The sequence below is a fragment of the Nocardia sp. bgisy118 genome, from assembly GCF_057708605.1.
This window is the reverse complement of the sequence record NZ_JBYISM010000003.1, coordinates 286,981-344,651: the sequence shown is the minus strand read 5'-3', so window position 1 is coordinate 344,651 and position 57,671 is coordinate 286,981. Positions and strand designations below refer to the sequence as shown.

Here is a 57,671-nt window from a genome sequence, read left to right as displayed (position 1 = left end):
GATGATGCGCGGCTGCTCGCCTTCGATGAGTCCGACGCGCGGATGTCCTTCGCCGGGATCGATCGGGCGCACACCCAGCGCGTCGAGGATCTCGCGGCCCGCACCCGCCAGTTCGGCCATCTGGCCTTGGATTCGGTGCACGAGCTGTTCGCCCTGGCTGACGCGGGTGGCGGCCTCCCGCAGCAGGGCGATATTGCGGACGTGCTCGTCGGCCTGGTCGGCGCGGATGGTCCGGTTCGCCACCTCGTCCAGGGTGGCGCCCAAACCCTCTGGACCCAGTCGGCTTTCGTCGACTCGGAGCCGGCGCGCGAGGTCGGTCCGCATCAACCGCCACGGCTTGCACGCGAGCACGGCTTGCGCGCGTTCGCGGGCGAGGCGATCGAGCTCGGCCTGAACCTGTTGCGAAAGTTCGGGCTCCGCGACGCCGACCCGGCCGAGTGCGGCGATCTGCCGATCCAGTTCGGCCAGTTCGGAATCCGCCTCGTTGAAGCGCTGCGCCGCGTCCTGCAAGTTGAAGATCTGCTCGCGACGGCGGGCGATCTCATCGGGGCCGACCAATTCCTGTGCCCGCGTGGCGCTTTCCTCACCGGTACCGGCGACATCGCGGGTGCGGACGATCCCGTTCTCCAAGTGTTGCAGCGTATTCGCCAGATTCGCCTGGTTCAGCGCCTCGTTCGGGTTCCGGACCGGCAGTGGGATATCCACGAACCGGGAGAACCGATCATCCCGCTTGGCCCGCCAGAATGCCCGTTCGGCCGCCAACTGCGCACGCCTGCGCATCAACTCCTGGAGGACAGCCTCAGGCGTACCAGCGAGCTCCTGCTCAGCGATCTCCGCATCGAGCCGCGCCACCTCGACTTCCGCCGCCTCGAGCCGCTCGGTCGCTCGCGCCAGCGCCGCCGCCTCGGGACCTCCGGGATCCGCCTCGGCCAGCAGTTCGGCCAGCACCCGCCGGATATCCCGCAACTCCTCCCGCCGCGCCAGCGCCTCGGCGCGCGCACCCCGCAACCGCTCCAGCTCGGCCCGCGCCTCCGGAGTCAGCTCGTCCGCCCCAACCAGCGGCGCCACCTCCGGCCGACCGTCCAGTGCCTCGAACTCCGCCGCAGCCTGCGGATCTTGAACCCGCGGCTCCTCCTGCGCCCCATCCAGCTCCGTCTGACGGCGCTCGTTCTCGGCCAGCGCCTCATCGAGCTGCCGGCTGCGCTGCTCGAATTCGCTGTCCTGCGACTGGCGCGCTGCCTGCGCCCGGCGCGCGATCGCGTCGAGCGCCTCTTGCAGGCGCGCCTCGGCGCGCTGACGCATGGCCTCGAAATCGGCTGCGACCTGCGGATTCTGGGTGGGCGGCTGAGGCTCCTCCCCCGAACGACGTTCCCGCTCGGGCGACCCGGGCGAATCTCCCGGAGGAGGTCCCGGCTCGACCGGACCAGGCAGGGGCCCATCCGGCCCGAAGTCGCTCGGCACGTGGATGATTCGTCCGTCGTCACCGTAGGTGATCTCGATGTGCCGGACGACGACATCCGGTCGGGCCAGCAGCGGACGCAGACTCGGGTAGTCGGCGGCGAGCTGAGCGCGCACGTCACCCGGCGAATTCCAGCCGACGACCACGATCCGGGGCGGCTCGCCCGCAACGATGCCGACCGTATTGTCGATCCGGTTCGCACCTTCCTCGGCCAGCGCTTCGCGCTCCATCGCCTGCGCGACCGCTCCGTCGAGCACCTCCAGCGCGGATTCGGCCCGGTTGAACCGGGTAGCCGCTTCGCGCAGAGTCTCGATACGCGTTGTCTGGTCCGGCAATTCGCGGGTCAGCCGGGCGATGGTGTCCGCCAGCGCGTTCTCGGCCAGATCGCCTTCGCGCACCGGCAACCCGTCCATCGCCTCGGCACGGGCCGCCCGCGTGGCATCCAATTCCTCTACCGCTGCGGCGTTCTCGGCAGCAAGCCGGTTCGTCACCCGCCGCGCCAGATCGGCATCGGGACGATCCCCCGACCCGTCCGGCTCCGGCGTGGCCACCGGCGGCCCGACAGGCGGCTTCCGACCGCCGCCACCGTCTCCCGCGCCCGGTTGCGGCTGTGTCACACCAGAATCCGAATCCGCGCCTTCGGTCCGCACACCCAACGGCAACGTCGGATCGTCCGGCCCCGCTGGCTGCGACCACGCCACACGCGGATCAACCGGCGCCTCCGAAACAACACCACCCTCACCGGCAACCGGCTGCGCCCACGCCACACGTGGGTCGACCGGCGGCATACCCGATCGACCTTGCGGCGGCATCCCTCCCACCGGTGGCACATTCGGCGGAGTTGCCGGCTGGGTCGCGGCCAGCTCGGCGTCCACCCGGCTGACGTCGGCTTCGGCGTCGGTGTACCGCTTGGCTGCCGCGCCGAGTTCCGATGCCGCGGCTTCGCCGGGGTTGTGGCGGAAGTTGGCGGTGGCGGCGTCGAGGGCGGCACGGGCGGCGTCGCGTTCGGCGGTCGCGGCGTCGCGTTCGGCCAGGAGCTGGGCGATGCGGGCGGGGCGCTGCGCTTCGGCCTCGAGTTCGTCGGCGCGGCGGGTCAGAGCCTCCAGCAGCTCGAGAGCGTCTGCGCGGCGTTCGATTTCGTTGCGCAAGTCTGCCTGAACGGCGGCCAGCTGATCGGGAGTGAGGCGTTCCTTCTGATCGATCTTGCCGTCGCGGTAGACCTCGTAGACCTTCGCCCACCGTGCGGCTTTCGCGGCCACCTCTTCCGGGGTATCGCCGGGCCGCACCGGTTCGGGCAGTTCGACGCCGACCGTCCGGGTGAAGTCGGGGTTGGCGCGGGGTTCGGGTGCGGGTCCGGTGTGCGCGCCGAGAATGCCGAAGCGGTCGAGGATGTCGGCGCCTTCGAGCGCATCGGTGAGGATGTCGAGATCGCCGACGACCTCGAGCAGGTGCGCGATCGCCTTGTCGTGCACCGGGAATTCACCGTCGGTGACGCGCGGATCGACCGCGTCCTCGCCGTAGCGGACCGGGTCGAAACGGTCCAGCCCGTTGATGGTCCGGAAGTATTCGGCGAGCGCGTCGATCAGATTCTCGCGCTCGCTCTCTTTGCGGGCGAGCTTGGCGATCGCCTTGTTCAACCGCTTCGGGTCGGTGCCGGACGTGTCCGGCAGATACTTCATTTCGGAGTTCTTGTAGCTGCGCGGGAACAGGTCCCTCGGGAACCGGCCCCGACGACGCCCGACACCGAGTCGCTCGGCGAGCCGATCCCGGGCGCCGTCCACCACACCGGAATCGGTGCCGCGCAATAGTTTCGCGTAGTCGACCAGATCCTCGACGGCCTGCAGACGGCGCGCCTTACCCAGATCGCCCCCGACCAGCGCCCGGGCGACCTGCTCGGGCGTCAGCTGATCGGTTGCCAACCCGAGGCGGTGCGCCAGCTGAGAGCGCGCATCGCTGAGCGCGTGGAAATCGTCGATATCCCAAGCGGTGCGGCCGTAATCGATAATCGCTTCGATCTGGGCCGCGCGGAGCGCGTTCTCGGCACGCAGCTGCTCGATGCGTTGCCTGAGCGCCTCGGGGTTGTCGAGCTCCCCTTCCGGTATGCCGAGGCGGTGCGCCAGTTCGTGCCGGGCCATCTCGACTTTGCTGCGGGACAACCCTTCTGGGAGTAGTGGCGGCCGCTGATCGGTTTCCGCTGGCGCGTTGTCGTAGACCGGACGCCACGTACCGTCATCGTCGCGCACCATGGTGGCGTCCAGGACGCGCCCGTCGACCTCCTGCCGAATGTGCCGCACCGCGACGGGTTCACTGTCCAGCAGGCGCATGGACCCGTCCGGCTCGGCATGCGCGATCCGGAACACGACATCGACCAGTCCGTCGTTGACCGCCTGTGCGAGTTCGGGATGCTTCCGCAGGGCATCGGCCAGCACCCGTTCGTGGTCCAGATCTCCGTCGAACACCATCAGCCTGGGCTGCTGCCCGGCCTCCCCGGGCAGGATCCCGATGCCGTCCACACCGGTCAGCAGGAACCCACCGTCGGATTCGACCGACGCGCGCAGCCCCAAATCGGCTAGCTGACGGGTGAAGTCGGCTACCTCGCCGTCCACCCGCAGATAGTTCCGCATCTGCTGCTCGATATCCGCGAGACCGCGGGCCTGCGCGCGGATGTGATCGATCGCCGCGGCGAGCGCGCGCCGGGGATGCACGTCCAGCTGCCCGAGATCGGTGCCGAGCAGCTGCGCCCAGACGGCGCGTTCGTCGCGAATCTGGTCGCGCCGCAGCGCGTTCTCGAAGTAGGTCGGGTTGCCCTCGTCGGTTCCGGGCTGATCGGTGTAGTTGAGATCGCCCCAGTCCCTGCCGGGCTCACCACCGTTGTTGACGCCCTCCCAATCGAGCAGGGTGGTGGGACGGTCGTTGGCGTGGATGACCTCCCGCAGGAACCGGGTCATCGGATCGGAGTCGAAGAAGCTGACTTCGGTGCTGTAGGGGATGCGGCGGTTCTCGGCGTCGTAGCGGGCGGCGGCTTCGGCGAGCCCGGCAAGCGCACCGATGCGACGGGCCTGGTGGTAGCGCAGTACTTCGAAGGCCTGGCGGACCGATTCCGGCGTCACTTCCGGCCCCAGGTCGGCGCCCAGGTCACGGACGGCGGCGATCAGGTCGGCGGCCAAGTCCTCGCGCAGGTTGGCGGCGTCGGCCAGGTCACGGGACAGGTCGGCGAACCGGCCGGTGGCATTCGGGTTCGGCTCGTACCGCACCCGTTCCGGGGCGGGCGCCTGCTCTTGCTTCGGCTGTTCGGCGTCGGCCTGCCTGCGCAGCTCCTCGACATCTTCGCCGGTTTCCTGGCGGACCTGTCTCGAGTCCGCCTCGTCCAGCCACGGGCGGTATTCCTCGCCGTTGCGGGAGCGGGCAGGCGGCGGGTCGCCCGCATGGTCCGGGATACGGCTGGTCAGCTTGTTCAGGAACGGGATGAGTTCCCGGTTCTGCCACATCGTCGCACCCTCTTTGAGGATGCGCACGGGGTTGAATTTCGTTTGCAGCACATCGCCTTCCGGCGTGTGCTTGATCAGCGGCACGTTCGCTTCGTGCGCGACCACCGACTGTCCAGCGCTGTCCACACCGGACCCGGACGGGTATTTCGGTGTGTGCCCGGCGAACCCGCTGCGCAGCTGAGTCCACATGCGGCGCACCAGGTTGGGGCGGCGCTCAGGCGTGGCGGGCGGTTCCGAGGTGGGCAACGGAGCCGCTTCGGGCGCGGGCGCCTCCGGACGGACGACGGGTGGTTCGACCCGCCAGCCGCCCGAGCCGTCGTCGACCAGATGCACCGGAACCTGCTCACCGTCGACCTCGATGGTGTGCGGGCGGGTTTCGCCGGTCGCAGGTTTCGACCGCGACGCTCCGGGATCGTGCGGATCCGGCGGTTCGGCCGCTGCGGGCGGCTGCTGGCCCGGCGGCGTCGTCCCGCCGCCACCCCCGGCGGCTTGCGGCTCACGCGCGTCGCCGGGAACCGGATCGCCCTCGCCGGGTGCGACCCTGGCGCGGTGGGATTCGGACGTCGCCTGGGCGGGCCCTTCGCTGTTCGACGCGCGCTCGGCACCGGCCTCCGGCCGCCCCGAATCCGTTGGCGCCGTGCGCGCGGCTCCCGCGGGGTCGGTGCCGGGCTGCGGACCCGGCCGCGCCGGCGCGCCCGCCGCACCGGAGTCGTCTCCCTTCTCGGGACGCGGGTGTCTCCCTTCCTCACCCGCTTCGGACGCGGCAGCACCGCCGGGCCAATGCACAGTCCGCGGATCGACGGCGGACGGCCCCGCACCTTCCGACGAAGCCTCGCCAACGCCCTCCTCGGACTCGACCGCCCGACCACCCGGCCAATGCACCGTACGCGGATCCGTCGGACGAACAGCGTGCGCCGCAACACCTTCCGGCGATGACTCGCCGACACCGGATTCGGGCTCCACCGCACCACCGGGCCAGTGCACGGTCCGCGGATCGACCAGCGCGACCTCCGACGACCCCGCACCCTCCGGCGAAGCCTTGCCCGCACCCTCCTCGGACTCAACCGTGCGACCACCCGGCCAATGCACCGTCCATGGATCCGCAGGACGAACAACCTGCGCCGCAACACCTTCCGGCGATGACTCGCCGACGCCGGACTCGGTCTCCACCGCACCCCCGGGCCAATGCACCGTACGCGGATCGACCGGCTCAGCTGCCGAGGACGCGGCATCTTCCGAAGCTCGCCCGTCGACGCCCTGGTCTGTCTCCGCCCCAGACTCCGCGGCGACTCCACCGGGCCAGTGCACCGTGCGCGGGTCGACAGCATCGGCCGCGCCGGGTGCTCGCTGTGGCTCGGCGGTGGAGTCGTATCGGACCTCGTGCAATCCGGCCCGCGCGAATCCCAGTCGGCGCTGCGCCGCGACGAATTCCGCTTGCGCCGCAACCAGATCGGCGCGCTGCTGCTCGACGTTGTGCGCGGCCGCACGGAGCCGATCGACGTGTTCTCGGGGCACGCCCTCGTCGAGCAGTCGGCGCAGCGTTGCGGGCAACGCCTGGATGGTGAGCTCGGCCGAGGCGATACGCAGCTGCCCGATCTCAGCCCTGAAGCTCATCACGGCATCGAAATGCGCGTCCGCAAGCGCATCTCGCTGGGCACGCGCTCGCTCGAGATCCGCGCGTGCTCGGTTCACCGCGGCGTCGCGCTCGCCCGGCTGTCGTGGTGCGCCGCTCTCGCTGGGCTGGCCGTCCGCGCCACCTGGATCCCGCTGCGCGCCACCAGCATCGCGCTGTCCGGCGCGGCCATCTGGAGCCTGCTGCGCACCCACGTCCGCCGGTCGCAACGGGCTCGAACCGACCGCGACCGGCCCGTTCGCTCCGAAATCTGTGCGATGCCAGATGATTCGGCCGTCGGCCCATTCTTCGATCCGTAGGTGGCGGACGACGACGTCCGGCCGCCCGAGAGCCAACCGCAGGTGGGGGTGGTCGACGGCAAGCCGGGCGCGCACATCGGTCGGCACGTCCCTGCCGACGACCACGATCACCACCGGATCGGACGGCACGATACCGACTCGGTCATCGATCCGGCGTGCGCCCGCCTCGGCAAGCACCTGCCGCTGGATCGCCCTCGCGAGCGCCCGATCCACCGCGGTCAACCGCTGCTCGGCCGCGTTGTAGCGCACGGCCGCGTCCCGCAGCGCACGGGTCCGCGCCGACTGCTCGGCGAGTTCCGTGACCGGCAGGGTCCGGCCCTCCAGCCGTTCGACCATGGCGTCGATGGCCGCGTCATCGGTCAGTTCCGTCTCGTCGACCGGCAGCCCGCGCATGGCCTCGGCCCGCCGCGACCGCGCGTCGTCCCGCTCCCGCAGCGCGGTCTCTCGCTGGGCATCGATCCGCTCCACCACGCGACGCGACCGCTCGGCCTGCGACATCGCCGGTCGACCGCGCCGCGCGGCCTCGAGCTGCTGCTCGATGCGCGCCAGCTCGGCACGCGCCGCGTCGTACCGGTGCGCCGCGGCCTGCCATTCGCCCAGCTGGGCAGGCGATTGGGTCTCCGCGTTCGGGGTGCGCACCCCGGTCACCTCGGCGTCCACGCCCGCGGTCGGTTCCGCTTCGCTCTGCCCGCGCCTGCCGTTGACGACGTCCAGCACCGCACGGGCGGCGCTGACCCGGACCAGAGCGGCGGCCCGTCGGGCTGTCAGGTCGGCGAGCTCGTCGCGACGCGCAGGGCGCGGGGCGCGCGTGCCCTCGTCACCGAAGGCGGTGTTGCGTGCCGCCGTCAGTTGTGCGGTGAGGCGCGCCAGTTCGTCACGCGCCGCGAGGTATCTGCGTGCCGCCGACTCCAGCTCGTTCAGCTGAGCTTCCCAGCGCTCCGTGGCCGCACCGACCGGTCTTGTCCTGTCCCGCCGCTCGTGCAGGGTCTCGTCCAGGTTGTCGGTGAGGTCCGCCTCGCCGAACCGGTGGGGTCGATTCGCCTCGGCGCGCTCGGCACGCGCCGCGTCCAGCTCCAGGACCGCGGCCGCGTGATCGGCTTCCAATCGCTCGATCACCTCGGCCCGGCGCAGCGGTCGCCCTGACGCCTCGGCCTCCGCGCTCAGCTCGCGGTACGCGGCACTGGTTCGCATCAGCTCGCCATCGATGCGCGCCAGCTCGGCTCGAGCGTCCCGGAACCTGGTCGCGGTCGTCTCCCGGCCCGGGTGGCCGCTGTCGATCGCGTCGTGCGCGGCCTCGGCCGCGTCCAGTTCCTGCGCCGTGGCGGCGCGCTGCGCGGTCAACCGGTCGATCAGTGCGGGTCGCTGTTCGGCTTCGGCCAGTTCGAGCAGCCGGTTGTTCATCGCGGTCAGCTCGGCGATACCACGCGCGCGGGCAACGACTTCCGCGCGCAACGCGGCCTGCACCTCGGCGAGCTCGGCAGGTGTGAGCCGTTCCTCTTGGTCGATCCTGCCGTCGCGGAAGACCTCATACACCTCCGCCCAGCGCTTGGCGTCGGCCGCGGTCAGGTCGACACCGACGGTCAGCGCCCAGTCGCGGCTCGGTGCGGCATGCCCGCTTACGGAGACCTCGTCCGGCCCGAAGTCGCCGACCCGGTCCAGCACATCGATGAGCGTGTCGACATCGTCGACGACGTCGAGCAGGTGCTGGACCGCACGCTCGTGCACGGGGAATTCGGTATCGCCGACGCGGGGATCGACCGCTTCGGCGCCGCGGGTGACCGGGTCGTACCGATCCGAACCGTTGATGGTCCGGTAGAACTCGGTGAGCGCGTCGACGAGGTTCTCCCGTTCGGAGGGTCGGCGCATCAAGTGCCGAATCGCGCGATTCAGCCGTTTCGCGTCCAGACTGGACGGGTCCGGCCGGTACTCGAGCTCGTCGTTCTTGCGATTGCGGGAGAACAGATCCTTGGGGAACCTGCCCCTGCGCCTGCCGACCCCAAGACGCTCGGCCAACTGATCCCGTGCGGCCTCGGCCACCGCTTTGTCGTCGGCCCTGGCCACCTTCCAGTACGCGATCAGGTCCTGCACGGCCTGATACCTGCGCGCGGAGCCCAGATCCGGATCGGTCAGCGCCCGCGCCATCGCCTCCGGTGTCATCGCGGCGGGATCGATATCGATCCGGGTCGCCAGCTGCCAACGCGCGTCGGTGTGGTTGTTGAAGTCGTCGATGTCCCAGGCCGTGCGGGCGTAGTCGATGACCGCCTCGATCTGGCTCGCGCGCACCGCATTGTCCAGCCGCAGCACACGCAGCCGTTCGGCGAGCGCCGCCGCGGAACCGCGCTCGGATTCCGGGATGTCGAGCGCGGCGGCGAGATCGTCACGGGCGGTAACGATCTCGCTGCGGCTCGGTGCGGGGCGCTGCTGCGACGCCGCGCCGGAATCGGCGGGTTCCGGCAGCACCGGACGCCACCCGCCCTGGCCGTCGTCGATCAAGGTCAGGTCGAGCAGGCGGCCGTCGATCTCCTGACGGAGGTGCACGATCCGTCCGGGATCGGCGTCGGTGAGATGGAAGGTGCCATCGGGTTCCAGTGTGGCCGTCCGGAAGACCGGCTCGACCAAGCCGGCATTGACCGCCTCGGCGAGATCCGCGTAGTCCCGCAGCGCCCGGCCGAGCACGGCCTCGTGGTCACCGTGGCCGTCGATGACGACCATCCGCGGCGGACCGCCGGGGTCGCCCGGCAGCAGCGCGACACCATCGATGTCCGGGAGGAGGAAACCAAGGTCGTCGATGATCGACGAGCGCAGAGCCAGATCCGACATCAGCCCGGTCAGTTCCTGGACCTCGGCGTCGGCGCGCAGGAATTGGCGCACGCGGGACTGGAAGTCGGCGACATCGGTGCCGTAGGCGCGAATCCGGTTCGCCGCGTCGATCATCGTGAGCCGAGGAAGCGCACCGAGGTCGACGATGTCGACGTCGAGCAGCTGAGCCCAGACCGCCCGTTCGTCGCGGATCTGATCGCGGTTCAGCGCGTCCGCGAAGTAGCGAGCGATGCCCTCGTTGCGACCCGGCTCGTCGGCGTCGTAGAGCTCACCCCACAGCGGGAACGCGTCACCGTTGGCGATGCGAACCACGCGCAGCCAGCTGGGGTCCCCGCCGTTGGCCTCCATGACCTCGATCAACAGGCGGGTCATCGGATCGGTGTCGAAGAAGCTGACTTCGCGACCGAATCGGATGCGCTGGTTCTCGACCTGGTAGTTCGCCTCGGCGATGGAGAGGCCGACGAACGCGCCGATGCGCCTGGCCTGCTGGTACCGCAGCACCCGCAGCGCGTCCTGAACGGCTTCGGAGGTTTCCTCGTTCAGGTCGACCTCGAGCCGATCGGCCGTGTCGGCCAGCCAGTCGAACGCTGCGCTCCGGCGGCGGGCGGCGTCGATCAGGTCACCGAAGAGATCGCCGAATACGCCGTCGACGCCCGGCGGCACGCCATCGGGGAACGGTTCGGAGCGCGCGGTGGCCGAGGCGTTCTCAGCCCGCCGATCCGCCCGCTGCTGTTCGCGCTCGCGTTGCTGGCGCGCAATCTCCTCGGCGAATTCGCGCCCGAATTCCCGATGCAGCAGGGAAGGCAGCGCCTCGTCGATCGAGGGCAGATAGTCCTCGCCGGTGCGCCTGCGCACGGGCGGCACGTCACCGGTCTGGTCCGGGGTACGGCTGGTCAAACGCCGAAGGAAAGGCAACAGTTCGCGGTTGCGCCGCAGTTCTTCGAAGACCAGACCCAAACGCATCGGGTTGAACTTCATCCCGAGCTGTTCGCCGTGCGCACCGTGACTGGTCAGCGGCAGCCCCGCGAAGTGCCCGAGCAGCGCTTGGCCCGCGGTGTCCTGGGACGACAGCGAAGGATGCTTCGGAATGACGGCGTGACCTTGGACCACGGCCGAGTTACTCACGAGTGGCCACTTCGCCCCTGGCTGGGCGGTCGCGGGCGGTTCCTGGGTCTCCGGCTCTGCGGGCAGGTTGCCGGACTCGTCCGGATCCGCTTGCGGCTGCGGATGTTCCGGTCGCCAACCGTCCCGGCCCTCGGCAACCAAGCGGAGTGGGATCTGCTGGCCATCCCACTCGATGACGATCGCGCGCGGCCCGTCAGCGGACCGATCCGGCCTGCCGCCCTCCGACCGAGCGCCGCCGTTCTGCGCGGGATCGGGCTGCTGCGTCTCCTGTTCCGGCGACCTCGACCCGTCGCCCGCCGGGCGCGGGTCTCCAGTCGGTTCCGCCGCAGGCACCGGCGCGCCCGACGATTCCGGCACACCACTCTCGGAGCTCGGCTGCCCTGCTTGTTCAGCCTGCGCCGAACTCGACTGCTCCCCAATAATTCTCGAAGTTTCCGCCGCACCGTCCCGCGTGCCCTGCTGGACGGGCGGAGCGGATGGCTCGGTGGGCACCCGGCGGGCGGCACCCGAGGAATCGGAATCCGGCGTCGGCTCCGGCCGCGCCGACCTGCCCGCGCCATCACCGTCCTCGTCCGGACCCGATGCATTATCGGCATTCTGATCAGGCTGCGGCGCAGCGCCTTCCGCGCCATCACCGGTCGGCTCATCGGGATCCGGCATCGGCACCGGCGGCTCCTGCGGCGGCTTCTTCCCACCCCCATCGGCGGCGGACTCCGGCACCGCCACGGCATCGCCGTCCTCGGCCCTTCCTCTGCCGAACCGTTCTCTGATCCGCTGTCGCATCGGCTTCTTGGGCTGCGGCCGCTCGCCGGATTCCGGTCGTGGGGTCGCCTCGGCCGGTCCGTCCGCTGGCGAGGGACCCGCCAGCTGATCGCGTGCCGCGGCGACGAAGTCGGGATCGAAGGTGACCGAATTCAGGTCGACGTGCGGCGCTGGGTCGAGATATTGCGGCGGCATACCGATGCGAGCTCGCGCCTCCTCGACCAGGATCCGATGCAGCACGCGCGCGGGCTCGCTGGCGCGTACGCCGTTGCGTTCCACGTCGAGGAAGGCGTCGCCGAGCGCTTCCGCGGGATCGAAGCGGCCGTCCTCGTCGAAGCTGTAGCCGCTGAGTTGGTGGAGCCAGCTACGGAATCCGTCGGCGTCGGGCTGCGGTCGAGTGGCCGCGTAGTGCTGGCGCAGCGCGTCCATCGCGCGGTGCTGGGCGCGCCGCTCACCGGCGTTGTCCAGCGCATGGCCGAGCTCGTGGACAATCGCCGAGTACACGACGCGGTCGGCCCCGACGGGCCATTCACCATTGCGCAGTACTTTTTCGGCGAATCGCGCCAGCTCCGACGCATCCGTCGCATAGCGCTGGTTGATCGTGATCCACTCCGAGTTGAGGTAGAACCCGCGCCGTCTGGCTTCCGGCGAGAAGTCCCTGCCGATGCCAGGAACCGTCTCCCCGACAATTTTCGGGTCGGACCTCGGACCGCGCAACGGGCCGAAAGCGAAGTTCCTCAGGTCGATCTCGGGATACTTCGACAGCATCTCGTCCAGCGCCCGTGCCGCCTCCCTGGCGGTCTCGATATCGAGTCCGTCCAGGTCGAAGCCCTCGATCCCGAGCCCGTGACGTGCACGCAGCACCGCCGCGATCCGATCGCGGTCATCGATACGCGACCATTCGTCATCGATTCGAACCGGGCCCGGCTCGGCGGCCGACGGTACGGCGCGGTCGGAGTCCAGCGATTCGGAGCGGGGTAGCCCGCGTCCGGTCACCGAATTGGACTGGGGTACGGCAGCTTCGGAGGATTCCTCGCCGGTCGTCGGCGCATCTCCCGGCGCACGGTGGCCTCCGGTCTCGACGGGCGAGCCCGCGTCGGGGACCACGGTGGCACGGATCAACCAGTGACCGTCGTTGCCGAGGCTGTGCACCGAGTCGACACGCCAGTTCAGGCCGCGGCCGAGCATCACGACCGGCACCGGCATGCCGGACGGCAGGAAACGGTTCATGAACAGGGCGGGCGTGCCCGCGGGGACGGTCAGCTCGAGGTGGAAGCGGCCGCCGTCGACCGGCTGTGTCTCGCCGAGCGCAACCTGCGGGAACTCCGCGATCCGGTGCAGCGAACCAACCACGTCGCCGGTCATGTCCAGCGGATTCTCGGGCCGGACGTAGGTCATCACCGCGGTGTCGGGAAGGCGGAGGCGGGTGAGGACGTCGTCGAGAATGTCCACGGCCGCGGCCAGTTCGGGCGTGAGCTCCGCGTCACCGCGCAAGGCGGCGTCGATCGCGGCGCGGAATCGGCTGCCGTCGGCGCTCAACGAAGCGATGCGTTCCAGCACCGCGCGCTCGTGCGGGGCGAGCGCGTCGACCACCGCGTCCCAGTTCTCGAAGCCGTACCGCAGGCGTGCACCGAACTGCGGGTTGTCGATCTCGTAGCGGTCCCCGGAGGTTTCGGCGCTGCCGTCCCGTTCGGGGTCGACCGCCTCGTCCCGCTGCTCGTCACGGCGGATCGGCCGTGTGGGTTCGTCCTGCTGCACGGGCGGTTCACCCTGCGGATCCACTGGTCGCCCGTGTGCGTCGCGCTCGACGTTCTCGGCGCCGCGGCGGAGATCGATGGTCGGGTCGTCACCGATGGCACCGGCCGGACCCTGTTTCGTGTCACCGTCGTCCGGCGGCACACCGTTGTCCGAAGGGTCGCCGTCCGGATCATCCGCACCAACCGGACTCGGAAGCTCCACCGTCGCGACATCGTCCGGTGACGGTCCCGGCGGCAGCTGGCCGGGGTTGTGGGATGGCAGCGGTGGACGGTTCGGCCCGGAATCGGGTCCGGGGCCCGGCGGCAACGGAGCGGGACCGTCGTCATCGGTATCCGGCCGCGGCGGCAGCGGAGCGTCTTTGGGCAGCGGGGCGGGCGCGTACCTGATGCCCTTGCGCCAGGCGGTCAACGGCGGCCGCACCGAATCCCAGTCGAAGCCGATGCGGACGGCGTACTGGTTGGCGTCGCGCCAGGACGCATAGTCGTTGGTGCGCAGGAAGTTCGACTCCGCCAAGGCGTCCTGCAGCATGAGCACGTCTTCGGCCGTCGCCTCGTCGCCGATCAACCGGAGCCAGGCCTCGGCCACGTCGGCGACGGCGTCCAGGCGCATGCGCGCGGGCGACCCGTCGATGGGCAGCGCCCGCCGGTACTCGGCCGCCATGTAGTGGTGCTTGATCTGCGCGATCTGCTCGCGGCTGAACGCCGGGACGGAGTTGTCCAAGCGCACCGCGACCTCGGCGGCGATCGCGGCCCGGTCCGGCTCGAGACCGAGCAGCGCCTCACGGATGTCGTCGACCAATCTGGCCGCGTCACCGGGCTGTTCACTGCGCAGTGTTCCGGTCAGGTCCGCGACGATGGCGCTGAGGTCCGGGCCAGGGTCGTCGGGGTTGCGCGTCGTCACCTCGCTGCGCGCCGACATGTAGTCCTCGACGACGCTCGCGATCCGATCCACGGTCTCCGCCGCACGCACCTCGCGCGCAGCGCCCTCGAACTCGGGGCGGGCGGCAAGATTGGCGGTGATGCGGTCGATGTCGCCATCGGAAGAACGGAACAGCCGATACTGCTCGGTGGCCCAGTTCTGCACCCGCTGCCACGCGCGCTGCTCGTCGGCCTGTCTCCTGTCGTAGCCCGCCAGCTCTCCGGGTGCATGCGCACGCTCGGCGCGCTCGGGCTCGCGCGCCATCGGCTGGACGTCGGCGCTCTTCTTCCGGAACCAGGGGTGTCCCTTGAAGCCGGGCGAGATCCGCCCCGGGTGCTCGGAGTCGTTGTACCAGGTGAAACCGAACAGCTTCGCCGGTTCCAAGCTCAACCGCATGAAGTGGTAGAAGACGTCGGCGAAGGGCAGCTCGTAGGTCTGGCCCGGGTAGATCGGATCGCCGCCCGGGATGGTGGGCAGCAGGCCCTTGTTGACGCCGGGTCCGTTGTCCACGAACGGATCCACCACCGACGCCTGGAACGGATTGGTCGCCCAACCGCTCACGCCCTCGGGCAGATCCCGCTCCTTGAACTCCTTCGGCGTGGTCGGGCCCTTGCGGTTGGTCGTCCACTCCGGGCGCTCCGGGTTGACCTCGTGCCAGGTCGTCGAATCCGGCTCACCGGACTGCCAGCGCACCCGGCGCAGGATCGGAGCGTCGTCGGGGCCGAGCGTCATGAATTCCCGCGAGGGCGAACGCAGCCGCCTGGTCGTCACCGGCTGATCGAGTTCGGCCACCAGTTCGCGGTACTCGATCGTCGTCTCCCGCGACAGCATCGCGCGCGCCACCCGCGAATCGCGATGGGTGGCCTCGAGCAGGGCGGCGTCATGGTCGGCACGTGGCGCGGCGAGCGTGCCGCGCGGTGCCATCACGATGATCCGCTGCGGGTCGCCATCGACGAACCCGACCCGGTCGGTGACCTGACGCGCGCCCTCCGCGGCGAGGAAATCGCGCCCCGCTCCCGCCAATTCGGCGATCCTGCCCTGAATGCGGGCGATGCGATTGTCGGCCTCGTTCACGCGCGTCGCGGCCTCGCGCAGCAAGTCGAGGTTGCGGTCGCGCTCGTCCATCAGGTCCACCCTGATGGTCCGACCGGCCACCTCCGCCAGCGCCTCGTCCAGCGCCTCCTCGGGCGACTTCTGCTGTGCGACGGCATTCGGGCCGAGATCGTCCTCGTTCACCCGCAAGCGTGCGGCGATATCGGCGCGCATCTGCCGCCACGGCTTGGACTCCAGCACCTCGCGGGCGCGCTCCCCGGCCAGGCGGTCGACTTCGGCGCGCACCTGCCGCGACAGCGGTTGCGGCTCCCCGATGCCGACCCGGCCGAGCGCGGCGATCCGGCGATCCACTTCCGCCAGCGCCGCCTGCACGCGGTTGTACCGCAACGCGGCATCGTGCAGCTTGAAAATCTGCTCGCGACGACGCGCGATCTCGCCGGGATCGAGCTGCTCGCGCGCCACATACCCGGCCTCTTCGCCGGTGCCGGCGATGTTCCTGGTTCCGCCGACACTCGCTTCCAGGTGTTCCAGGGTGCGCGCCAGATTGGACTGGTTCAGCGCCTGCGCGGCATCGCCGAACGGCAGCGGAAGATCACTGAACCGCGAATACCTGTCATCGCGCTTGGCGCGCCAGAATTCGCGTTCCCTGGCCAGCACGGCGCGTTCGCGCATCAGCTGCCGGTACACGCCCTCCGGTGTGTTCGACAGTTCGAGCTCGGCGATCTCCGCGTCGAGCTCGGCCACCGCCGCATTCGCCTCGTCGAACTCTCGCGCGGCCCGCGCCATGGCGTCGACGGACGACGCGTCCGATGCGTCGAGGGCCTCCGCACACGTCCGCCGGATGTCGTCCCGTTCCGCGCGAAGCGCCACAGCCTCGGCGCGCTCCGCACGCAGCCGATCCAGAGCCTCCTGGACCTCCGGCGGCAACGGAGCGGCCTCGGGCTGCCCGGCCTGCGCCTGCTCGCCTGGTTGCGCGGGCTGCGGCTGCTCACCCGGCCCTTCTACCTTCGACTGCTCGCCGGGCTGCTGTGATTCGGGGGCCGGTGCGCCACGGTGCTCCTGCTCCCCCTCGGCCTCCTCGTCTGCGGAATCCCTGCGGTGTTTCGCCTCGTAGGCGGGCTGCTCACCCGACTCATCCGCAGGCTGACCACGATGCCGCCCCGCACCATCACTCGATTCCAGCGTCCGAGGCTGTGCACCTTCGGATTCCGCTACGCCGGGCTGCGACGCACCATGCCTCGGCTCATGATCCTGCGCCTGCGACTCCGACTCGTCAGCAGGCTGACCACGATGCCGCCCCGCACCATCACTCGGATCCAGCGTCCGAGACTGCGCACTCTCGGATTCCGCGACATCGGACTGCGGCGCACGATGCTTCGGCTCGTAAGGCTGCGCCTGCTCCTGCGACTCGTCCGCAGGAAGACCACGGTGCTTCGGCTGGTACGCGTCGGGTCCGGCGTCGGACTCGTCCGCCGGGCGGCCGCGGTGCTTCGGTTCGGCCGTTTCGGGCTGCGAAACTCCTTGCTGCGGAGCAGCATGCTTCGGTTCGTAGGTTTCCGCCGGGGGCTGTGATTCCGCCGACTCACCACCGGACTGCTCAGCAACCCCCGATCGACTCATATCGACCGTCGGATCATCGTTCTCGGCATCAGGATTCGACGCAGACCCCGGCTCCGACTGCGGACCACCCGGCCACACCCTGGTCCGCGGATCCTCCCGCCGACCGAGATCGACCGTCGAATCATCCGCTTCGGCAACAGGACCCGACGACGACTGCTCACCACCTGGCCACACGGTGGTCCGCGGATCCTCCTGCCGCGGCTGCCCGAGCTGACGGTGAGCATCGCGCAGCGCCCGCTGGTATCGCTCCTCGGCCCGCTGACGCGGCGACCGGCCGCCCGTTCCGCGCTCCTCCGGTGCGGCGCCGGTCGGCCGGTCCGGGCCGAAGTCAGTGCGCCGGTGCGTAATTCGACCGTCGTCGAGGGTGGCGATCTCGATGTGGGTGACCACCACTCCCGGCCGCGCGAGCAGCGGGCGCAGCAGCGGGTACTCGGCCTCGAGCTGGGCGCGCACGTTCCCGGGCGTATGCCAGCCCACCACGACGATGCGCGGCGGCTCACCGGCCACGATACCGACGGTGTCGTCGATGCGACCCGCGCCCTCCTCGGCCAGCGCTTCGCGCTGCATGGCGCGGGCCAGCGCCTCGTCGAGCACCTCCACCTCGGACTCGGCGGCGAGGTAGCGCAGCGCGGCTCCGCGCAGTTCCTCGAGGCGTACGGCCTGCTCGGGATGCGCCCTCGTCAACCGGTCGATGGTGTTCGCCACCTGACCCGGGGCCGGGCCGAGCTCGTCGCGGGTGACCGGCAGGCCCGCCATCGCGGCGTCCCTTGCCGCGTCCGCCGCATTCAATTCCCGGACGGCGGCGGCATTCTCCGCCGCGAGCCGCTGGGTCACCCGGCGGGCGATCTCGACATCGGTCCTGCGCGAGGGTTCATCGGGATCGGGGGTCGGCGTCGGGGGCGGCCCCTGCGGGGGTACCCGGCCGCCGCCACCGTCGGCGGCGGGTTCCGGCCGCGTGGGTGCGCCCGAGCCCCCATCCCCGTGCGCGACCGTATCGTCGGCAGCGGAAGGCAGCGCGGCGGGCGGTTCGGTGGGACGGGTCGCGGCCAGCGCCGCGTCCACCCGCGCCAGCTCGGCGTCGGCGGCCTGCTGCCTGCGCGCGGCCGCGGCCAGATCGTCGAGCGCGGCGGCGCGCTCCTGCGGTTCGGTGGCGCGGTAGCGAGCCGTGGCCGCCTCGACCTCGGCACGGGCCGCGTCGAGTTGGCCGAGCGCGGCGCCACGCTCGCCGAGCAGTCGCGCGATCTCCAGCGGTCGACGCGCCTGCCGATCCAGTTCCGCGGCCCGATCGTTGAGCGCGGCCAGCATGTCGAGATCGGCGGCCCGCCCGTGTACCTCGGCGCGCAGTTCGGCCTGCACCTTCGCCAGTTGCCGCGGGGTGAGCCGTTCCTTCTGGTCGATCTTCCCGTCGCGATAGATCTCGTAGACCTTCTCGAAACGCTTGGCCTTGGCCGCTTTTTCCGCATCGGTATCGGACGGCTGAATCGGTTCGGGCAGATCGACGCCGACGGTCCTGGTGAAATCCGGGTTCGGCGTCGGCCGCGGATCGGGCGCGGAGTTGTTCGCGCCGAGCATGCCGAATCCGTCGAGCACCCGGGCGCCGCGCAGTGCCTCGGCCAGCGACGCGAGATCGCCGACCACGTCGAGCAGGTGCGCGACGGCCTTGTCGTGTACCGGGAATTCGACATCGGCCAGGCGGGGGTCCACCGCGTCCGCGCCGCGCGACACCGGATCGAACGGGTCGAGCCGATTGACAGTGCGGTAGTACTCGGTGAGCGCATCGATGAGGTTCTCGCGCTCGGCCGGTCTGCGCGCGAGCTTGGCGATCGCCTTGTTCAGCCGCTTCGGATCGGTGCCGGTCCGGTCGGGGCGGTACTTCTTCTCGTCGTTGCGGTAGTTGCGCGGGAAGAGATCCCGGGGGAAACGGCCGCGCCGCCTGCCCACCCCGAGCCGTTCGGCGAGCCGATCCCGCGCTGCGTCGACCACATCGGAATCGATGCCACGCATGAGCGTCGCGTAGGCGACGAGGTCCTCGACGGCCTGATGCCTGCGGGCCGAGCCGATCTTGTCCAGCACGAAAGCCTGGGCAAGCCGCTCGGGTGTCAACTGGCCGGGCTCGAGCTTCAGCCGGTCGGCCAGCTGCGCGCGGGCGTCGCCGATGGTGTGGAAGTCATCGATATCCCATGCGGTGCGGCCGTAGTCGATGAGCGCTTCGATCTGGCTGGCCCTGATCTTGTTCTCCGCGCGGATCTGTTCCATCCGGTCGGACAGCACCTGCGGGTTGTCGAGATCGGACTCCAGGACGCCCAGACGATGCGCGAGTTCCTTACGCGCGGCCTCGATTTCGGTGCGAGACAGCCCTTCCAGATCGGGCTTCGGCCGCGGGCCCTCTCCTTCGGTCGTCGGCGCCACCTCGACGACCGGGCGCCACTGTCCGTCCTCGTCGAGCAGGAAGGTCATGTCCAGCCTGCGACCGTCCACCAGCTCAGCGGCGTGCCGCACCCGCACGGGCTCGCTGTCATCGACCCGAATGGTGCCGTCGGGCGCGATCTCCGCTGCCCGGAACACCACGTCCACCTGACCGTCGTTGACGACCTCGGCGATATTCGGGAACGCGCGCAGCGCCGAGGCGAGCACATGGGCGTGGTCGAGGTGACCGTCGACCACCATCAGTCGGATCGGCCCGCCGTCGACACCGGGCAGCAGCCCGAGGCCGTCGGCATCCGGAATGAGGAAACCGCCGTCGGAGACGATCGAGGACCGCAGGGCCAGGTCGGTCACCAGCCTGGTGAGTTCATCGGCGTCGCCATCGGCATGCACGAATTCGTTGGCCAGTTCGGCGAATCGGGCGATGTCGTCGGTACGGGCGTACACGGTTGCGAGGGCGTCGGCGAGAGCGCCGCGCGGATGCGCGTCGAGATAGTGGAGGTCGACCTGCAGGAGCTGGGCCCAGACGGCGCGCTCGTCCTTGATCTGATCGCGGCGCAGCGCGTTCACGAAGTAGCCCGGCTTGCCCTGGTCGATGCCGGGCTGGTCGGTGTAGCTGAGATCGCCCCAGTCGCGACCGGGCTCACCGCCGTTGTTGACCCCCTGCCAGTCCAGCAGCGTCGTCGGCCGGTCGTAGGCGTGCACGATCTCGCGCAGGAAGCGCGTCATCGGGTCGTTGTCGAAGAAGCTGACTTCCTGGCTGAACGGGATGTGCCGGTTCTCCGAGTCGTAGCGCACGGCGGACTCGGCGAGCCCGGCGAGCGCACCGATCCGCCTGGCCTGCTGATACTGCAGGACTCGCACCGCGTGCAGGGCCGCTTCGCCGTCCAGGCCGGGATCGAGGCGAAGACCCATGTCACGGGCGGCTGCCACGAGCCGGTCCGCCAGCTCGCGGCGGCGGTCGGCGGCCCCCGCCAGCTCGTTCAGCAGATCGGCGAAGGTGCCGGTGGCTTCGGTGTTCGCCACCGGGATCTGCGGGTCGGGCTGCGGGAGCTCGTTGGTGGCAGCCTGCTGGGACTCGGGCGAACTCGCCTGCTGCGCCGCGCCGTCGCGCCGTCGCATCTCATCGATGCCGACACCGTGTTCCTTGCGCACCGCTTCGGCATCGGTGTCGTCGATCCAGGGCCGGTATTCGGTGCCGTCCATATCGCGGATCGGCTGGAATTCGGCGGCGCGGTCGGGAACGCGGCTGGTCAGGCGGTTCAGAATCGGGACGTACTCGCGGCTCTTCCACATCGTCGCGCCCTCTTTGAGGATGCGCGCCGGGTTGAACTTGATCTGGAGCACATCGCCGTGCCCGCTGTCCTTGGTGAGCGGCAGACCCACCGAGTACCCGAGCACCGATTGCCCGGCGCCGTCCAGGCTGGAGCCGGAGGGGTACTTCGGGTTGTAGCCCTGGAAACCGTCGCGGTAGGCGGTGTTCGCGAGGAACTTCGACTTGGGCTTGTCGATGGAGCCGGGCGGCTTCTGCGCCGCGTGCGGAGTCTCGACCTCCTTCGGGTTCGTCGCCTGCGGCGCGGTCTCCGATTCCTGTGCGGGCGAATTATCCTGGCGCAGTATTGGATTCCACGCGCCCGCGCCATTGTCGGTCAGATCCAGTCGGAAGGTCAGTCCCTCGAACTCGAACAGATGCTCGCGCCGGGCCGCCGGACGCGGCGCGGGATGTCCCTTGCCTTCGTTGGGCTCATCGGGCAACGGCGCGGGGGTGGGCGGCTGGTTCGGCGGCTTCCCCTGCCCACCATCGGCATTCGGGTCCATCGGGAACTCGGGCGCTTCGTAGCTCGCCGGTCCACCACGCTCGGGCCTGCCGTCGGGCCCGAGCCGGATGTCGTCGGCCTCGGCGCCGTCCCGCTCGACCCGATGTATCGCCGATTCGACTTCGGCGCTCGCCTTGCGACCGAACGGCAGTCGGCCCTTCATGCGGCCGAACATGCCCTTGGGCGGCGAGGTCTCGCCGAGATCGGCGGTTCCGTCGGTGAGCTTCTTAGCGATCCTTTCCGCCAGCCGGTCCGGGTTGGTATCGGTCATGCCCTGGAAATACTGGGCCAGCACGTCGGAGGCGAGGCCGTTCCGTGTCGGCGGCGGCACGCGCCAGCCGCCTTGGCCGTTGTTCTCGAGGTAGATCCACACCAGCACAGGGCCGAACGTCAGTTTCTTGCTGCGGAACCGCGGACTCGGTAGCGCATCGACCGGTTTCTGCGGCGGCTGCGGAATCTGGCGCGTGTGCAAGCGGTACGCCACCGCGGCGGGATCGGTCTCACGAAGGCGCGGATTGTTCTGCGCCGCACGGAATCCGATCTCCACCAGATCGTGCCGGAGTTCGGTCGGCCGCCAGGCCGTGCGGTTCTGCGCTCGGAATGCGAACCGGGTTTCCTGCTCGAGGTAGAACGCGTCCTCGCCCAACCGGAGGAACCAGTCGCCGAACCCCTCGTCGATCCTGCCGTCGGCCCGGAACGCCAGGTACTCCGAGAGCATCGACGCGACGGCGTTTTCCAGGGAGGGGCTGCGGAAGGGCCCCTCGACGATGTGGCGGAGAAGGTCGGTCGTCGACGGCTCGCCGGCGGGACCCGGCTCGACCTTCCGGTACCGAACACGGTGCCCGTCCCACAGGGCGTTCTGCAACGCAGGATCGTCGCGCCCCACCGCGCGCAGCGCGTCGAGGTGCCCGCCGTCGCGCGCGATCACCAGCAACTCGGGCGTGCTCGATTCCGGCTTGAACCGCAGCACGTTCGGGCTCAGCGGCTCACCATCGGGGCGCGAACGCAGTTCGTCCTCGATGACGCGCCGCACCAGATCGTCGGCGTCGGACTGGGCGATCGGGCCCGAATCCGCATCCGGCTGGGAGTCGACATCGGACTGGGAAACCGAGCTCGAATCCGCATCCGACTGAGCGTCGGCGTCGGACTGCGCAACCGGACTCGAATCCGCATCCGGCTGGGAGTCGACATCGGACTGGGATACCGAGCTCGAATCCGCATCCGGCTGAGCGTCGGCCGCGGTGTCGGACCTGAACGCGGGCAATCCCCAATGCAGTCTGCCTCGTTCGCCGGGATCGGCCGAGCGAGCGATGTCGAAGGTGACCTCGGCGTGCTCCGCGCCCACATTGTCGACGTATTTGCGGACAGCGGCGAGCCCGGCCTCCTCGGCGACCCACGCGGGCGGGCGGGCCTCGGGATCGCGTGACTGCCTGCGCTCGGCTTTGCGATACGCCTTGTCGTAGGCGTCGGTGTAGGCGGTTTCCGCCGCCCCGCGCGGGATGAATCGGCCGTCGGCCCGCATCTCGGGGAATCGCCGGATCTCGTCGGCGAGGGTGCGGCTGAGCCGGTCCCGTGCCTCCGCGCTGTCTCGATCGGGCGCGGGCACACCTTCTTCGGCGGAGGCGACATCGGCGTCCAGACCGCGGGCGCGATCCCACTCCGCCCCGGCGTACCGGCTCGGAGACAAACCGTCGATGCGGCCGCCCAGCGCATCGAGATTCGCACGGACCGCCCGCAAGCCGGCACGATATGCGGCCGCCCAGAGCATGTCGTAGCTGATCGCGTCGTTCTTGTAGAGGATCGGCGCGACGATCTTCGACGCGGCCGAGTACGCCTCGGCGAAAGCCCATTCCAGATCGTCTTCGATCAACCGCCCGTCCTCGCGCGGCCGCTTCGCACGGTAAGGCCGCGTGCCATCGTCGAGATCTCTCATACGGCGATGGTGGTATTCCATCGCGTACGCTTCGGCCAGTCGGTCCAAGGTCGCGGCGATGTACTCGTCGCGATGCCTCGTCAGCCGTTCCTGTTGCGCGTCGACACCGAGCGCGCGCTGTTCGGCCGCGACCGCCGCGCGGATCAGAGCACCGATCTGCCCGTGCTGCGAATCGCCGACCTGGATCACCGCGCTGTTGGTGAGCGGCTCGTAACCGAGTGACCGTGCGTCGTCGTCGGCATCCGGGCGACGGACCGAAAGAGCCAGATCGTCGGTGAATCGAATGCCAACACCGTGCCGCACCAGTGTTCGGAGGACCCACGGTGCGATTCGATCTGCTTGGCTGACAAGCTTTCCGACCAGAGAATCGTGGCGGCTGCGCGTCAACTGATCGAGGCCGGATCCGGCCGGGTCGTCGGGATAGGGTGAGGTGCCGTCGACCGCCGACTCGGGAGAGTCCGCCTGCTCGGGCCGCACGAACACCGAACCCGAGTCGTCGACCTGAATGCTCGGGCGGCGCACCGTCGTGCCGTCGGTGGTCCCCGGCCGCGGTATATCGCGGCCGACCGCGTCGGCGATCTCGCCCTCGAGCCGTGCCAGCTCACCGTCCAACCGCGCGTGCCACCGCGACAGGTCGACGAGCACGGCGTCGGCGATATCGAGGTCGGCGAGACCGGGCCGTCGGCTCGCGACGCGGCGCAATTCGGCGATGATCGCTTCCCGATCGGAACCGAGATCGACAGTGTCGGAAATCTGCAAACTCCGCCGGAGCCGCCCGGCGGTCCGATCGAAATCGAACCGAATCCGCGCCTGTTCCCGCCGGCTGTCCGCGTGCTCGCGGATCAAGCCCTCGACCTGACGCGCCGCGTCCGGAGTGGACGGCACATATCCGTCCGTACCATCCGGAATGACGTTGCGCTGCAGATCATCCCATTCACGACCGGCGCTGTCCCGGAGAGTCGTGCCGCCGGGAGCGAAGTCCGGCGAGTCGAACAGATCGGTCGCCAGCAGTTTCTCGATGCCCGCCTCTCGCCCGATCTCACGCAGCTGCGTCTCGGTGAGGCCGTCGTCACCTCGCCTGGCGGAGTCGATGGCGGCATCGTGCGCGGCCAGGTACTGCTGCTCCAGCGCCGTCCGATAGTTGCGCGCAGGCAACGACTCGGACGGATCTGCTTCCGGGGTACCGAAATCCTGGTGGAAGAGGGCCTGCCTGCCGAGCGCGTCCGCCTCGGCGCGCAGCCGAGCCTCGACATAGGCCTCGCGGTCCATCGCCCGGATACGCGACGGCATCACCTCGAGCCGACCCGCACGCACCGCATCCGCCAACGCCGCCGCCCGCACCACCGCGGCCGCCTGCGCCTGCTGACCACGATCGCGCGCACCGACGACGACATCCATCGTCAGCCCACCGAAGGCATCGGCACTGCCCGGCTGGCTACCGTCGAAACGCACGCCCGCGCGCATGTCCGCCAGCAGTTCGATGGACGCACGGCCGGTTTCGCTCCCACTGAGCACATCCCAGACCTCGGCGAACCCACGATCCGGCGACCCGACGAGCCACCGGTTCAGCCCGTCAGGTGCAGGGCGCGTGGCCACCGAAACCGAGGGCGGGGCAGCAGCGGAGCTCGCGCTGTCCGGCATGGCAGCGTTGTCGTCCAGCTCGGGCGACAGCGGCCTGTCGGCGTCGCGGCCGAGCGTGTCCTCAGGCAGCGAGCCGTCGCCTATTTCGGCGGTCCCGTCGATAAGTCTCTGAGCGATCTTTTCCACCAACCGATCCGGATCGGAATCGGTCATGCCCTGGAAATACCTGGCCAGCACGTCGGTGCCGCCGCCGCGCCCGGTCAGCGGCACCCGCCAGCCGCCCTTGCCGTCGTTCTCCAGGTAGATGTCCACCCGGACCGGGCCGACCTCTACCAACCTGTTGATGAACTGCGGGCTCGGCAACGGTTCGCGCACCTGCTCGAGCGGCTGCGGAATCTGCCGCGTGTGCAGGCGGTAGGCCACTGCGGCGGGATCGGTCTCCGGCAATCGTGGATTGTTCTGCGCCGCACGGAATCCCACCTTGACCAAATCGGGCTTCAGGCGCACCGGCGTCGATACCCACCGATTCTCCATCCGGAACGCGAGCCGGGCCTCGTTCTGGAGGTGGAACCCTTCCTCCCCCAGCCGGGTGATCCAGTCGACGAACCCCTCCCTGATCCTGCCCTCGGCCCGGAACCGCAGGTACTCCGACAGGAATGTGTCGACGGCGTCGGCCAGCGAGGGGTTGCGGCGCGGTCCCTCGGCCACATCGCGGGAGAGCACGACCGTGGACGGGTTGCCCTCAGGCCCCGGCGCGACTTCCAGGTATCGAATATGGTGCCCGTCCCACAGGGCGTCGCGCAGCGCCGGGTGGTCGCGGCTCACCTGGTCCAGTGCATCGAGGTGCCCGCCCTTCGGTGCGATCACCAGCAACTCGGTCGTGCCCGACTCCGACTGGAACCGCAGCACATTCGGGCTCAACTGTTCACCGTCGGCGCGCTCGGCCAGCTTGTCGTCGAGGACACGCCGCACCAGGTCATCGGCGACCGGTTCCGCCTGCTGCGCTGAATCCGGCTCGGGTACATCGGCAGTGGGGTCGATGCGCGGCGAGCCCCAGTACAGACCGTCCTGTTCGATCGAGTCAGCCGAACGGACGACGTCGAAGGCGATCTCGGCGCGCTGGGCGCCCACCTTCTCCACGTACTTGCGAACGGCGGCGAGACCAGCCGCCTCGGCGACCGTCTGCGGCGAACGCGCCTGGGGATCGCTCGCGAGGGCGCGCTCGGCCTTGCGATGCGCCTCGTCATAGGCCGCCGTGTACGCGGTCTCGGCCGGGCCGTATGGGATGTAGTGACCCTCGGCCCGTTTCTCCGGGAATCCCCGGATCTCGTCGACGTATCGGCGGGCCTGCTGGTCGAGCGCCTGCGGGCTGTCGTCGGCGACCGGCGCGAGCTCCGCTTCGCCCTCGGGCGCGAGATCGGGTCGAAGTCCACGGGCCCGGTCCCACTCCGCCCCGGCATATTCGGCGGGAGTCAGCCCGTCGATGCGCAATCCAGATGCCTCGATGGCCGCGCGGACGGCCCGCAGACCCGCGCGGTAGGCGGCGGCGTCCAGCATGTCCCGGCCCACCGCGCTGTTCTTGCCGTAGATCTGCTCGGCGATCTTCCTCGCCTCGGTGAACGCGTCGAGAAACGCCAGTTCCAGTGGATCGTCGATGTGCCGCCCGCCCTTACGGCGCGTCGGACGGGAGTAGTAGTCCGCTTCGCCGGCAATGGCGGCGGCGACCCGCCGGTACTGGAAGTCCATCGCGTACGCGGCGGCCATGCGGTCCAACTCGGCCGCGATGTAGTCGTTTCGGTGCAGCGACAACCGGTCCGGCGCCCGATCCGCGCCACGGGCATGCAATCCGGCCGCGACCGCGGCGCGTACCAGCGCCGCCACCTGAGTCGACGCGCCGTCGTAGTACTGGAGGACAACGGTATTCGTCGCCCGATCGTGGACCGGCACCGGTTCGTCCCCGTCCGACCGCGCGATCATCGCGGCGGGATCATCGGTGTAGCGGATCTGCACACCATGCCGTGCCAGAGCGGCTGCCGCCCACTCGCCGATCTGCCCGGCGCCGCGCCGCAGATCGAACAACAACCTTTTGTTGCGCGGGGCGGTGAGGTTCTCCAGCCCGTCCGGTTTGGCGGCATCGGGGTCGACCGGCACGGTCCGCTGTCCGGACTCGGCAGTTTCCGGTGTGCTCGCGTCCGGTCGGCGCACGAACACCGCACCCGATTCGTCGAGATGGACACGGGGACGTCGGACCCCCTGGCCGCCGTCCTGGGTAGGTTGCGGCAGGTCGCGACCGATGGCGTCGGCGATCTCGCCCTCCAGCCGTGCCCGCTCGTCGTCCAACCGGGCATGCCACTGGGATAGGTCGGTGAGCAACGCGTTGACGACGAAACCGTCGCCGCCGAGCGCTTGCTTCTGCGCGATGCTCCGCAGTTCGGCGATGATCGATGCCTGATCGGATCCGAGATCGAAGTCGTCGGGAATCTGCATATACCGGCGGCGCTGCTCGACCGTCTGATCGAAGGAGAACTGGACGAGCGCCTGCGCTCGCCGGACGTCCGCGTGCTCGCGGATCAGGCCCTCGACCCGGCGCGCTGCCTCCGGGGTGGACGGCACATACTCGTCCGTCCCTTCGGGAACGACGATGCGTTGCACGGCATCCCACTCACCACCGGCGATGTCACCGAGACGCACGCCGCTGTCGGTGAGATACGGCGAGTCGAACAAGTCGGTCGCCAGCAGCGCCTTGACGCCTGCCTCGCGAGCGATCGCCCGGTGCCGCTCCACGTCCAGATCTCCGCTGGGCCGCCGGGCGGCGGCGAGGGCGGAGTCGTACGCGGCCAGATATCGCTGCTCCAACTCCCTCCGGTAGTTGCGGTCCACCAGTGATTCGGATGGGCCGACTTCGGGAGTGCCGAAATCCCGGTGGAACAGCGCCTGCCTGCCGAATGCGTCGGCCTCGGCGCGCAGCCGGGTGGCGATATAGGCCTCCCGCTTCATCGCCCGGATACGCGATGGCGTCACCTCGAGCTGCCCGGTGCGCACCGCAGCCGCCAACGCCGCCGCCCGCACCACCGCCGCGGCCTGCGCCTGCTGGCCGCGATCGCGCGCACCGACGACGATGTCCATCGTCGCCCCATCGAAACTGTCGGCACTGCCCGGCCGCCCGCCGTCGAAACGCACGCCCGCACGCATTTCGGCGAGCAGTTCGATTGCTGCACGGCCTGTTTCGCTGCCGCGGAGCACCTCCAAGACCTCGGCGTACCGATGATCCGGGGCGGCGGCGCGCCACGAGCTCAGTCCATCGGGCTCGGAGTGCGCGGCCACGGGGACCGACGGAGAAGCGTCGGCAGCCTCGGCGACGATGTCATCCGCCGCGGAGTCGGCGGGGCTCGCGCCGTCCGGAACGGACCCGTCGCCGAGCGGCTCGGGTGTCCTGCTCGCACGTGGGTTGCCCCAGTGCGCGTCGTCGGAGTCGTCCGTGCGAGCGGCCCGCACGACGTCGACGATCAGCTCGGCGTTGTCGATTCCCACCTTGTCGACGTGGCGGCGGATCGCAAGCTCTCCGGCCTCTCTGGCGACCGATTCCGGTGGCCGCGAGGACTTCTTGCGTACCAGTGCCCGCTCGGCTTTGCGGTGCGCGCGGTCGTAGGCGTCGGAGTACAACTCTTCCATCGGGCTGCGTGGGATGCCCGAGCCCTCGCCGTCGGCACGCAGTTCACGCACCTGCTCGAGCTCCGCCACCAGGGCGTGGATGCGCCGCCTCGGCGGGGCGGGTGCGTCCGTCTCGGCGAGCGGCACGGCCGGGCCCGGGGTGATGCCGTGCGCGCGATACCACTGATCGGAGAACCGCTGGGTGAAGTTCCGGCCGTCGACTTCGGGCACCAGCTCGTCGAGGTTGTCGCGCACCGCCCGGACGGCGGCTCGATGGGAGGCGGCATCGAGCAGCTGGCCGGTGATCGCCGGGTCATTGCGGTAGGCCTTGGCGAGGACATCGCCTGCCCGATCGAACGCCCGGAGGTAGGCCTTCGCCAACGAACCGGCCATGGACCCGATCATGTTCCCATCGGTGAACTGGTGGTTCGCCGCGAATCCCAGCGCCGCGGCGTCGGCCTGGTGATCCAGCATCAGGTCGATGTACTCCGTGCGCGACATGCGGAGTTGCGGTATCGGCCCGTGGGGCGACGTGGCATGCAGCTCGGCGAGGCGGGCGGCGCGGACCAGCGCGACGGCCCGCTGGCGCGGATTGTCGCTTTCGCGCAGAACCACCGTGTTCGTCGACGGGTCGTAGGATTCCTCCAGCCCCACCTCCACGTGGTCCCGGCTGGCGGAATACGAGCGCGGTTCGGAGGTGTAGAGCACCCGCACACCGTGGCGCCGCAGCATCTGGGCCGCCCATCGACCGATGTCGTGGCGGTGATCCCCGAGCACCGCGGCGACCCGATCCGAGGCCTTCGCCACCAGATCCGCCAATTCCGTTGGCGCGGCGTCGTCCTCGAGACGAACTGCGCGCGCATCCGAGTCCGAAGGTGGCGGCGGCAGGTCCACATCCGCGTGGGCGTCGCCGTCGCTGCCGAGGAACACGACGCCGCCCTCGGTCACGTGGAGCGTGATCGACTCCTCGGCGCCGAGATCTCGCCGGACCGCCGCGGCGAGGTCGTCGCCGAGCGCGCGGCGCCGCTCGGTCAGTTCGCCATGGCGTGCGGTCAGTTCGGCGAGCACGGCCAGGTCGATGTGGGCACCGATCTTGCGCGGGCCATCGGGCCCATGCAACTGCGCCGACACGTCCTGCCGATCGAGCGTGTCCGCGTCCCCGCGCAGCCGCGAGACATCGCCCAATCGCCCGGCCACGCGATCCCAATCCGCCTCGACCCGGGCGAGTTCGCGTTCGACGGCTGCGCGCTTCCTGCCGATATCCTCCAGTGCCCGCGCCGCGTCCCGCGTGGTCGGCGCGTATTCGCGCAGCCCGTCCGGTGCGGTGATGCGGTGCTGGGCGTCCCAGAACTCGGCCGCGGCATCCCGGTGGGCGCGTGCGGGTCCGGAACCGTCCGGTGCGTCGAATTCGCCGCTCGCCAGCAGTGCGTCGACGCCGGCCTGCCGCGCTCGTTCGAGCAGAGCAGGATCGATCTCCGAATCAGGCTGTCGCGCGGCGATTTCGGCATCGAAGGCGGACAGGTAGGTCGCCTCCAGCCGCTGCCGCGCGGCCGGGTCGGTGACCGGATCGGCCGCGGTGTCGTATCCGGCCAGCTCGAGTTCACGATGGAACTCGGCCTGCCTGCCCAGTGCCAGCGCTTCGGCGCGGACGCGCGCGGCGATGAAGTCGGACCGATCCTGGGCGCGCACGCGCGAGGGCGTGACCTCCAGCAGACCGGTCCGCACGGCGTCGGCGAGCGTCGCTGCGCGGACGACGGCGGCGGCCTGGGCGGGATGGCTGCGATCCCGCGCCCCGACCGACACCTCCATCGTCCTGCCGTCGAACACGTCGACGGATCCGTCCGCGTCGAAACGCACGTCGGCGTTCAGGTCGCGCAACGCCGCCGCCGCATCGCGACCGACGGCACTGAACCCGAGCACCCCTTGTACATCGTTCTCACCGGGAAGACCTGGGCGCAATGTCCACGAATCTCGCAGTGCCCCATTAATTTCCGCCTGATGATCAGCGTCGTGGCGGAACTCCGGACGGCCCGCGGGCGGGGTGGAGTGCTGGTCGTCCGAGGCAGCGGCGGGCCCGCCGTGCGCTTCCCGCCACGCCTGCTCGTAGAACTCGATGTTGGTCGGATCGGAGCCCGCGGGGCGATGCGCCGCTACGTGCGGGCGCAGCGCGTCGAAACCGGCCTGGTTCGCGATGCGGTCCAATTCGTCGGCAGGGCCGCCGATCTCGTTCGCCGCGTCCTCGCGCGCCTTACGGTAGGCATCGAGGTAGACGTGATCGGTCGCGGTGAGTTCCACCGCGCCACGCAACTGCACGGCCGCGACGATCTCCCAGACGCGGGCCGAGGTCTCCTCGTCGATCTTGCGATCGACGTAATCCTGTCGCTCCGAACGCATCCGGTCACGGGCATCGACCGCGGCATCCTGCCTGCCCGCGAACTCGGCGTGCATCGCGCCGCTCACGATCGCGCGCATGTGCTCACCGTCGGTGGCGCCCGCGTCGATGGCCAGCACCCGCCGCGAGGGGTAGTACCGCACCGGACCGCCGGAAATGTGCTCGATCGTGACACCGTGACGACGCAGGGTTTCCAGCGCCCACCCGCCGACCGCGCTGTTCGACAGCGCCGCCAGGATCGGCTCGAGTCGCTGCCTCGTCGCGGCGGCGGCCAGATCCGGTTCCTCGACGACCCTGTCGGAGGATTCGAACACCCGCGGATCTATCGAGTCGACCTTGCGTGCTCGGACCTGGCCGAATTCATCGACGCCGAGCGAGATGTGCTCGAATTCGACCGGACCGCCGCGCATGAGCGCGCGAACCCGTGGATCGGCCGCCGCGGCATTGCGAAGGGCCTGGTGCTGGAAGGACTCACCGGCGATGACGATCCGGTTCGGCCTGCCGGGAACATGGACGTAGTGGTCGCCGAGCGGGCGCGCGCCGGGAGCATGGGCGGCCAGCACTTCGCGGGCGGCCAACGCGGTCACGCGATCGGCCTGCTGGTCGAAGTCCGTCTGCGCGTTCTCCCGCCGCACCGTCAGGTCGGTGAGGGAAAGCAGATCGTGCGCGGTGCGCCGCAGCTCGGCCAACCGCTCGGGCGTGATCGACGGATCGGCCATCTCGTCGCGAACCGGCCCGAGGCGCGCGGTGAGCTCCCGGTACAACGAGTCGGCGTCGAGGTGCGCGGCGATACCGTATTCGCCTGCCCTGCTGTTCAGTTCGTCGGTGATGTCGACCAGATCGCGCTGCGCCCGGCCGCGGTCCACCGCACCGGCCCGCAAGGCTGCGGCCGCCTCCGGTGACGGTTCCCGCGTGATCTGCGCGTCGTAGAACCCGGCGTGATCGGTACGGGCGCTGTCCCATTCGGCACCGTAGTACTCGGCATAGTTCCTGCCGTTCGGCCAGACATGGGTTCTGATCTCGTCGATCAACGCCTCGGCCGCGCGGTCGTGCGCTCGACGCAGGCCGTCGGCATCGACGGATTGCGCTGTGCCGCTGTCCGATGCGAGCGCCGCGTCGAATGCCGCGTCGTAGATGTCTTCGAGGTAGTGCCGGTCGCCGAAGTATCCACCGAGCTGTTCGTCGGCGCGGAACTCGCGGGCGAGCTGGATCCACCGCGCTACCGCCGCCGCCTCCTCGGCGACCATGGTGCGGATGAACGTCGCACGGTCCATGCCGAGATGGCCGGACTCGCCGCGTACATACCGCTCGGCGTGCACCGACTCGTGCGCCAACGACAAGGCCTGACGCACCTGATCACGGGTGCCGGTGTACACCGTGGCCGTCAACGAGTCGGCGGCGAACCCACCGCTGCGCCGATCCGCGGCCGCCCGTTCGTATTGCACCCGTATCGACGAATCGTCCAGCACTCGAAGCACATCCGCGCCGGTCTCCGTTCCGCGCAACAACGCTCGCACCTGATCGGCGTGCGAGTCGAGCGAGCGGCCGATACGCACCGGCGAATCCGCCGTCGGCAGATACCCGGCGCCCTCTCCCCGGATGGGATGCACAGGGTTGCCCTGTGAATCGAGGATGATGGCGTACGTACCGTGCAACTCCCGCGGAATCGATGGCGGGAAGCCGTGCTCCTCCTCCTTGCCGGGATCCCGAACGGTCAAACCGTCGGTCCCCGGTCCGAGCGCATAGGCGTGGGCACCGACACCGAATTCGTCCAGGGGACCGGAATACTCGTCGATGACCAGCGCCCAGCCCCCTTCCGGGATCGCCCGGCGGATCGCGTCATGATCGGCGTAGGACCGCAGCTGGCCACCCGCGGCTTCCTGCACCTCCGCCCGCGACATGCCATCGAGCCCGACCGGACCGTTCGGCGGCTCGATCGTCGTGCTGCCGGTCATCCGCTTGATCAGGCGCAGCGCGAGTTCGGCGCAGCGGCCGCGGTTCGCCTCGGAGGTGTGCGGAGCGCCGACATCGGAATGCTCGACGAACTGCGCATCATCGGCGTCCTGATAGACGTCGGCGACATCCGGCGAGTCGTCATCCGAATGCTCGACGAACTCCGCATCATCGACATGCTGGTGGATATCGGTATCGGGGAGGGCGGTCGCGACCGTGCCGTCGGCAACCACGCCGTTCGCGTCGTTCCAATCCCTGGTGTAGACGCCGACGTAGTCGGTGATCCCACCGTCGTAAGTCTCGAGATACGTCCGGATCCCTGCCGCACCGAAGTCGAGCGCCGGGTCCCGCATCGGATCATCGAGGCGCCGCGGCCGCGACAACTCGGTCATCCGATTCAGGGCCCGACGCGCCATCCCGGGACGTGCGGCATCGCTCGCGCCTTCCAGATCGCCGACCGGAACGACGTGTCCACCGGCCCGCAACTGTTTGACGAACTCTGCCTCCAGCGCGTGCGCGCGGCTCTCCTGCCGGACCATCGCGTCGACGTAGTCGCCACGCTGCGTCGTCAACGGATGCGGTGACAATCCCTCCGCGGCATCACGCAAGTGGGCGGCGGCGTGCACCATGTCGATGGCCTGCCGGACCTCCGAGGTCCCGTAGCCGAGAACGAGCGTCCTACGCTCCGGGTAATAGCGCGGCTCGACGTCCAGTTCGTGCACCACGCGAACGTTGTTGCGCCGAAGCATGTCATCGGCCCACGCGCCGATCTCGCTGCTCTCCAGCAGATGCCGGACCCGCGCGATCCGATCCGCCGACATCTCGCCCGCGGAATCACCCGGCATCCCCACCGATACGGCGGGCTCGTCCTCGGAAGTCCAATTCAACGCTTCATCGACGACGTCGGGACCTGCGTCGCGACGAAGCGATGTCACCTCGACATTCGCGTCCGGCCCCGGCTCTCCGACCTCGATCAGCCGCAGATCCAGATCGGGATGACGCAGCGCGGCCTCGAGATCCGGGCGGCCCGCCAATGCCCCCGCGAGCGCGGCGACGTGCTCGCGCTCGAGCGCGACGACGACCACCCGAGGCGGCTCTCCCGCGACCAGCGCGACGTGCGGGGTGATCGTCTCCGCCCCGTCGAGTCCGGTCTCCTCGAGTTCGGACGCGAGCACATCCCTGGCCACCGCGGCATTCGCGGCGGTGTCGGCACGGTTGATCAACTCACCCTGCAGGTGATACTGATCGCCGAGATCGGACAACAATCGAAGCTTCAGTTCACGTCCGAGCAGCTCGGCGCGCCGTCGCTCCCTCGCCGCGTCGGGCAGCATGTCCCGGCCGACATCGGCTCGATCCACACCGAGCCGTGCGGCCAGCTCGGCCAATTCCCGCTCGTTCGCCTCGCGCAGCCTCGGCAGCGTCTCCGCGCGCAGTTCCGGGTCGATGGTCTCGACGGTGTTGATGTAGAGACTGCTTGCGAGATCGTTGATCTGCCCCGCCAGCTCCATCCGACGCCGTTGGGCGACGACCCGCCGTGTCGCGTTCTCGGAGACCTCCGCCTCCACTTCGAGCGAACTCCACCCGTGCACATCGGACCCGCCGGTCATGACGTCGTCCCATGCGGCGCCGTAGTACTCGACGTAGTTGTTGCCATCCGCCCACCGATAGGTGGCGATGTACTCCGCGATGGCGGCCGCGCCTGCTTCCCGTGCGCGGGTCAGGATCTCCTCGTCGGTGAGGCCGAGGCCGGCGCGCGACGCCTGCGCTGCCCTGGCGTCGTAGGCCGCGAGGTAGCGCTCGGCGGGCCGGATATCGTCGTCGACTGCGTAACCGAGCGTGCGTAGTTCGCGAGCGAACTCGAACTCCCGTCCGGCCGCGAGGGCTTCCTCGCGGACCATCGACGCGATGTACTCGTCCCGGCCCAGCATGCGAATCCGGTTCAACCGGTTGCTGGTTTCGCCGTCCCACGCCATCTGCGCGTGTACGCCTTCGTGCACCAGCGTCAGCGCCTGACGAAGGAGATCCCGTTCAGTGGCGCGGACTTCGGCGACAACCGATTCCGAGTCGTACGTGCCATCGGCGAACTCGCTGGTCATCTGGTGCCTGAAATCGACCGCGATGTCGCCGTCCCCCAGTACGGCGAGGATTTCTCTGCCTACTCTGGTCAGCTCCAGCAGCGAAGTGACCTGATCGGAGTGTGCGCCGAGCGAAAGGCCGATGCGCACTGGCAGATCCACGGCCGGGTGGAGGCCGGATCCGTCTGTCGCGATGGGGTGCACCGGAACGCCGCGGTCGTCGAACAGGATCATATGGGTCGAGCCGATATCGGAAGGCAGCCTCGGCGGGTAACCCCGCACGGTGCTCGCGCCCGCGTCGTACACCACGACGCCGTCCTTCTCGCGCCTGAGCACATAGGCATGAGCACCGACACCGTGCTCATCCACCGGACCGGTATAGGCATCGACCACCAAGGCCGAAGACCCCTCCGGCATGTCCAGCAGCGCCCGCGCGATCTCGTCGTGATCGGACACCGTGCGCAGCTGCCCACCCGCCGCGGCCTGCACCTCGGCCGCGGTCATTCCGGCCGGCCCGACAGCCCCTGACGGCAGCCTGATCACCGAACTGCCGGTCAATGCCTTGATCAACCGCAACGACAGCTCCGCGCAACGACCACGATTGCGCACTGCCACCGCACGCGACGCGGACTCCGGCGACCGCCCACTGGCGGAACCCGAGTCATCTCGCTGCGGGGGTGCGTCGGCCAGCTGGGCGATGGTGGCGGCGAAATCACGGGTTTCCGCGCGCAGCCTGGTCAACGTTTCGGCGACGCCGCGATCGGTGGCGAGATCGACGGCGGACACTTCGAGCGCACCGGCCCAGTGGGCGAGTTCCGCGGCGCTCAGGTCCAGGTCGGCGGAGTCGATCGGGGACCGGATCGCGAGGGCGAGAGCCTCGATCGCGCCTGCGCGCAACAGTGTTCGAGCCTGCTGCTCGGCAATCGCCGCCTCGAGCAGTGCCTGAAGCGGCGCGTCGAGGGGCACATTCATCTGACGAAGCAGCCACGCCTGCGTCAATTCGGGCGGCAATGGTTGCGGTACAAAGGTTTCCGGTGATGGTGACGCGACATCGGGTCGCAATCCCGGATCCGGCGACATTTGCGGCGACGGCGCGACCCGCTGTGCCAGATCTGCCAGTGCCCGCAACGGATCCGCGGCATTGGACAGCGAATCCCCCAGCCCGAGACGGGTGGACAGATCGTTGACGTAAGCGCGCTCGGGGTCGGTCAGCGGATCCGGGCTCTGTCGCTCGGGTGTCCGCGTTTCGTCGAGGTGGCGCCGCAGCGCGGCCATCGGATCGGCGGGATCGCTCGTGCCCGCTCGCGGCGGCATCTGCCGATCGAGATCGTCGTTCTGCGCGCCGCTTCCGGCCGCGAGCCCATGCCTGCCTTCGTCGCCGAGCGGACGTGTGGCGATGCCGTTCTTGTTGTAGAAGATGCCCCAGGTGGCCTTCGCGTTCGGCACCTTGGTGGGATCGAACTCGAACGGGTCCGGTTGCCGCAGCGGGTCATACACCATGACCTTTTCGGTGTCGGCGTCCCAGTACATGGTGAACGCGTGCGCGCCCGGTTCGCCGTCGGGGACGCTACCGCGCTGCTGATTGATGACGATCACGGCGGACTTGCCGCGCATGTACCGCAGCGCGTCGGCGATCGCGTGCTGCCCCGTCCGCTTGCGTCCGGGCCCCAGCAGGTTCAATGCGGCGAGGCGCCCTCGCCTCCACAACGGAGTCAGCTGGGCATCGGCATGCCGCTCCATATCGCGCCAGTCCATGCCGTCCGGGCCGACACTGTCCGGCGCCGGAACAGTGATGGCGGGGTTGCCGGTGACCTGGGCCGCCTTCCACAGCGCCTGTGGTCCGCAGCCATTCTCGGTCACGTCCGGACGTGGCGAATTCGGTTGCGACGGATCGACATCCGGCAGGTACGGTGCCGTCCCCGCCCGGTTGGACTCGATATCGGACACCCGGTACATGGTGTCGACCGGAACCCCTCGCGGCGGCCTCGATCCCTGGGGTTCCGGCGCGTTCCACCGGTGGTAGAGCCCGTTGGTCTCATCGGGCACGAACACTCGCACGTCGTCGCCGAAGTGCTTCGACGGTAGAATCGGATCGCCCGGCGTGCCGACCAGCGCGATATCGCCGACCAGGCCCGACAACCGGCCCTTGCGGCCCGCGGCCGCCGCGACGTCGACACCGTAGCCGCCCGCGATGATCCTGACGGACGGCTTGTCCCCCGCCACCGCCCTGGTCGCGTCGAGGATCGCGATATCGCGCCGCAGCAGCTCCGCCGCCTTCTTCGCACGCCAGTTCACCATCGCCGATGCCCGACCCGGTGTGTCGTAACCGAGCCAGGCAATGGATGCCAGCGAGTCTCCCGCGCGCAGGCGGCCCGTGGCCGCGGCGTGCCTGGCGGCGGTGTCCTGGAGGACTGCGCCGAGATCCGCCACAGTCGCGTCCCTGCCCTGCACATGCAACGACACCAGCGTCGCCGTGTCCGGGTTGCCGAACGCGACGAGCGCCCTGCCCTTTCCACCGAAGGCACTCGGATCGTAGGCGAGCACGCGCACCGGCAGGTTCGGATCGATCCGCGCGGCCCGCAGTTGCGCCTGCCGCAAGTCGGCGACCGTGCGCCTCAGGTTGCGCAGTCGCTCACGTTCCTGGCGGTTCAGGCTGTCGCGTGCGCTGAGATCCGCGATATCCCGGGCGATCTGCAACCGGTTGGCGGTGTCGGCGGAATGCGAGTCGATGCCGGGTGCTCTGCCGATCACATCCGGATACGCACGAATCAGGGCGGCCCGTTCGGCGTCGGTCAGCGCGTTCCACCGCCGGGAGTTCTTGTCCGCCTGCGCCGCGGCATCGTCGTCGGTGGCGGGATTGGCGTCGGAATCGCCGAGCAGCAGATCCTGCGCACGCAGACCCGGCTCCATCCGATTCAGGATGGCGTCGGCCTCATCGATCTCCGCGCGGGTCGCCTCGCGGCTGTCGTCGGGTAGGACACGCCGCGGGTCACGGGTGTTGGTGTTGTCGGAGTCCGCGTCAGAATCGTTGTCGGCGTCGGGATCTGTGTCGGCGTCAGGATCCGGATCCGCGTCGGGATCCGTGTCGGCGTCGGCGTCAGGGTCCGTGTCCGCATCGGAGTCTGCGTCTGGATCGGTATCGAGGTCGGCGTCGGCATCCGAATCGGCATCTGCATCTGCATCAGCGTCCGTGTCGGCATCGGCATCGGCATCGGCGTCCGTGTCGACATCGGCATCGGCATCGGCGTCCGTGTCGACATCGAGGTCGGTGTCGACGTCCGTGTCCGTATCCGTGTCCGTGTCCGCGCCGGAGTCTGCGTCTGGATCGGTATCAGTATCGGAGTCGGCATCCGAATCGGCATCCGCGTCATCGGCGGTATTCGCATCGGGATTGGCGCCCGCATCGGCATCGGTGTCCGCGCCAGCGTCAAGTGCGGCGGCCGCATCGGCGGCGGAGTCCGCGACAGGCACACTGTCGGGATCGAGATCCGGATCCAGATCGGGGTCGCGGTCGGGGTTCGGCCGCGTATCGGGGGCGGCATTCGAACTCGTGTCGGGCTCGGCATCCGCCCGATCGCCGTCGGTGGTCGGGCGTGAACTGCTCGGGGCGGGTCCCGGTCGGCCGGGCGATGCGGGCAGCAGCGGGGGCAGCGCGAGGGCAGCCGCGGCCGGGTCCACGGCGTTAGCGTCGTCCTGATCGGCCGCGTCGTCCGTATCTCGCTGTCGGGAAATCGAATCCGCCGTGCCGTCCGGCGGTGTCGGCGCCGGGTCGGGCGAAACCAGGTCGGCAGGGCCGACCTGCACCTGCTGCTGATCGACGCTCGACGCGGCGGCCTCCGCGTCCGCCTCCGATCGGGACTGCGGCGCTTCGGAATCCGTGATTCGCGCCTGAACCGGTCCGGCCTGGTCCGTCGACGCGCCGGGAACACCGGCCGCCCGGGCCGGGCCCGCGCCGACCTCCGGCGAGCCCTCGCCGGTCGGCGCCGCGCCGACCGTATCGGGCGGGACGGCGCGCGTAGTGCCGTCCAGCGCGGTGGAGCTCCCTTGTGCATGGGCGGGCCGGGAAGCACCCGACGCGGGGGCGCTACCGGACTGCGGCGCCGGAGCAGCGGACGAGGTGGGCGACGAGGACGCCGGCGACGATGCGCCGGGGGCGACGTTCGAGGCCGTCGGCCCGGCGACCGCGGGCGTCGAACCGGGAACGGCCGCACCGGGGGCACCGGCAACCGCCGGCGCACCGGGCGTGCCCACCCCGACCGATCCGGCGTTCACGGGAGTGACGCCAGGCGTCTGCGCCGCGGGCGACGCTCCGCCGACAGCGGCCCCGGTCGTACCGGTACCGGACATGGGCGTCCCCGAATCGGTGACGCCGGCAGCCGAAGTTTCCCGGGTGGAGCCGTCGGCTACGCGGTGGCCATCCGCAGCTGAATTACCATCCGGCGCAATCGAATCCGAACCAACCGAGGCGGGCTGACCCGTGTGCGCGGCGGTATCCGCGCCCGTATGTGCCGAGCCCCCGCCCGCTTGTGCGGAATCGGTGCCAACTTGCGCGGAATCTCCGCTGGGCGCGACCGAATGCGCGCCCGCTGCGGGGGCGCTGCTGTTCTGTACGGCGGAATCACCGGTCGAGGTGTTCGCATCACCCTCGTTGGCACCGGAATTCGCATTGCCTTGACCGGAAGTGGCCGGGGCAGCGCTCTGCTGGCTCGCCGCCGAGTCACCACCGGCCTCGCTCGAGCCCACCGGTCCGGCATCGGAAGTACCTGCGTTTCCGGCATATTGGCTGGTGTCGGCCGACGCCGGTGTGGTGTTCGGAGTTCCAGCACCACTACCGCCATTGGCATTGGCTCCGGTGCCATTCGCTCCAGCGCCGTTGGTCCCAGCTCCATTCGCCCCGCCGCCGTTCGTTCCACCACCGTCGGCATCGGCACCGTTGACGTCCGGTGCGGGAACCGGGGACGTACCGTCAGGTCCGGAGCCGGGCAGGGTGCCAACCCGGACCGGCTCCCGGTTGAAGTCGATCGGCCCGTTGTGCTGGGTCTGGCCCCTGGCACCATGAATACCGCTCGGCCCCGCACCGGAGAGCGCGCCACCGACGAATGAACGCGGATCCCAGTTCCCTGTCGCCAACGCCGCGACAAAAGCGCCGGCAAGACCCGCACCCGTACCAACGATCGACCCGCCGATGAACCCACGGACGCCGTTGTTGTTCATCAGACTGGGCGCGATCCGGCCCATCGCGCGGTTCAATCCGAAACCCGCACCACCACCGCCACCACCGGCCAGCGCGGAGACCCAGGCGTTCTCCCAGATCGCGCCCGTATCCCAGCCCTGGCTGTTCAGACCCTCGGCGATGACGATGCCCTGCACCGCCACCTCTTGCGCGGTGCCCTGGAAGACCTCGACGATCGCTTCCTGGACGATCTCGTAGACGACCTTCGTCACCACTCGCTTCGCCGCATCCGACAAGAAAGTCCTGGCGAGCATGCTGGCGATCCGACCCTCCAACCACCGCGCCATCTGCTGGAACACAAGCCGCGTCGCCGCGATCGCCCCGGCCTCGGCAAGCGGCGCCGCTGGGCCGCTGAAAAGCGCCAAAGCCATCTCGGCAGCCAACCAACCGAGAGAAATGATCGCGTTCAGGTGATTCGCATGAACCGCACCGGCGAAATCGTCGACCGAAATCGCCAGATCCTTGAACGAGTTGCCCATCAACTCGATCGAACCGTGCTCGGGCTTCCCGCCTTTGGGTGTGTCGTCATGAATCACCGCCCGCAACGAATCGGCGACCTGCTGCCCACCATCACCCAGCGGATACGCGTTGACCACCGCCGCCGCGGCGGTATCCGCCTCCGCTATCGCCTCATTGAGGATCTCATCAGCGATATCTCGCAGCGCCGCGGAAATCTTGACCACGTCGTCGGGATCGACGCGCGTGATCTCCGAACCCGCTACCCACTCGAGCCAAGCGAGCTCCGGCGGGATCGTCCAATAACCCATCGAAAGGCCGATTCAGACGTCACCAGGCTTGACCGGTGACGCTCTCCTTGGGATTCCCGCGACCACCGTGGTCGTAGCTCTCGACATCGGTGAACGTCATCGCCTCGTCCTCGGCGCGTTCCGGCGAACCGGGAGGCGCCAGCGAAACCGGTGGCTCCAAGGGAATCTCGGTCTCGATATCCGGCATTCCCTCGACGACATCGGACAATTTCGGCATCCGCGCCCGCTCGTCACGCAACGGCTCCGCGAGCGCCTTGCTCTTGCGGAACACCTCGTCGGCCGCCTGCTGCGCCATCTGGGTGACCGCCTTGGCGATCTGGTCGTAGCTCAGTTCGCCGACACGGTCGGAGAAGCGGGTCTCGATGACCACACCATTGGCATTCACCGTCACCGACACCGACTTGTCACGCGTCGTCGCGGTCGCGATCAGCTTGACCCGCTCCCGCTGTGCTTCCGCGATATCCCGCATGCGGCTGCGGAAATCCTCCAACAGCCCGGTGATGTCCCCCTCCATACGGCCAGACGTCATTTCACCCACTCCGAACTCCATGGCGGCGCCTGATCAGCCCGCCTGCCACCACTGCCGCTGTTCAGACCTGCTCGATTCGCCGCCGCGCCTCGTCCTCGTTCCGCTCGGCGACAACCGCCGCCTCGAACTGGCCCTGCGACAGGTTCGCCCACGACTTCGCCATGGTGTGGGTACCGTCCACCGCGCCCTGCAACCGCGTCGTCAACCCGTTGTCACCCTGACCCTCGACATATTTGCTGCCGAAGTTGTCACTACCGATAACAGCCAGCAACGTGCTCAGCTGATCGTGAACGCGATTGGCGACGCTCTCCAACCGGGCCCGAACCTTGTCGGCCTCGTACCCCGAGCTCTTCAGCTTCTCCGAGTACTGCTCAACTGACATAGCGCACCTCCACCCGGCCGATTCGGCCTGCGAATTCGTCTGCCACCGTGATCGTCCCGGGCGTCCTCACCATGGCATCGCTCCTCGTGTTCCCCGGGTAGTGAGACCACCGCTGGCTACGGTTCGAACTCCTCCGACGATGACAGTCCATAGCAACTCACCAGTAGCCTTTACGTGAACTTAAGACTTCGCGGGAGTAACGCGCAGATGTGTCGGGATGCCGTCGGCCGATAGCCTGATCAGCGCCTGATGACTTGCCGCACAATCGAGTTGGCACACACCCGAACCGTCTCGCCGTCGTCGCCCACACCCGGTCCGCACTGCCCGGAAACCTCCTGGCAACCAGTCGGGGACGCGAACCGCCACCCGTGGCGATCTCGCCGCCGGAAATGCCTGCGGCTCAGCCACTGCCGACCGCCGCCACCGCACGGTTGCGCGGCGCGTCCGCCTCCGGTGCACGACGAGTGCGATGATCACGGCATGCGAGTACTGGTGCAGCGCGTGACCGCCGCCGAGGTGCGGGTCGACGGGGAGGTGGTCGGCCGGATCGAACCCGACCCGCAGGGATTGGTCGCGCTGGTCGGCGTCACGCACGACGACACCGAAGCGACCGCGAAGGCCCTGGCGGACAAGCTGTGGCGGCTGCGAATTCTGAACGGCGAGCGTTCCGCGGCCGACCTGAACGCGCCCGTGCTCGTCGTCAGCCAGTTCACCCTCTACGCCGACACCGCCAAGGGACGCCGCCCGTCCTGGTCCGCGGCCGCGCCGGGCCCGATCGCCGAACCACTCGTGGACGCTTTCGCCGCGGCACTGCGCGCCCTCGGCGCGACCGTCGCGACAGGTCGATTCGGTGCGCACATGCACATCGAGCTCACCAACGACGGCCCGGTCACGCTGCTGCTGGAGGCCTGAGCACGCGGTTCGCGCCGAATTAGCTGGCAGCTAGCAGCCGGCCGGTTCGTTCCTGGGCGACGGCACCCGATTTGTGGCAGACTCTCCGCGAGAACAGATGTGGCCGAAGGAACGACCGTCTGTGAAAGGTGATGCGGGAGTTGGGGTCGCGATGGATCTGAGTGCTATCGAACGACAGGTAGCGGTCGATCGCAGTGCGGCCCGAGACCGAACGGTCGATTCCGAACTCCGATTGGCCACCTCGCTCGCCGAGCTCGCCAAGGCGCTGATCGCCACCAGGAACGATCCCGCCGCCCGCAGGGACCGCACCATCGAGGCTCCCGCACCGGCGCAGGAAGCGGTCGGGATCCGGTTGCACTGGCTGGCCGCCGGAATGGTCGAGGCGCGGTTCGCGGGCGAACTACAAGAGGCCCTGCGGATCTTCGAGCAGGTCACGCGGGACGCCGGGCGCCGCGATCTGGCCACCAGCACCATCCGCGGCGCCTGCGCCACGTATCGCCAAGTGGCACAGACGTATCCGCACGTAGCGGGCATGTGCGCCGACGGGCTCGGCAAGTGCGGCGTGTGGCTCGGCAGGCTGGACCAGGACGCGGCCGTGGCCGCCGTGGAGGACGCCGCACGGATTCGCGCCCAGCTTGCCGCGGACAATCCCGACCTGGCAGGCAAGTACCTGGCCAGTCTGAGCACGCTGTTACGCACCCTCATGGTGGGCCGCTCGCGCAAGCAGGCGCTGGCGATGTACCGCGAGCGGTACTCCGCGTTCACCTCCACTGGCATGTCGATCCGCCTGCGCGCGTGCGGGATTCGCGATCTGGACCTCACGCCGAAGTCCTACAACGCGCTGGTGGAACTGGAGTGCCGCACCCTGGAACAAGCGGGACGGCTGACGCAGCAGCAGATCGTCCGCAAGTCCTCCGGCGACCTGTCGACGGTGGAGGAGATCAACTGGCGCTTGGCGCTGGTCGGCCTGCGCCCGCTCGCGCCGGGCGAGGATCCGGAGCCGCCGTCGACGCCGGTCGAGATCGGCCCCAGCTTCGGCGCCCTCGGCGTGCGCTGCCCGGACCGGGACGCCATGACGCAACTGCGCGCCGCGATCATCGCGGCCTACGCCGAGGACGACATCCAGCTCGTCGACAGCGCCACCTACCTCAATGCCGACGACGAGGACTGGGTGATCGGCGAGGCCGAGTTCAACACCGCGAGCACGCTCGGCGACGACGTGGTGCTGATCGAGATGTCCTACGGCGGCTGGGTGACGGTGATGAGCCTGAACTGGGAACTCGCTCCGGTCGGCGGACATCCGCTCGCGCTGCGGCTTTCCCAGAACTGGCCGGTGGTGAGCGTGACGGCCACCACGAACATGTCCTACGAGCTGTGCCGGTACGAGCACGGCAAGGCGACGCAGTACGCCGCGCTCGGCCGCCCGGCCGGGCCCACGTCGCTCGACGAGCCGCTCGCGCCCTTGGACTTCGGCCTGTTGGCCGCCTACGGCGCGTCCCACGCCACCGAGAACAAGGTGCGCTCGGCGTTCGGCAATACGCAGTCCTTCGCGAATCTGACCTACTTGCCCGGCGCGGGCATCCGGCAGCTGCGCAAGTCGATAGCGCTGATCGACCATGATCACGTGCTGTTTTTCCGCAAGACAGGCCAGAGCTGAATCACCCTCCGCCCCAGCATGTTCGGTGAGCCGACGGCTGCCGTCCGCGGGGCCGCGCGGTTCGGCTGCGGCTTCCGGCAGCGAGATTCGAGTAGTTCGCTACTCGGGAACCGGCCCCCGCACGGAACCTAGTCTGACTGCATCGTCAGAGAGTTCCCAACGAGCCGGGGAGGTACCGAACAGAACCGCCGAATCCGCTGCATGGCCGAAGGTCTCGGCTAAGCGCACAAGGCGCGGGTGCAAGGAACGACGTCACCGATCCAGCGGCGAAGCTGGGTATCGTCGGGCGACTCCGGCCAGTACACGAAGGTGTCGAAGCCAGTCGTCACGGCGAGATCGACCAAGATGCGGGCCCAGCCCGCGGCGTCGGTGCGAATCGGGTCCTCGCCGCGCAGGCGCACCGGACCTGGCGCGTCGGTGATCGTCCCGACCAGCTGCGCCATGCGGGTGATGTCCGCCGGGGAACGCCCGGCGTCGACGGCGGACGCGGAGATAGTGTCTTGCGCCCCTTGCCATTTCTCGTAGGGCAGATAGTGCGGGATCGGCGCCGCCCAACCGTCGGCGATCCGTCCGGTCAGCGCGTTGGCCTTCGGACCGACGCTGCCGAACCAGATCCCGACGGGATGTGCCGGTGCGGGGCCGGACTGCACGTCGTGCACGGAATAGTGGGTGCCGTCGACAGTGGCCTTGGCGCCGGGGCGCCACATCGCGCGGATGATCTCGGTGGCGTCCTCCAGCGCCAACAGCGCTTCGGGATTCGTACGGTCCGGGCCGCCCATGCCCTCGATGGCGGGCCAGAACGCGCCCGCGCCGAGGGCGAGTTCGAACCGTCCGCCGCTGAGCAGATCCAACGTCGCCGCCTGCTTGCCGAGCATCGCGGGCCCGCGTAGCGGAAGGCTCGCTACGTCCGGGAAAACCCGCAGCCGCTCGGTTTCCGCCAGCACGGTGGCGATCAGCGCGAAGGTGTCCACCAGCGCGCCAGAGTAGGGGTGATCCTGGATGCCCAGCAGATCGAGCCCTGCCGCGTCGGCGATCTTGGCCAGCTCACGGATCTGTTGCAGTTCAGCGGCCTTGGGCGCGAGTTGAATCCCGAAGCGCAACGTCACGACGTGCTCCTTGTCTCTGGGCGAGATGTGGCGGCTCGCGGAAAAGCGAAACGGCGGCCCCCGATCCTATCGGGGGCCGCCGTGCGAAACTTTCGCCCTACTCCGGGCGCAAGGTGAGGATGCGCGGGCCGTCCTCGGTGACCGCGACGGTGTGTTCCCAGTGGGCCGCGCGGCTGCCGTCCAGGGTGACCACGGTCCAGTCGTCGTCGAGCACCTTGGACTGGGTGGTGCCGAGGGTGAGCATGGGTTCGATGGCCAGCACCGAGCCGACCACCAGCTTCGGGCCCTTGCCTGGTGCGCCCTCGTTGGCCAGGAACGGGTCCATGTGCATCTCGCGGCCGATCGCGTGCCCGCCGTAACCGTCGACGATGCCGTAGGCCCGGCCGTGCAGTTCCTCCGCGGCGCGGGTGCCCATCTCGATGGCGTGCGACACGTCGGTCAGCCGGTTGCCCGGCAGCATGGCCGCGATGCCCGCCTCCATGGACAGCCGGGTGGCCTCGCTCAGCAGCCGATCGGCCTCAATGATCTCGCCGACCCCGAAGGTCCACGCGGAGTCGCCGTGCCAGCCGTCCAGGATGGCGCCGCAGTCGATCGAGACGAGATCGCCCTCGGCGAGGATCTCCTCCGCGGTCGGAATCCCGTGCACCACACGGTCGTTCACCGATGCGCAGATCGACGCCGGGAAGCCGTGGTAGCCCTTGAAGGACGGCACCGCACCGGCGTCGCGAATGGTCTGCTCGGCGACCTCGTCCAGTTCCAGGGTCGACACCCCGGGCTTGGCTGCCGCGCGCACGGCGACGAGAGTGCGGCCTACCACCGCGCCCGCCGCCGCCATGGCGTCCAGCTCACCTGCGGTGCGGAACGGCACCACCTTCTTGCTCTTGTTGCGCCCGAAGACCATGACGGCTCAGCGCTTCCGAGACAGGGACATCAGTGTCCCAGCGCGCGCAGCGCGCGGCCGTTGACCTCGTCCACCTCGCCGATGCCGTCCACCGTGACGACCAGGCCGTCGTAGTGCTGCAGCAGCGGCTCGGTCTCCTCGCGGTACACCCGGAGCCGGTTGCGGATCACGTCCTCGTTGTCATCGGCGCGGCCGCGCGCGAGCATCCGCTCGACCACGGTGTCCTCCGCCACGACGAAGCACAGGACGGCGTCCAGCTTCTTGTCCATGTCGCCGAGGATCTTCTCCAGTGCCTCGGCCTGGTCGATGGTGCGCGGGTAGCCGTCGAGCACGAAGCCGTTCACGGCGTCCGGCTCGTTGACCCGCGCCTCGACCATGCGGTTGGTCACGTCGCTGGGCACCAGGTCGCCCGCGTCCATGTACTTCTGCGCTTCGCGACCCAGCGGAGTCTGCTGGCTGATATTCGCGCGAAACAGGTCCCCTGTGGAGATGTGCGGGACGCCCAGCTTTTCCGACAGCAGGACGGCCTGGGTGCCTTTGCCGGCACCCGGCGGACCGAGCAGTACAACTCTCACTTGAGGAACCCTTCGTAATTTCGATTCATCAGCTGGCTTTCGATCTGCTTCACGGTGTCCAAGCCGACGCTCACCATGATCAGCACCGATGTGCCGCCGAACGCGAAGTTCTGGAGACCACCGGGACTACCGATACCGAGGAACAAGTTCGGCAGGACGGCCACCACACCGAGGTAGATGGAGCCGGGCAGAGTGATGCGGCTCAGGACGAAGTTCAGATAGTCGGCCGTCGGCTTACCGGGACGATACCCCGGGATGAAACCGCCGAACTTCTTCATCTCGTCGGCGCGTTCCTCCGGGTTGAAGGTGATCGCGACATAGAAGTAGGTGAAGAACACGATCAGGCCGAAGTAGATGGCGATGTACGCCGGGTTGCTCGGGTTCACCAGATACTTCTGGATTATCTCCTGCCACCAGCTCGGATCGGGATCGCTCTGCGATCCCGTCAGCTGCACGACCAGGTTCGGCAGGTAGAGCAACGACGAGGCGAAGATCACCGGGATCACACCGGCCTGGTTGACCTTCAGCGGCAGGTAGGTCGAGGAGCCGCCGTACATCTTGCGGCCGACCACGCGCTTGGCGTATTGGACCGGAATGCGGCGCTGGCCCTGCTCGACGAAGATGACCGCGACGATGATGGCGAAGGCGGCCACACACACCAGGCCGAACACGAGGCCGCCGCGGCTGTCCAAGATGGACCTGCCTTGAATCGGTAGTTGCGCCGCGATACCGGCGAAGATCAGCAGCGACATACCGTTACCGACGCCGCGCTCGGTGATCTGTTCGCCGAACCACATGACCAGGGCGGCTCCCGCGGTCATCACGAGCACGACGATGATCATGCCGAAGATGCTGGTGTCGGCGAGAATGTCTTTCTGGCAGCCCTGGAGCAGCTGACCACGCGCCGCGAGCGCGACCAGACCGGTCGCCTGCAGGATGGCCAGCGCGATCGACAGGTACCGCGTGTACTGCGTCATCTTCGTCTGGCCTGCTTGGCCTTCCTTGCGCAGTTCCTCGAACCGCGGGATGACGACCGTGAGCAGCTGAATGATGATACTGGCGGTGATGTAGGGCATGATGCCGATCGCGAAGACCGACAATTGCAGCAGCGCACCACCGGAGAACAGGTTGATCAGCTGGTAGATGCCTGCGTTCTCACCGCCGGAGACCAGGTCGACACATTCCTGGACGGCCTTGTAGTCGACGCCGGGCGACGGCAACGCGGCACCCAGGCGGTACAGCGCGACCAACCCCAGCGTGAAGAGAATCTTCCGCCGTAAGTCCGGAGTCCGGAAGGCCGATACGAAGGCGGAAAGCACTGATCCTCCTGGCGCGAACGACATGGTCATGACATGGCAGTTTCAGCTTTGCCCGATTCCCTGACGAACAGGGGGACGCCGAAAGCCATGACGTGGCTTGGCAGACAACACTTGAACTCTAACAGTGGCACCGGACGAGCTCGTCACTCGTCCGGTGCCACTGCTTGCAGAGTACCGTCAGCCCAGCTCGGTGACAGTGCCACCGGCCGCGGTGATCTTCTCCTTGGCGGCGCCGGTCACCTTGTCGACGGTCACCTGGACCGCGACACCGATCTCGCCGTCGCCGAGAACCTTGACCAGCTGGTTCTTGCGAACCGCGCCCGCGGCGACCAGCTCGGCCTTGCCGATCTCGCCGCCCTGCGGGAACAGCTCGGCGATCTTGCCCACGTTCACGACCTGGTACTCGGTACGGAACCGGTTCGTGAAGCCCTTGAGCTTGGGCAGCCGCATGTGCAGCGGCATCTGCCCGCCCTCGAAGGCGGCCGGGACGTTCTTGCGCGCCTTGGTGCCCTTGGTACCACGGCCCGCGGTCTTGCCCTTGGAGCCCTCACCGCGACCCACACGGGTCTTCTCGGTCTTGGCGCCCGGGGCGGGACGCAGGTGGTGCAACTTGATGGTCATGTCAGACCTCCTCAACTGTCACGAGGTGGCGCACGACGTTGATCAGCCCGCGGTTCTGGGCGTTGTCCTCGCGGACCACGGACTTGCGGATACCACGCAAGCCGAGGGTGCGAAGGCTGTCCCGCTGATTCTGCTTGGCGCCGATCGAACTCTTGATCTGGGTCACCTTGAGATCTGCCATTACCTGGCACCTCCAGCCGCCTGAGCGCGCGCACGCAGCATGCCCGCAGGAGCGACGTCCTCGAGGGGCAGGCCACGACGGGCCGCGACCTCTTCGGGGCGCTGCAGCATCTTGAGCGCCGCAACGGTCGCGTGCACGACGTTGATGGCGTTGTCGCTACCGAGCGACTTCGCCAGGATGTCATGAATGCCAGCGCATTCGAGCACGGCACGAGCCGCGCCACCGGCGATCACACCGGTACCGGGCGAAGCCGGACGCAGCATGACCACACCGGCCGCCGCCTCACCCTGAACCGGGTGGGTGATGGTCGAGCCGATCATCGGGACGCGGAAGAAGCCCTTACGAGCCTCCTCGACACCCTTCTGGATGGCCGCGGGAACTTCCTTGGCCTTGCCGTAGCCGACGCCGACCAGACCGTTGCCGTCACCGACGATCACCAGGGCGGTGAAGCTGAAGCGACGACCACCCTTCACGACCTTGGAGACGCGGTTGATCGCGACGACGCGCTCGAGCTGGTTCTTGTCGGCCTGCTGGTCACGACGGTCACCACCACCGCGACGATCGCGGCCACCGCCACGGCCGTCGCGGCTGTCGCCACCACCGGCGGCACCATTCTGCTGTCCGGCGGGTCCGCTGCCGCCGTCACGCCTCTGACGTCCCGGCATCAGACGTTCCTTCCGTAAATGTTTGCAGTCATCAGAACTTCAACCCGCCTTCGCGAGCGGCATCGGCCAGCGCGGCGATGCGGCCGTGGTAGTCGTGGCCACCACGATCGAACACGACAGCATCGACACCGGCCGCCTTGGCGCGGGCGGCGATCAGCTCGCCGACCTTCTTGCCCTTGGCGGTCTTGTCGCCCTCGACCGCCCGCACGTCGGCCTCGATCGAGGACGCCGCGGCGATGGTCTTGCCGAGCGAGTCGTCGATCAGCTGCGCGTGCAGGTGGCGCGAGGAGCGGTTGACCACCAGGCGCGGACGCTCGGTGGTGCCCGCGACCTTCTTGCGCAGGCGGAAGTGACGACGCGTCTTCGACAGACGACGCGCGGTCGACACGTCCTTGCCCAGCGGGATGCGCTTGGCCTTCTGGTTTTCGGTTTGCGCCATGATCACTTACCCGTCTTTCCGACCTTGCGGCGAACGACCTCGCCTGCGTAGCGGATGCCCTTGCCCTTGTACGGGTCGGGCTTGCGCAGGCCGTGGATGACCGCCGAGATCTGGCCGACCGCCTGCTTGTCGATTCCGGACACGGAGAACTTGGTGGGCGATTCCACCGCGAAGGTGATGCCCTCGGGCGCCTCGATCGGCACCGGGTGGCTGTAGCCGAGGGCGAACTCGAGGTTCGAGCCCTTGGCCGCCACGCGGTAACCGACGCCGAAGATTTCCATCTTCTTCTCGTAGCCCTTGGTCACGCCCTCGATCATGTTCGAGATCAGCGTGCGGGTCAGGCCGTGCAGCGAGCGGTTGCGGCGCTCGTCGTTCGGGCGAACGACCTCGAGCTGGCCGTCTTCGCCACGGGCGACGGTGATCGGCTCGGCGACCACGTGCGAGAGGGTGCCCTTGGGACCCTTCACCGACACGTTCTGGCCGTCGATGTTCACCTCGACACCGGACGGGATTGTGATGGGCTTCTTACCAATGCGCGACATTGTCCTGACCTCCCTTACCAGACGTAAGCGAGGACTTCGCCGCCCACGCCGCTCTGTGCCGCCTGCTTGTCGGTGAGCAGACCCTGCGACGTGGAGATGATGGCCACGCCGAGGCCGCCCAGGACCTTGGGCAGGTTGGTGGATTTCGCGTACACACGCAGACCGGGCTTGGAGACGCGGCGCACGCCGGCGAGGCTGCGCTCACGGCTCGGGCCGTACTTGAGGTCGACGATGAGCGTCTTGCCCACCTGCGCGTCCTCGGTCCGGTAGTCGGCGATGTAGCCCTCACGCTTGAGGATCTCGGCGATGTTCGCCTTGAGCTTCGAGTGCGGAGCCTTCACCTGATCGTGGTACGCCGAGTTGGCGTTGCGCAGACGGGTCAGAAAGTCTGCGATCGGATCAGTCATGGTCATAGTTCGACCTCGACACCTTTCTCGCTGCGGTTCCCATACAGCACCCGCGCGCCCGGAAGCGCGCCGATGGTGGGCCTACAACAATTCGGCTGGTCCGGTCGGCAACTGCCGACCGGCGGGGTACGTATCGACCGGGCGCACCGCACGCATGCGGACATGAGGGTGCCCAGGCAACCGCTCTAGTGTAGGCAATGGGCTGACCAGGACAAAATCGGGGTCGAACGACGGATCACGGCAGAAACCGAGCCGTACACGTGCCACCATACGCAGATGCCGCTGAAACGCGTCGTGGTCTATGTCGACGCCGACGACCTCGCGACGATCGAGAAGGCCGCCGAAAACACCCAGGTCAGCAAACCGGACATAATTCGGGACGCCATTCACCTGGCTGCCATGCGCATGCGGCGCCGCTCCGAGCCCTTACGGCTGCGTCGCTTCGCCGGCGGCGACCCGACCCTGACTGATCGGGTTGACGAAATCCTCGCCGAAGACAGCACACAGAGGACTCCACTGGCACCGGAATAATCATCGCGGACACCTCGGGGCGTCCTTGCCACTTTCGACAAGCCCTTGCACCGCTGACATCGCACAAGGCGTTCCAGGTCCTCCCGGACGACCTCTAGCGGAAAAAGAGAACAGCGCCATGGTGGCCGCCACGGCGCCCGCCCCGGCCGGGGCATTCACAGGTTCTTCACAACAATCCCGACGGCGTTTCAAAGGATTGCGCGCGGATCATGCTTCTCGAGGCCCTCTCGAGAATGAGAGGGGTGACGGGATCTCGACCAACCCTGAATCGAACCTTGGCCGAGCACGGGGCGGTGAGATAGATCGACAGACGCAGGAGCCATCATGACACTCAGGCGCTCGCCGAATGCTCGCGAGATCATCACTCCCGGCTTCATTCTACGAATGCACCGACCGCGCTGGACCAGCAGCGCACTTGCCCTAACCGTGGTCGCTGAGACAACATACCCTTCCGCCACGGTCCAGGCCGGAACACATTGGTGCGCAATGGTATTCACTGCTGTCGTCGCCACTGAAGTCACGTGGATGGCGCTGGCGCACACCCGGAATTGGCTCGGCAAGTACGTCATCGTGATCAAACTCGCGGGTGACTGAACCAATCATTTCCCTCCGATCCTGCGATGGATCGAGCTCGAATCTGAACAATCGCAGGGCAATCGAACGCACAAGGGCACGGGCTCGTTCGAAGTCCGTGCCCTTGCGCGGTGTTGCGCTATTCGGGCGCGGCTCACCAGCAGCTCCTGTGCACGCCCGACAGCCCGTCGAGAAGGTCTCGGATACTCTGGAGCTCAACGGAACCCAAAGGGGGGTCATACACCGCGGGCCGAAGACCGTTCTCCCGAACCGCTTTCCACACCGGCGGTTGCTGCTGCGCGACACAGTCGTCGACAGGCTGATCAACCGTGCGCTCGCCGCAGGGCTGGTCGGCATGCTGCTGCGAGAATCATGGTTCGAGCAAGCCCTGACCTCGGCACTTCCCGGCGACGAGGACACCGTGGTGAACCTCGCCCGGCAGCTCTCTTTCGGCGCGATCCTGCTCGTCGTGTCCGACATCTACGGCATCGCGAAGTTGTGGGACGGTGCGGACCCGGATCGCGCCCGGCAACGACAGCGCATCTACGACCTGGTCGCTGCGACAGCCACCGTCATCATCCTTGCCGCCGGAACACCGGCCCGGCGCGCGAACCTACTGGTGGATCAGCTTCTCGGCTGGCCTGCCGTCGCGCTCTGGCTTGCCTTCTGCCTGCCCGTGGGCATCACCGCCGTCCTCGTCGGCAGGATCTGCCTCAGAGAGATGCTGACCGGAGACATCACCCGCCGCGAGCGTGTGGTCTTCGTCGTCATCTTCTGCACCGCCGTCGGCGCGGGGCTCGACGTGGGCGCCACCGTCATCGAGACATTCGGATGCGTGCTGGCAGATCAGCCGGTCCTCGATCCCGAGATGCATCGCAAGGCCTGGTCCTTCGCCACCGCGATGTTCGTCGCGGTCGGCGTCTCGGCCATTCCCCTGATCAGCACGCTCACCACGCGCCTCGGCCACGATCGCACCGGCCGTAACCTCCGCAGACTGCGGCCGCTGTGGACCGACCTCACCGCCGCCGTACCCGAAGTCGTGCTCGACACCACGGCAGGCCGGGGACAACAGGACCCCGCCATACGGCTCCACCGCATGACAGCGGAGATCTGCGACAGCCTGCTGCACCTGCGCCGCTACGTCACCATCGACGATTCCGACTACAAGGATCCGCAGGCCTATACCCGCCGCATCGCCGAGGCCATCATCGCCAAGAACGCCGGTCGACCGCCCGTCCACAGCGCCGCGAAACCCAAGAACCGAGCGCAACCCGACGCCCGGGACCTCGATGCCGAGCTCCACATACTGCTCGCGCTCGCCAACGCATGGCCGCAAGCACGCGGCGCTCGCACCTACGGTCGGCGGCGCGACACGTCGCAGGCTCGATAAGGAGTTCCCATGGCAGTTCGCACGCCCTCGACCACCGAGCCCAGAGCTCCCCTACCGCATCCGCGGTGGCGGTTGCCGATGATCGGCGATCTGCTCACCACCGACCCGCTCGAGCCCACCCAGATGTCGATGCGTGACGCGCAGGCGCTCGGGCCGATCTTCGAACGCCGGTCCTGACGCTGCAGGCCCACCGAGACACGGCTGTGTGAAGCCAGGACGCCGAGAAATTCGATCCGGACCGCTGGCTGCCCGGCCGCCAGCGCGACCAACGCGCCTACAAGCCCTTCGGCACCGGGCTGCGCGCCTGCATCGGCCGCCAGTTCGCCTACCACGAACTGATGCTCGCCCTGGCCCACCTCCTGCACGAATTCGACTTCGAGCACGACCCCGGCTACAAGCTCGACATCAAGGAGCAGATCACGCTCAAGCCTTCGGGATTCGAGCTGCGGTTCGCCTCGCGCCAGCTGAAGGCTCAGCACTTCACCATGTCGGCGCTGGTCAATGCCGGATAAGCGGTTGTCAGACGCGAGCTCGATACTACGATGAGGACATGTCGAGTCCGCGGATCGAACGGCCGGATCTGCCCGAGTACATGACCTGGGAGGAGCTCGAGCAGTTGCCTGAGGAGATCGCCGGGCAGATCGAGCTATGGGAAGGGCGCGTCGTCTGGCTGCGTCGCGGGCCCGCGGAGCATCAGGAGTTCACGAATCTTCTATGGAGCGGGCTGCGTCGTTGCGCACGCGAGGACATGGCCAGCGGGCCGGAGCGGTACTGGCGGGTCCACACCGAGACCAACGTATTCCTTGGTCGCACAGGCAAATCCGACTTCGTGACACCGGACTTCCTGGTGCACCGCTGTCTGCCGAGGCCCTACCAGGATGTCCGCGCCGAAGACGTGCTCTTGGTCGGAGAAGTCCTTTCGCCGTCGAACACGCAGACCGACATGGAAGCCAAGAAAGCTCGCTACGCGCAAGCCGGCATCCCTTGGTACTGGGAAGTCACCCTGGAGCGTGAGAAGAGCGCGATCTCGGTGGTTCATGCCTACGCGTTGGAAACCACGCACGGCAAGCTTCCTGCTGGCGTACGCCCACTCCACACGGCCAACTACCTGCTGACTGGCTCATGGGCGCCGAAGGACTCCGATGCGATCACGACGAACTTCCCGTTCCCCATCCACATCCCCTGGTCCGAACTCGAATTCTGAACTCGCACAAGACGACCAGCGCCCCGCCCCATGCACCACCCGGCAACGCCCATTGCCCAGTGTCGCAGCGGCGCTGGAGCAGGATCGCCCCAGACGCGTCGGTGACCAGCAGATTGCGTACCACCACAAGGGAATTCGGCCGGGGCGCCTTCGGGTCGTGGTAGTACTCGATTCTGCAGTGGTGGCCACCGCAATGGCATCGAACGCGCGAAAGCGCGGACTCCGGGAGTCCACGCTTTCGGCTCACCTGGCCGACGCTCAGCGGCAAGCCGGGTTCGGGTGCGGCTGCGTGCTGCCCCACGGACCACACATCAGCAGCTTGAGCAGGCCCAGCGGGAGGTCGAGGGCCGCGGAGCCGGTGCCCGAGGAACCGGAATCGGCGACCGGCGCGGCCTGCGGCGCCGGGGCAGCCATCGCGGGCGCGGCACCCGCGCCCAGGATCGCCACGGACGCTACGGCGACAACGAATTTTGTTGCGAGATGGTTCATTTCATCCTCCATGTGATGGTCCACACGGAAGATCGGTAATCAGAAACGTTTGTTACTAAAAATTGAGATAACGCCCCGATCCGAAGCTGTTCTCAACATTGCCCGGGTAGCAATACCGATCAGGGACCCGAGCCACCCGGCTCGGGTCCCTGATCAGCATTACGTGTGCGCACTCACCGGCCGCCGGCCACAAACCGGAGTCCGGATGTCGCTACACGGCACCGCGCCAGTCCGACAGCCCCCAGGATGGATGTCGGTCGCTGGAGCGCACCGAGGCGGCGGACATCGCCCTGAGAGTTAGCGGCGGCGCGGCACCGGGCGGTTCGGATCCGAAGTCCGCGTGTCGCCATCCGGACTGGCGAGGCGTCGTTCCAGGGCGGTGAACGCGGTGATCGCTTCGGGTGATTCGAAGGCTCGGTTGCGGCGGCCGATGGTGAGCTGGCGCAGGATTCCGGCCTCGGTCAATCGGTCGATCGCCGCATTCGCGGCGGGGAAGCTGCGGCCGATCAGGGTGGCCGCGGTGGAGACGGTGAGGATCGGGGCGTCGATGGTTGTGCGACCGGGACCTAGGAGGTTACGGACTCGACGGGAGCCGACCGTCGGTGTTCGAGTATGTGGCGCCCACCGCAAGCGCCCATGCACCGGAGCAGCTCTCCTCCTGTACATGCATCGCGGCGGCTGAACGGCCTGCCGTAGGTAGGGTAAGGATCATGTCGACACCGCAGAACGAGCCACCTCGCCTCGTCGCCGTGGAGGAGTTTCTCGCGGGACAACCCGACTCCTTCGGTGAGATTCACGACGGTGTGATGATCACGGCCATGGCGCAGTCTCCTGAACACGATCTCGTCGTCAGGAGATTGGCTTCAGCGGTCGAATACGCTATCGATCCGCACGGCCCCTGCCGCGAGGTACACAGCGATACTCCAATGCGTCTGACCGACGCCGATCTTGTTGACCCGCTTCGGAGGCTGCGGGTCCGGTATCCGGATCTGATCCTGCGCGATTGCACGGACGGCCCGTATGACGTCCAATTCGTCGCCCGACAGGCGCTTCTGGTCGTCGAGATCACCTCGGAGGACACCGTCGACACCGATATAGGCATCAAGCGCGAGCTGTACGCCAGGGAGGGCATTCCCGTCTATCTGATCGTGCACTTCGCCAAGGATTGGCAGCAGATCACCGAAATCGAGGAATGCCGACTCGACTGGTCGGGGCGACGCTACGTCACGCGGCATACCCACACCGATGCGCTGGTGCTCACCGAACCGGTGAGTTTGGCGGTCACTTTCACGGAATTACAGAGCCGGCTACCGCGGCCCAGGTACTGAGTACGCTCGGCGAACCACCAACCGGCTACCGCTGATCCCGAACACACGAGGGCACGGACTCGCTGGGAGTCCGTGCCCTCGTGCGTTATTGCGTTATGCGTGCGCGCTCACCAGGAGCGCGAGCTCACCAGGAGCTCTTGTGCACGCCCGGCAGCTCGCCGCGATGCGCCATTTCGCGCAGGCACACGCGGCACAGGCCGAACTTGCGGTAGACAGCGTGCGGGCGGCCGCAGCGCTGGCAGCGGGTGTAGGCGCGCACCGCGAACTTCGGCTTGGCGTTGGCCTTGTTGACCAGTGCTTTCTTAGCCATGTGCTCAGTTCTCCTTGAACGGGAAGCCGAGGTGCTTCAGCAGGGCACGGCCTTCTTCGTTGTTGGTCGCGGTGGTCACCACGGTGATGTCCATACCGCGGGGGCGGTCGATCTTGTCCACGTCGATCTCGTGGAACATCGACTGCTCGCTCAGGCCGAAGGTGTAGTTGCCGTTGCCGTCGAACTGCTTCGGCGACAGGCCACGGAAGTCGCGGATACGGGGCAGCGCGATGGAGACCAGGCGGTCCAGGAACTCCCACATGCGGTCGCCGCGCAGGGTGACCTTCGCGCCGATCGGCATGCCCTCACGCAGCTTGAACTGCGCGATGGACTTGGTCGCCTTGCGGATCTGCGGCTTCTGACCGGTGATCAGGGCCAGGTCCTCGACGGCGCCGTTGATCAGCTTGGCGTCGCGGGCGGCGTCGCCGACACCCATGTTCACGACGACCTTCACCACGCCCGGGATCTGCATCACGTTGGCGTAGTTGAACTCGCTGTTCAGCGCGTCCTTGATCTCGGCGCGGTAGCGCTGCTTCAGGCGCGGCTGGGTCTTCTCAGAGGTGGTCATGTCAGATGTCCTTCCCGTTCTTACGGGAGATCCGGACCCGCTTGCCGCTCTCCTCGTCGGTCCGGTAGCCGATACGGGTCGGCTTGCCGTCGGAGTCGACGACCATCACGTTCGACACGTGGATGGGGGCTTCCTGGGTCACGATGCCGCCCGAGGAGGCGCCGCGCTGGTTGGCGGAGTTCGCGACGTGCTTCTTGATCCGGTTCACGCCCTCGACGAGGACCTTGTTGGTCGCCGGGTAGGCCTGGATGACCTTGCCCTTGGCGCCCTTGTCCTTGCCC

25 protein-coding genes and 1 pseudogene (2 of these 26 only partly in view) are annotated in these 57,671 nt (G+C 68.6%); 8 read left to right on the top strand and 18 right to left on the bottom strand.

The features are described 5' to 3' along the window. From AC3EO7_RS05565 to AC3EO7_RS05555, 3 genes are all read right to left on the bottom strand, one after another. Positions 1-40,761, bottom strand: partial view of a hypothetical protein gene (locus AC3EO7_RS05565; protein WP_435590596.1) — the 5' portion only. 4,242 nt of this gene lie to the left of the window's left edge; 40,761 of the gene's 45,003 nt are visible here — the first part of the coding sequence; it begins with the start codon at positions 40,759-40,761; the stop codon falls past the left edge of the window. Between the two features lie 19 nt (positions 40,762-40,780). Beyond that, a complete protein-coding gene (locus AC3EO7_RS05560) occupies positions 40,781-41,290 on the bottom strand; it encodes a YbaB/EbfC family nucleoid-associated protein (protein WP_431964072.1) in 510 nt (169 codons plus the stop codon). Between the two features lie 61 nt (positions 41,291-41,351). Beyond that, a complete protein-coding gene (locus tag AC3EO7_RS05555; RefSeq protein ID WP_431964070.1) occupies positions 41,352-41,672 on the bottom strand; it encodes a hypothetical protein in 321 nt (106 codons plus the stop codon). Between the two features lie 480 nt (positions 41,673-42,152). On the opposite strand from AC3EO7_RS05555, the gene dtd reads away from it, so the two are divergent. Together dtd and AC3EO7_RS05545 are read left to right on the top strand one after the other, a co-directional pair. Beyond that, positions 42,153-42,584, top strand: a complete 432-nt coding sequence (gene dtd, locus AC3EO7_RS05550; RefSeq protein WP_431964068.1) for a D-aminoacyl-tRNA deacylase — start codon at positions 42,153-42,155, stop codon at positions 42,582-42,584. 151 nt (positions 42,585-42,735) lie between these two features. Further along, positions 42,736-44,241 (top strand): hypothetical protein, encoded by a 1,506-nt coding sequence (locus tag AC3EO7_RS05545; RefSeq protein WP_431964066.1) that lies wholly within the window; start codon positions 42,736-42,738, stop codon positions 44,239-44,241. 218 nt (positions 44,242-44,459) lie between these two features. Here AC3EO7_RS05545 and AC3EO7_RS05540 read toward each other — a convergent pair whose 3' ends face one another. The 10 genes from AC3EO7_RS05540 to rpsH form a co-directional block, all read right to left on the bottom strand. After that, entirely contained in the window at positions 44,460-45,347 is an 888-nt protein-coding gene (locus tag AC3EO7_RS05540) for an LLM class flavin-dependent oxidoreductase (RefSeq protein ID WP_435590595.1), read from the bottom strand. A 97-nt stretch (positions 45,348-45,444) separates the two neighbouring features. Beyond that, positions 45,445-46,248, bottom strand: coding sequence for a type I methionyl aminopeptidase (gene map / locus AC3EO7_RS05535; protein ID WP_435590594.1), 804 nt, complete (start codon positions 46,246-46,248; stop codon positions 45,445-45,447). Positions 46,249-46,277: 29 nt separating this feature from the next. Further along, on the bottom strand, positions 46,278-46,823 hold the full coding sequence (locus AC3EO7_RS05530) for an adenylate kinase (protein WP_431964060.1): 546 nt from the start codon (positions 46,821-46,823) through the stop codon (positions 46,278-46,280). Further along, on the bottom strand, positions 46,820-48,142 hold the full coding sequence (gene secY / locus AC3EO7_RS05525) for a preprotein translocase subunit SecY (protein WP_431964058.1): 1,323 nt from the start codon (positions 48,140-48,142) through the stop codon (positions 46,820-46,822). Before secY ends, AC3EO7_RS05530 begins: the two co-directional genes overlap by 4 nt. Positions 48,143-48,319: 177 nt before the next feature. After that, a complete protein-coding gene (rplO, locus tag AC3EO7_RS05520; RefSeq protein ID WP_067833562.1) occupies positions 48,320-48,763 on the bottom strand; it encodes a 50S ribosomal protein L15 in 444 nt (147 codons plus the stop codon). A 1-nt stretch (position 48,764) separates the two neighbouring features. Then, entirely contained in the window at positions 48,765-48,944 is a 180-nt protein-coding gene (gene rpmD / locus AC3EO7_RS05515) for a 50S ribosomal protein L30 (RefSeq protein ID WP_014349110.1), read from the bottom strand. Then, complete coding sequence (gene rpsE, locus AC3EO7_RS05510) at positions 48,944-49,609, bottom strand: 30S ribosomal protein S5 (RefSeq protein ID WP_330252247.1); 666 nt, start codon at positions 49,607-49,609, stop codon at positions 48,944-48,946. Before rpsE ends, rpmD begins: the two co-directional genes overlap by 1 nt. A 31-nt stretch (positions 49,610-49,640) precedes the next feature. Further along, on the bottom strand, positions 49,641-50,048 hold the full coding sequence (gene rplR, locus AC3EO7_RS05505; protein WP_431964053.1) for a 50S ribosomal protein L18: 408 nt from the start codon (positions 50,046-50,048) through the stop codon (positions 49,641-49,643). Between the two features lie 2 nt (positions 50,049-50,050). After that, the gene (gene rplF / locus AC3EO7_RS05500) at positions 50,051-50,590 is read right to left on the bottom strand and encodes a 50S ribosomal protein L6 (RefSeq protein ID WP_431964051.1); all 540 of its coding nucleotides are present in this window, start codon (positions 50,588-50,590) and stop codon (positions 50,051-50,053) included. 14 nt (positions 50,591-50,604) lie between these two features. Continuing rightward, complete coding sequence (rpsH, locus tag AC3EO7_RS05495) at positions 50,605-51,003, bottom strand: 30S ribosomal protein S8 (protein WP_067785212.1); 399 nt, start codon at positions 51,001-51,003, stop codon at positions 50,605-50,607. Between the two features lie 270 nt (positions 51,004-51,273). On the opposite strand from rpsH, the gene AC3EO7_RS05490 reads away from it, so the two are divergent. The 5 genes and pseudogenes from AC3EO7_RS05490 to AC3EO7_RS05470 all read left to right on the top strand — a co-directional run bounded on the left by AC3EO7_RS05490 (position 51,274) and on the right by AC3EO7_RS05470 (position 54,695). Next, positions 51,274-51,528, top strand: a complete 255-nt coding sequence (locus AC3EO7_RS05490; protein WP_435590593.1) for a ribbon-helix-helix protein, CopG family — start codon at positions 51,274-51,276, stop codon at positions 51,526-51,528. A gap of 862 nt (positions 51,529-52,390) precedes the next feature. Then, the gene (locus AC3EO7_RS05485; protein ID WP_435590592.1) at positions 52,391-53,491 is read left to right on the top strand and encodes an MAB_1171c family putative transporter; all 1,101 of its coding nucleotides are present in this window, start codon (positions 52,391-52,393) and stop codon (positions 53,489-53,491) included. A gap of 9 nt (positions 53,492-53,500) precedes the next feature. Continuing rightward, positions 53,501-53,668, top strand: coding sequence for a hypothetical protein (locus AC3EO7_RS05480; protein ID WP_431964043.1), 168 nt, complete (start codon positions 53,501-53,503; stop codon positions 53,666-53,668). Positions 53,669-53,718: 50 nt separating this feature from the next. After that, positions 53,719-54,003 (top strand): annotated as a pseudogene (locus AC3EO7_RS05475) (cytochrome P450); the annotation flags it as partial. A 38-nt stretch (positions 54,004-54,041) separates the two neighbouring features. Beyond that, complete coding sequence (locus AC3EO7_RS05470; RefSeq protein ID WP_431964041.1) at positions 54,042-54,695, top strand: Uma2 family endonuclease; 654 nt, start codon at positions 54,042-54,044, stop codon at positions 54,693-54,695. Positions 54,696-54,953: 258 nt separating this feature from the next. Here the strand turns inward: AC3EO7_RS05470 and AC3EO7_RS05465 are convergent, their stop codons facing one another. Together AC3EO7_RS05465 and AC3EO7_RS05460 are read right to left on the bottom strand one after the other, a co-directional pair. Continuing rightward, positions 54,954-55,184, bottom strand: coding sequence for a hypothetical protein (locus AC3EO7_RS05465; RefSeq protein WP_431964039.1), 231 nt, complete (start codon positions 55,182-55,184; stop codon positions 54,954-54,956). Positions 55,185-55,481: 297 nt separating this feature from the next. Then, positions 55,482-55,826: a hypothetical protein gene (locus AC3EO7_RS05460; protein ID WP_431964037.1), complete on the bottom strand. Its 345-nt coding sequence runs from the start codon at positions 55,824-55,826 to the stop codon at positions 55,482-55,484. A 107-nt stretch (positions 55,827-55,933) separates the two neighbouring features. Between AC3EO7_RS05460 and AC3EO7_RS05455 the strand changes: the two genes are divergently transcribed. Next, the gene (locus AC3EO7_RS05455; RefSeq protein WP_431964035.1) at positions 55,934-56,512 is read left to right on the top strand and encodes a Uma2 family endonuclease; all 579 of its coding nucleotides are present in this window, start codon (positions 55,934-55,936) and stop codon (positions 56,510-56,512) included. A gap of 124 nt (positions 56,513-56,636) precedes the next feature. Here the strand turns inward: AC3EO7_RS05455 and AC3EO7_RS05450 are convergent, their stop codons facing one another. The 3 genes in view from AC3EO7_RS05450 to rplX are tightly spaced (at most 4 nt apart) and all read right to left on the bottom strand, a layout consistent with a single transcriptional unit that may run on beyond the window. Next, positions 56,637-56,822, bottom strand: a complete 186-nt coding sequence (locus AC3EO7_RS05450; RefSeq protein ID WP_014981705.1) for a type Z 30S ribosomal protein S14 — start codon at positions 56,820-56,822, stop codon at positions 56,637-56,639. A 4-nt stretch (positions 56,823-56,826) separates the two neighbouring features. After that, positions 56,827-57,390 (bottom strand): 50S ribosomal protein L5, encoded by a 564-nt coding sequence (gene rplE, locus AC3EO7_RS05445; RefSeq protein WP_067785237.1) that lies wholly within the window; start codon positions 57,388-57,390, stop codon positions 56,827-56,829. Between the two features lies 1 nt (position 57,391). Beyond that, on the bottom strand, positions 57,392-57,671 hold the 3' portion of the coding sequence (rplX, locus tag AC3EO7_RS05440; protein WP_068056941.1) for a 50S ribosomal protein L24. 38 nt of this gene lie beyond the right edge of the window; only the last 280 of its 318 coding nucleotides appear in the window; the start codon falls outside the window, past its right edge — the gene reads right to left on this strand; the stop codon is at positions 57,392-57,394.

Bases quoted from the DNA above. Each gene is read 5' to 3' on its own strand.
- rplO (WP_067833562.1), bottom strand. From the start codon at position 48,763: ATGACCATCAAGTTGCACCACCTGCGTCCCGCCCCGGGCGCCAAGACC.
- map (WP_435590594.1), bottom strand. From the start codon at position 46,248: ATGGTCTTCGGGCGCAACAAGAGCAAGAAGGTGGTGCCGTTCCGCACC.
- AC3EO7_RS05480 (WP_431964043.1), top strand. From the start codon at position 53,501: ATGGCAGTTCGCACGCCCTCGACCACCGAGCCCAGAGCTCCCCTACCG.
- dtd (WP_431964068.1), top strand. From the start codon at position 42,153: ATGCGAGTACTGGTGCAGCGCGTGACCGCCGCCGAGGTGCGGGTCGAC.
- rpsE (WP_330252247.1), bottom strand. From the start codon at position 49,609: ATGCCGGGACGTCAGAGGCGTGACGGCGGCAGCGGACCCGCCGGACAG.
- AC3EO7_RS05490 (WP_435590593.1), top strand. From the start codon at position 51,274: ATGCCGCTGAAACGCGTCGTGGTCTATGTCGACGCCGACGACCTCGCG.
- AC3EO7_RS05555 (WP_431964070.1), bottom strand. From the start codon at position 41,672: ATGTCAGTTGAGCAGTACTCGGAGAAGCTGAAGAGCTCGGGGTACGAG.
- rpmD (WP_014349110.1), bottom strand. From the start codon at position 48,944: ATGGCAGATCTCAAGGTGACCCAGATCAAGAGTTCGATCGGCGCCAAG.
- AC3EO7_RS05560 (WP_431964072.1), bottom strand. From the start codon at position 41,290: ATGACGTCTGGCCGTATGGAGGGGGACATCACCGGGCTGTTGGAGGAT.
- rpsH (WP_067785212.1), bottom strand. From the start codon at position 51,003: ATGACCATGACTGATCCGATCGCAGACTTTCTGACCCGTCTGCGCAAC.
- rplE (WP_067785237.1), bottom strand. From the start codon at position 57,390: ATGACCACCTCTGAGAAGACCCAGCCGCGCCTGAAGCAGCGCTACCGC.
- rplF (WP_431964051.1), bottom strand. From the start codon at position 50,590: ATGTCGCGCATTGGTAAGAAGCCCATCACAATCCCGTCCGGTGTCGAG.
- AC3EO7_RS05450 (WP_014981705.1), bottom strand. From the start codon at position 56,822: ATGGCTAAGAAAGCACTGGTCAACAAGGCCAACGCCAAGCCGAAGTTC.
- AC3EO7_RS05465 (WP_431964039.1), bottom strand. From the start codon at position 55,184: ATGAACCATCTCGCAACAAAATTCGTTGTCGCCGTAGCGTCCGTGGCG.
- AC3EO7_RS05545 (WP_431964066.1), top strand. From the start codon at position 42,736: ATGGATCTGAGTGCTATCGAACGACAGGTAGCGGTCGATCGCAGTGCG.
- AC3EO7_RS05470 (WP_431964041.1), top strand. From the start codon at position 54,042: ATGTCGAGTCCGCGGATCGAACGGCCGGATCTGCCCGAGTACATGACC.
- rplR (WP_431964053.1), bottom strand. From the start codon at position 50,048: ATGGCGCAAACCGAAAACCAGAAGGCCAAGCGCATCCCGCTGGGCAAG.